The organism is Larkinella soli, from assembly GCF_003703975.1.
Taxonomy (GTDB): domain Bacteria; phylum Bacteroidota; class Bacteroidia; order Cytophagales; family Spirosomataceae; genus Larkinella; species Larkinella soli.
The window spans coordinates 1-57,671 of record NZ_QTJY01000029.1 but is presented as its reverse complement, the minus strand read 5'-3'; the positions used below and the strand labels follow the sequence as shown (position 1 = coordinate 57,671).

Sequence of the window (57,671 nt, the reverse complement as noted above, 5' to 3'; positions counted from 1 at the left end):
TTCGCTGTAATCGAACGGGATCTGGTAGTTGGAGCCGTCGGAGCGGCCGTTCCGGGGGGAATATTCGGCTTCCTGAATGGGGGAGGCCACCACCGACATGAACAGGAGATTGTCCTGATTCTGAAGATACTGAAAGTGCTGGGCTACTTCCCGGACGAAGCCTTTGGCCATTTCCAGCGTCGGCTGGTGGGCGTAGCTGAACTGGACGGCCCCGGCGAAGTTCATCGGGCTGTTGTCGCCCGCGCGCATCGATTCCTGATCGGACCAGAAGCCGTTGATATTGCCCGGATCGCGGGACACCAGGATGCGGAGCGCCACCTTCATGCCCATGCGCAGAGCGGTATTTACGTGGGAATCGACGACCCGCCAGTTGGGGGCGCTGTTTCGGTTCGGATAAACGCGATCCCAGTGAACGGAGATTTCGGCGGCATTGCATCCCTGTCGGCCGGCATTCTCGATCCGCTCGTCGTCGATGGCGGGATCGGTTTCATAATTGAACACGACGATGGCAAGATACCGCTGGCGCTCCGGAATTTTGGGGGCCGAGGCTGATGACCTGGCCGGTGTCGGGAGATGAGAAGTGGCCGGGCCGGTTTCGCCCCGGGCGGCAGAATATGAAAACAGGAATCCGAAACAAAAAGCAAACCAGACAACAATTGCAGTAAATCCTCTGATCATCTGTGCGATGGTCTAATATGACACTTCTTACGAATGGTAACGGGTACAGTCGTCCCCGGTGCGGAGTCGGCCGGCGATCCGTACCACGGTTTTCTGTATTCCCCTGAAGCAGGCCCCAGTCTGTTAATTCGATGGAGAAAAGTCTCGTCTCGAATGACCGAAGTGCGGGATTGATTAACAGGTAGACCCGATTTGTCTACTAATTTTTGACTTCATATACATGAAAGACAAAAATCATTCCAATATGTGAAACACCCGGAATTGGAAAAGACCCTCAACCCGAAACGACGCGATTGTCTATGACGGAAATGGATGAACCTGGGTTGAGTGACGACTACTAATTAGAGAAAAACGGATTGTCGCTTGCAAAAGGAAAGTAATTCCTATCTATAGCCCTAATGGTTTAGTCGGATAAAAATTGTACAGAAAGATAAATAAATTTTTATTCCAGCGAGTGAAGCGGCTATTTGGACGGGTTTTAAATTTCGTTTTGGTAGATTTCATAGTTGGAGGATGGCACGCTCCCAGTTCTTTGACTGGATAGTCACATCAAATTCTCCGCTTTTCTCCCGAAGTAACTCCGGGTCATACGCAGCGGGGTGGTCCATTACCCGGATCATGGCTTCCCGGAAGGTTTCGGGTGCCGGATAGTCGACCAGTTCGCCCATGCCCGGACGGATAAACTCGCGGGCCCCCCCGGCGTTGGGCGCTACGAGCGGTTTGCCCAGCGAAGCCGCTTCGGTCATGATCTTTCCGAAAGGCTCCTCCCGCGAGGTCATGACGAGCCCGTCCGAGAGGCCCAGATAATTATAGTAGTCGTCGGTCTGCACGTCGACGAAGCTGACGTTCGGCAGGTTCAGCGCCCGGACCTGGCTCTCGACGAGATAATTCAGGCCGGTCGGTTTCGAGTTGCCCATCCAGATGAAGTGGCACGGCCGGTCGGCCAGCGCCTGCGCGATGAACGGAAACAGGTCGATGCCTTTCCGGTAAATCCGGGTGCCGACCATCGTCCAGACGAAGGCATCGGGCGCGATGTTCAGCGACCTCCGCAGTTCGGCCACCCGCCCGGCCGACACCTGGTTCCGGCTCAGGTCGACCACCGGATACAGCAGGGCCGTCCGTTTAGCTTCCATGACGGCGGCCAGGTCGCAGATCTGCTGCGTCACGCCGATCACCAGCTCCGAATACCGCATGGCGTGCGCCATCTCGTCGTAGGAGATGGATTCGAAGGAGGAGTGCAGCTCGTGAATGTGGGAGATGACTTTGACGCCCATCTGCTCGGCCAGCCGCGACATCGGGAACATCAGCACCGTGTTCAGATACCAGTAGTCGGCCCGAACCTTCTCCTGAATCTTGCGAATATTGTTTTCGTAGACGCTGACGCCGAGCGCGTTGGCGAATTTGGCGTAATATTTTTCGGCCTGCCCGCGATGAAAAGGCGAGGTGAACCACGGAATGTCGCCCGGTAATTCGCGAATCAGGGGGCCGGTCTGGTCGCTGTACAAAGCCGCCTGCAGGCGGCTCCGGTCGAACTTCTGAAGGTACGTCCACAAAACCACCTCGGAACCCGTAAAGGAGCCGTACGGGGTAAAAAACAGGATTTTTTTCATCAACGAAAATCAACTTCTCCCGCTAATATCCGCCTAAATAGGAAAAAACCGTAGTGCCTTCGGAAATTTGTGGGGAAGAAAAGCAAACCGCAAACATCGACAGTTTGTTACAGAACCAGATTGGCGATTCGGTACTATATTGCAGGCCGGTCGGGCGGTTGCCGTCCCGAGACGCGGTCGAAACCACCGTTTACCAGCCGCCGAAACCAAATAAGCGGTAGTCGCTCCGGCGATTCTGAATTATGGCAAATCGTTATTTTCTGAAAGTAAAAGAGGTAATCCGGGAAACGCCCGACGCCGTCAGCATCCACTTCTGGCACCCACTCAACGAAGTCGTTCGTTATCAGCCCGGCCAATACCTGACCTTTATCTTACCCTTCGCAGGACAGAAGGTACGCCGGTCGTACTCGATGTCCAGTTCTCCCCATACGGATGTGTCGCTGGCCGTCACCGTGAAGCGGTTGCCGGGCGGAGCCGTTTCCAACTACCTGTGCGACACCGTCAAACCCGGCGACAGCCTCGAAACGCTCGAACCGCTGGGTACCTTCGTGCCGAAACTCGATCCGGGTCTGCCCCGACGGCGCATCCTGATCGGCGCCGGCAGCGGGATTACGCCCCTGATTTCGATGATTAAGTCAATCCTGCACGTCGAACCCCGCAGCAGTCTCTGGCTGCTGTACGGCAACCGGAACACCGGTTCGATCATTTTCCGGAAGGAGCTGGAACGGCTGGAACAGCAGGCGGGCGGTCGGCTGAAGGTTACCCATATTCTGAGCCAGCCGGAAACAGGCTGGACCGGGCCGACGGGGCGGCTTAACCAGTCGTCGATGCTGAAACTGCTGGAAGTGCTGCCGATCGACGAAATCCGGCGCACCGAATTTTATATCTGCGGCCCCGAGGGGCTGATGGACGAAGCCCGCCGGGCCCTGCAGCTGCTGGGCGTTCCGTCCGGCCAGGTACACAAGGAAAGCTTTGCCACGACCCCGCACGAAGCCCACGGCGAGGTGATCGAGGAAGAATCGACCCGCCAGTCTTCGAACCAGGAGGTGACGGTATTATATGAAGGCAGCGAATACAAATTCGCCGTCGAACCGCACCAGACCATTCTGGAAGCCGCTCTGGAACTGGACATCGACCTGCCGTATTCGTGCCAGGCCGGAATGTGTACCGCCTGCATGGGGCGCTGCACCTCCGGAAAGGTGAAACTCGATGAGGAAGACGGCCTGTCGGAATCCGAACTGAAAGCCGGGTATGTGCTGACCTGCGTCGCCCACCCGCTGACCAACGATGTCGTCATTGAAATAGAATAATGGAACAGACCCTGACCCTCCCTACCCGCCCCGGCCGGCCGTTCATCGGCGAATCGTTCGACCTCAAAACCTGGGACGATGCCAAACCGCTGTACGACAACCTGCTGAACCGGCCCATCCACAACGCGGACGAACTGCGTCGCTGGCTGGCCGACCGCAGCGAGCTGGAATCCTACCTCTCGGAAAACTTTGCGTGGCGGTATATCCGGATGACCTGCAATACCTCCGACGAGGAACTGATCAACCGGCTGAACTTCTTCATCACCGAAATCCAGCCGCCGATGGCCGTCTACGGCAATGAGCTGGACAAGAAGGCCGTCGAAAGCCCCTGGCTCGGCGAACTCCGGGACCCGGGCTTCGGCATCACCGTCCGGGGCATGAAAAAAGGCATCGAGATCTTCCGGGAAGAGAACATCCCGCTCCAGACGGAAATGCAGACCGAGGAGCGGAAGTACGGCGCCATCGCCGGGGCCATGACGGTCGAGATCCGGGGCGAGGAGATGACCCTCCAGCGGGCGTCGGACCTGCTTCAGAACACCGACCGGGCCGTGCGGGAAGATGCCTGGCGGAAAATCCAGGACCGGCGCTACCGGGATAAGGACCAGCTGGATGCGCTGTACAGCCACCTGCGCGACCTGCGCCACCGGATCGCGGTCAATGCCGGTTTCGCCAATTTCCGGGATTACGCCTTTGCGGCTCTCGGCCGATTCGATTACACGCCCGAAGACTGTTTCAATTTTCACGCGTCGGTGTCGAAAGCCGTGGTACCGCTGCTCGACCGGCTGGCGGAGGAGCGGAAGGAAAAACTGGGCGTCGACCCGCTGCGGCCCTGGGATACGAAGGTGGACCCCGACGGCCGGGCGGCCCTGAAGCCGTTCCAGTCCGGCACCGAACTGCTCGACAAAACCATCGACTGCTTCACCCGGCTCGACCCTTTCCTGGGCGAGTGCCTCCGGATCATGAAGGCCATGGGCCACGTCGACCTGGAGTCGCGGAAGGGCAAGGCCCCGGGCGGATACAACTACCCGCTGGAGGAAATCGGGGTGCCGTTCATTTTCATGAATGCGACGTCGAGCCTGCGCGACCTCGTGACGATGGTGCATGAGGGCGGCCATGCCGTGCATTCGTTCCTGACCCGCGACCTGCCGCTGAAATCGTTCCGGAATCCGCCGATGGAAGTGGCCGAACTGGCGTCGATGTCGATGGAACTGCTGTCGATGGACTACTGGGACTCGTTCTTCGAGAATCCCGACGACCTGAAGCGGGCCAAAATCCAGCACCTCGAATCGATCGTCGAGACGCTGCCCTGGGTAGCGACCATCGACAAGTTCCAGCACTGGGTGTATGAAAACGCGACGCATACCGTGGACGAGCGCCGGCAGACCTGGGTCCGCATTTATGAGGAGTTTACGGACCGGGTCACGAGCTGGGAAGGGCTGGACCGCTACGAGGAGTACCTCTGGCAGAAACAGCTGCACCTTTACGAAGTGCCGTTCTATTACATCGAATACGGGATCGCCCAGCTCGGAGCCATCGGCATCTGGATGAATTTCCGGCAGGACCGGCAGAAAGGGTTACAGGGCTATTTCAACGCTCTGAAACTCGGCTACATGGCCCCGATCACGGACATTTACCGGGCCGCCGACGTGCCTTTCGATTTCTCGCAGGAGAACATCGGCCGGCTGATCCGGTTCGTGTGGGAGGAAATCGAGTCGCTGAAAAACGGCGGCCGGTGATGTCGAAAGTATTTTTGGCGAATTAGCCGGTGCAATATATTTTTGTGGGGAATTTTCGTAAACCGACTGTATGAAAGGGCTTTTGTCTAAAGGAATATTAGTGCTGGCAGTTGCATCCCTGTCTTCCTGCGATTACCAGAGATACAATACGATCCGCCAGCGGGATTACCGTGAAGGCGACAAGTACGTTTACGGACCGGGTCTGGATTCACCGGCCGTGCAGTCGAATTACAAGTATACGGCCCGCCCGGAACTGGACCAGCGCACGGCGAAAATCCGTCAGAAGCTGTTTGGTCAGGGGAACGTTCAGGGCAACTGATCGGCCCGTATTCTTCTTCACTTTCCGGTAGCCCTGCCTTCGAAAAGACTGCAAGGCTACTTTTTTTTTATCCAGTTCCCAATCGATGTGACGGGGATATTCTTCCGGCGTCTACATGATACGGTTATCCGCCGGACTTCTTCTTCAAGCTGGCCCTATGTACAATGGAAAGAAGGTCGTTGTGGTGCTGCCCGCCTACCGGGCAGCCCTGACCCTCGAACGAACCTACCGGGAAATCCCCTTTGATCTGGTGGACGACGTCATTCTGGTCGACGACGCCAGTCCCGACAATACCGTGGCGGAAGCCCAGCGGCTGGGCATCGTCCATATCATCCGTCATGAAAAGAACAAGGGCTACGGCGGAAATCAGAAATCCTGCTACCGGAAGGCCCTCGAACTCCAGGCCGACGTCGTGGTGATGCTGCACCCGGATTATCAGTACACGCCTAAACTGATCGGGGCCATGGTCAGCCTGATCGGCCAGGGGCTGTATCCGGTCGTGTTCGGTTCCCGGATTCTGGGCAAAGGAGCGCTGAAAGGCGGGATGCCTCTCTACAAATACATCGCCAACCGGTTTCTGACGCTGACGCAGAACATTCTGATGAACCAGAAGCTGTCCGAATACCATACCGGCTACCGCGCCTTCTCGGGCGAAGTGCTTCGAAGTCTGGACTTTACGCACAACTCGGACGATTTTATTTTCGACAACGAGATGATCGCCCAGATTTTCAACAAGGGGTTTGAAATTGGTGAAGTGACCTGCCCTACCAAGTATTTCGAGGAAGCTTCCTCGATCAATTTCCGGCGCAGCAGCATCTACGGGCTGGGCGTTCTGAAAGTATCACTTCTCTACCGTCTGCACCGCTGGGGAATCGTCCGATGGCGGCTGCTGAAATAACTCTCCCCCTTCGGTGGAGAAAACCGAATTCGGAGAGTTTTATTAGATTTGTGAAACGGCATCCGGCTTTTTAGTTAATGGAAAGGTGTTTGTCCAAATTCCGTATAACTTTGCGCTTCAGTGTCCAGATTCTCAACCGCTAAAAAGCGTGATGCATTGCCCGGACACCCTTACCCGTATCTTAATTTGATCCATACTCAAGATTTGTATTTTTCTTGTAAACAGCTGTCATTATGAATATTGCCTTAGTTACGGGTTCCGCCGGTCTGATCGGCAGTGAATCGGTGGCCTTCTTCGCCGATAAGTTCGATGTCGTCGTGGGCATCGACAACAACCTGCGTCAGTACTTCTTCGGCACCGACGGCTCGACCGACTGGAACCGCAACCGCCTTCAGGAGACTTTTCCTAATTACGAACACCACACCGCCGATATCCGTAAAGTTGAAGAACTCGAAGCGGTTTTTCGCCAGTACGGCACCGACATCAAACTCATCGTGCACACGGCCGCTCAGCCGAGCCACGACTGGGCCGCCCGCGAGCCCTTCACCGACTTTGCCGTCAACGCGACCGGTACGCTGAACATGCTGGAGATGACCCGGCAGCACTGCCCCGAGGCCGTCTTCATCTTCACCTCTACCAATAAAGTCTACGGCGACAACCCGAACTTCCTGCCGCTGGTCGAGACGGAAACCCGCTGGGAAATCGACCGGAACCACCCGTATTTCACCAACGGCATCGACGAGTTCATGAGCATCGACCATACCAAGCACTCGCTGTTCGGCGCTTCCAAAGTGGCGGCCGACGTGCTGGTGCAGGAGTACGGCCGGTACTTCGGCATGAAAACCGGCGTGTTCCGGGGGGGCTGCCTGACCGGCCCGAACCACTCGGGGGCGCAGCTGCACGGCTTTCTGTCGTATCTGATGAAGTGCGCCATTACGGGCAATCACTATACCATTTTCGGCTACAAGGGTAAACAGGTTCGGGATAACATCCACAGCTATGACCTGGTGAATATGTTCTGGCATTTCTACCAGAACCCGCGGGCGGGCGAAGTATACAATGCCGGCGGGGGCCGTCATGCCAACTGCTCGATGCTGGAAGCCATCACCCTTTGCGAAGAAATCTCCGGCAACAAGATGAGTTTCAGCTACTCGGAAACCAACCGCATCGGCGACCACATCTGGTATATCTCCGACCTGTCGAAGTTCAAAAGCCACTACCCCGACTGGAACTGGACCTATGATCTGAAGCAGACGCTGGTGCAGATGCACGACAGCATGGCCAAACGCCTTAGCCAGACCGCCTGACTTTTAGCTCCTTTTGCGTCCGAACACAGAATGACACCTCAAGAATTTATGCTTTCACTGGTTGATCCGAAAGACCGGACACCTCTTACGCTTTCCGACGATCAGAAAACCCTGACAAGCCAGGGCGGAACTACCTACGAAGTGCTGGAAGGCGGCATCATCAACGCCCTGTATCCGAAGGAACTGCTGGCCGAAGACGCCCGCGAACAGTATCTGTACGATCAGGCGGCCGCTTCGCAGCGCTACGACCGGGGCGTTTCGTGGGTGTTCGAAACCCTCGACCACTCCGACGAAGCCGCCACCCGCCGGTTCATGATCGGCCTGCTGGAACTCAAACCGGGGATGACGGTGCTGGAAGTCGGCGCCGGAACCGGCAAGGACTCCGCCCTCATCATCGACCAGGTCACGCCCGGCGGTACGGCCGTTCTTTCCGATCTTTCGCCCAATATGCTGCGGCTGGCGACGGAGAAACTTCAGTCCAAGTCGGTCGACATTCACTTTCTGCTGGCCAACGGCTCCTACCTGCCTTTTGCCGACGGCGCATTCGACGCCCTGTTCCACTTCGGCGGCATCAACACCTTCTCGGAGCGCAAACAGGCGTTCGAGGAGATGACGCGCGTCGTCAAGCCGGGCGGAAAGGTCGTGATCGGGGATGAAAGCATCGCTCCCTGGCTGCGGAACCGGCCCTCATATGCCACGCTGCGGAAAGCCAATCCCCTGTTCCGGGCCGAAGTGCCGCTGGAAGACGTTCCGGCCAATGCGCTGAATTTCAAGCTGCATTATATTTTCGGCAACGCTTTCTACGTCATGGAGTATACCGTTGGCGAAAAAGCGCCGGAAGTTGATATTGATTTGCCGATGCCCGGCAAGGATTTTGTAGATAACTGGCGGGCCCGCGCCGAAAAAGCAGCTCAATAACCGGCGGCACAGTACCGATTGCCCACTACACGAATGGCCTGGATCAAGAAAGGAGTCATCTATAAACCGGACGGTACGCTGGCCCACAGCCGGACGCACGCACAGGTACCGTTCGCCTATAAACATCCCGATTTTCTCCGCATTTATTTTTCATCGCGGGACGATAAGGTGCAGTCGCGGCCGACGTTCATCGACGTCGATTACGACGACCCGACCAACATTCTGAACATTCACCACCGCTCCGTCCTCGAACTGGGCGGCCCGGGCGAATACGACGAAACCGGCGCCATGCCGGCCTGGTTCGTCGACATGCCCAACGGAGACATCTGGCTGTATTACACCGGCTGGAACCGGACCTGGAACTCCTACCGCCTGTCCGTCGGGCTGTCGGTCAGTACGGACGGGGGCCTGACGTTCAAAAAGATGTTCCGCGGTCCGGTGATGGATCGGAACATCAAGAACCCGATCTGGGCCGGGCAGCCGTCCGTGATCCGCGAAGACGACGGCACCTGGCGGATGTGGTACATCTCCGGGCATAAGTGCGAATACATTCACGGCTATCCCGAACCGTTCTACCGTTGCCAGTCCGCCGTCTCGAAAGACGGGATCAACTGGGAGATCAGCGATATTCCGACGCTCGATTTCGACGATTTCCTGCACGCCGTCGGCCGGCCGAGTGTGTTCAAACAAAACGGGATCTACAAAATGTATTATTCCTATCGCCACACCCGCGACTACCGGACTGACCGAAATCAGGCCTACCGGCTGGGTTACGCCGAGTCCGCGGACGGGGTGAACTGGGAAAGAAAAGATCATCTGGTAGGTATCCAAATGTCCGATAATCCTGATGATTTTGATTACCTTATGATCGGATATGCACACTACTATGAACATAAGGGCAAGAAATATTTGTTGTATAACGGAAACGGTTTCGGTGCGTCGGGTTTCGGATATGCCGTTTGGGAAGACTGATCCACGTCATGTTGCGATTGCCGGCGAAGCACGTTCTTTGTGCTGTCAATTCTGACAGATCAACGCTATCTCATCCGAACCACTAAACTACAATCGCAATGTTATCGGCTGAACAAATCGAACAATACAAGAAAGACGGGTATCTCCTGCTGAAGAATACCCTTAACAAGGAAACCGTTGAAGCGATCTACCGCGAAGCCCGCGAAATCTTCGCCATCCAGATCAACCATGTGCTGGGCCGCAGCGTGGACGTTGAAAACCGGGACGAGTTCGAGCAGGCCATGTTCGAATTTTTTGAAAAGGATTTCAACGCCTTCGTCAGCACCGGCAAAACCGTCCAGCATACCGTTCTGCTGCACAAACTCGGCGTCAGCGACGAAATCCTGAATCTGGTGAAAGGGGTCGGCATCGAAAAACCCGTGATTGCCGTTCGCCCGGCCATGCAGTTCAACAGCCGCTTCCTGTCCAAAGACGGCAGCACCCACTGGAAACTCGGCGCTCACCAGGACTGGCGGACCGGCCAGGGTTCGCTCGACAGCGTGGTAGTCTGGTTCCCGATGGTTCCGGCCGGGGAGGAAATCGGCGCCCTGCAGGTCATTCCCGGCAGCCATACAGCGGGCCTGATGCAGGCCAACACCACCGGTTATTCGGGTTATATTACTGACAATCTGAAAGATGAAGATTTCATCCAGACCGAATATGAGGTCGGTGACGTGCTGATTTTCTCGGCCTTCCTGGTTCACCGTTCCGGTAACAACGTCAGCCGCAACATTCGCTGGTCCGTTCAGCTTCGTTACAACAATCTGACCGAGCCGACCTTCATCGAGCGCGGTTTTCCGATGCCTTATATATATAAGCCCCAGGAAGAACTGGTTACGCCGGACTTCCCGTCGGCCAGTCAGATCAAAGAGGTTTACGCATAAGACGGTTTTCCGGAGCGGCCGGCTTGTCCGGCCCGCTCTTTTGAGAGCCAGCCGGCAATGAAAGTCAGCGTTTGCATCATCACTTATAACCAGGTCAATTTCATCGGGGAGGCCATCGAGAGCGTTGTCAGTCAGAAAACGAACTTTCCGTTCGAAATTCTGATCGGCGACGATTTTTCGAAAGACGGTACCCGTGAGCTGATCACCGATTACGCCAACCGGTACCCGGATCTGATCCGGCCCGTGCTGCATCCCCACAATATGGGGCAGAACGGGCTGTTCAATACCCTGGCTACCTACCGGCTGGCCAAAGGGGAATTCATTGCCGCCATGGACGGCGACGACTACTGGACCGATCCGCTCAAACTACAGAAACAGGTCGATTTTCTACAGGCCCATCCCGATTTTTCCACCTGCTTTCACAATGCCCTCATTACCTGGGAAGACGGCTCGCCCTCACAGGAGCTGAACCCCCCCGATCAGAAGGCGGTCTGTACGATCGAGGACCTGATCGGCGAGGATGAAATCTGGTTCATGGCGACTTCGAGCGTGATGTTCCGCAACGTGATCAAAGAATACCCCGATTGGTTCAAGAAGTCGATGAGTGGGGATATTCCGCGTTACGTGCTGCTGGCGAAGTACGGCAAAATCGGTTACCTGCCGGATGTCATGTCCGTCTACCGCAAAAACCGCAACGGCTCCAGCTTCGCCGACCGTGAAGACGACGCCCGTTTCCTGAAGAACCGGATCGAGATGTACAAGGGCATCAATCAGGAACTGAACTACCAGTTCGACCCCTTGCTGAAAAAGAATATAGCCCGATATTACAAGAAGATGCTGCACAGCCAGCAATACCGCAACTCCTATTATCCGAAGAACCTGATGGCGCTGAAATACCTTCGTCTGGGCTCGCCCGGCCGGCAGGAAACCCGCGAGATCCTCCGTGATCATGTGGTGCCGCCGGTACTTGGACGGGTCTACAGCGCCCTGGCGATCGGGATCTACCGATTAAGAAAAAGTTTAAACCCATAATGCTAGTTTTAGTATTTTTGAAATTGATTGTGAGGTATTTAATAGTCATTCAAATAACTTAGCTACGACGATGAACTACTTTCAGCGAGTTACTTACACGACGCCTGAAGAAACTATTCAGAACGTAAAAGAAGCCGTTTTATCCAGTAAACTGGTTCACCTGGCAGACTTCCCCTCCAATACGCCGGTCGACCAGGTTCATGAATTTTACAGCCAACTGTCCGAAACCATCGGCCGCATCCACGCTGCCGACGAGGACATCGCCACGGGTAAAGCGACCGGTAACCGCTGGATCGACATCACTTTCGACCCCAACATCCCCGACCGGTATCGTTCGAGCAATACCCGCCAGCCGATGCACACCGACGACTCCTATGTCGAACTGAACGGAGAGGAAGCCGTCAACTTTTTCTATTGTGCCTCCCAGGCCAAAATCGGCGGGGCCACCACGTTTTTCGACTTACCCGCGCTGGTCGAATGCATGAAGCTCGACGGCGAAGAAAATCTGCTGGAAGAACTGTTGTCGACGGAAGTCGTCTTCTCGAAAGGCGGTAGCCGCAAGGTCCGCAAGATTCTGGATGAGGATGAAGACGGCTATCTGGCCAACTGGAACTACTACTGCATCGACCGCAAGGAAAACTCGGCGGAAGTGCTCGCCCTGTGCGAACGTTTCCACCAGTTCCTGGAGTTGCGGATCGTGCAGTCCGGCGTGGTAGACGGTCTGCAACTGAAAAAAGGCGAAGCCGCCTTCTTCCATGATGACCGCGTTCTGCACGGCCGTCACGCCTTTTTTGCCGAGTACCCCGGTCAGCGCAGCCTGATCAAAGGCAAAATCATTCTTAATCCGGCTCATACTGTCGCTTTGGCCTGATGCGAAGTCGGTCGCTCGTATGATATTTCATTGAAGGCTTCTTTCCTGTGGGAAAGAAGCCTTTCGTATTTTTGCCCTGATGAATACAACCCAATACGCGCCCGAGCCCCGCATCGGCTTCGGTACCTGGCAGTTTGGCGGCCCGAATGTGGTCAACGGCCGGCCTACGGGCTGGGGGGCCGTCGATGAGCAGGAGACCGTCCGGGCGATCCATTCCGCCCTCGACCACGGAATCCGCTTTTTCGATACCGCCGACAGTTACGGCCAGGGCCAGTCGGAAATCCTGCTCGGAAAAGCGCTTCGCGGGCGTACGGGCGAGGAGGTCACCGTCTGCACCAAATTCGGCAACGTCTTGAACGCCGGGGGCGTACCGGGCCAGGATTTCGGGCCGGATTACCTCCCGAAGGCGGTCGAGAACAGCCTGCGCCGGTTGCAGCGCGACACCCTCGACATTCTCCTGCTGCACAGCCCGCCCGACGCCTTCGACTGGTCCGCTTACGATCCGGAGCCGTTTGAAAGGCTGATTCGGGAAGGAAAGATCAAAAGTTATGGTGTCAGTTCGAAAAGCGTATATGGAGCCCGTCAGGTGATGGAGGCCGGATTCGGTTCGGCGCTGGAAATCCTGTATAATGCCCTCGACCGCCGGGCCGAGGATGTCCTGTGGTCGCAGCCCCAGGCCGCCCGGTATCGGTTCATCGCCCGGGTGCCGCTGGCATCCGGTTTCCTGAATCCGAACTACCTCACGCAGGACCCGGTTTTTCCGGAAGATCAATACCGCCATTATCTGCCTGACCGGGACCGACAGTGGCTGCTGGCCGGCGCCCGCAAGCTGGCGTTTCTCGATGCGTTGCCGGGCGGGATCACCACTTCGGCCCTGCGCTTCTGCCTGTCCAGCCCCCAGGTTTCGGTGGTCATTCCCGGAATGCGGAACGAAGCCCAGGTGAGGGCCAACCGCCGGGCGGAAACACTCGGACCGCTATCCCCCGTACAGATCGCAGCCATCCGGGAAGCCGTCCCCGACGTGCCGGAACACTGGAAACCCAAAGCCTGAGCCATGGAAACGACCTGTAAAGTAAGCGTTTGCGTTCCGACGTTCAACCATGAGCGGTACATCGCTCAGACCCTCGACGGCGCCCTGAGCCAGCAGACCACCTTCCCGTTTGAGATTGTGATCGGTGACGACGGCTCGACGGACGGAGCCCCGGCCCTGATCCGCCGGTATGCCGACCGGCACCCTGACCGCATCCGGGCGTTTCTGCACCCTCACAACCTTGGGCCGCAGGAGCCCCGGGAGTTTGCCGGTCGCCACAACGTGCTGAAGCTGCTGAAAGACTGCCGGGGGGAGTACGTGGCTCTCTGCGAAGGCGACGATTACTGGACCGACCCGCTGAAACTACAGAAACAGGTCGATTTCATGGACAGCCACCCCGACTATTCCATTTGTCACCACAACCTGCGGGTCATCTATGAAGACGGTTCGCCGGAGCATTCGTTCAACCCGCCGGACCAGAAAGCCGACAGTACGATTGAAGACGTGCTGGCCGACCGCTGGTTCATCGGCACCGCCAGTACGCTGTACCGCAATATGTTCAGGGAGCAGGACTTTGCCGACTGGCACCACCGGGCCGCGGCCGGTGACTGGGCGATGGTAATCCAGCTGGCGGCACAGGGAAAAATTCATTATATTGACGAGATCATGGGCGTATACCGCAAACACCGGGGCGGCCTGAGCAATGTGCATTCGAACCAGAACCTGTTTTTTCTGAAAAACCGGAAGGAGATGTTTGAGAATGTAAACCGCTGGCTGGAATATCGGTACGACCGAACACTTCGCGCGACGATCGCGCGTTATGAAGAACAGCTTACTTCCTTAACAAACAGACCATAATCAGAACACCATTTACCCTTGTCGATGAAACTGAGTGTAGTTATACCCGCTTACAATGAACAGGACTCTCTGCCGGAAACCCTGAGGACTCTGTATCAGACTCTGTCCAAATACGGTATTCCCCACGAAATCTGCGTCACGAACGATAACTCGAAAGACCGGACGCTGGAGGTGCTGGATCAGCTCTCCCTCGAAATCCCGACGCTGGTATACTACACCAACCTCGGCCCTAACGGTTTCGGCTATGCCGTGCGCTACGGCCTGGAACGCTTCAAGGGCGACTGCGTGGCGGTATTTATGGCCGATATGTCGGACGATCCGGAAGATCTGGTCAAGTTTTATCAGAAGATGGTGGAAACCGACGTCGACTGCGTGTTCGGGAGCCGCTGGAACAAGGGCGGCCGGGTGGTCGATTACCCTGCCCTGAAGAAATACATCAACCGCGTCGCCAACTTCATCGTGCGGATGGTCATGGGCATCCGGTACAACGACACGACCAACGCCTTCAAACTCTACAAACGTGAAACCATCGAAGGGCTGAAGCCTTTTCTGTCGCCCCACTTCAATCTGACGATCGAACTGCCGCTGAAAGCCATGGTGCGCGGCTATACCTATGCCGTTGTGCCCAACAGCTGGACGAACCGGAAATACGGGGAATCCAAACTGAAAATCAAGGAGATGGGCAGCCGCTACTTCTTCATCCTGATGTACTGCCTCATCGAAAAATACTTCTCCCGCGGAGACTTCCGCAAGAAATCCACCGGTAAGCCGGTGACGGTCAGCCGGTGAGGGAAGGGGGTTGGGGAGTTGAAAGGGTTTAAGGGTTGAGGAGTTGAGTTGGGGAGGTAGGGCGGCCGGCTTCGCTTTCCCAAATCCTTAACTCTTAAATTCCCCAACCCCTCAATTCTTAAACTTCACTTGAACACTCCCGGAATCTGGTAGACGAGCAGCGTGAAGACAATGCCCCAGCTTAGGGCGCTTAAGAGCATGTAGACGAAAATCTGCGGGCGGTGGACTTTGAAAGACAGCGCCAGGATGGTACCGCCGATGGGCGTCAGGATGAGGGGCGTCAGCAGGGCGATGCCGAAGATGCCGGCCCGCTTCCAGACCTTGACCGCCAGCCGGGTCCGGCGCGTGAACCGCCGGGGCTTCGATTTGCGGAAACGCCCGACGACGGCCCGGAAAGCCGTGCCGGCATACGTCACCGTAATCACGCTCAGCATCATGCCCAGCACCGTACAGAGCCAGGTTTCGACCCAGTTCAGACCCAGGGCCGCCCCCGACAGCGGGCCGCCGATGAACTTCAGCGTGCTGGCCAGTAAAACCGAGAGGTACTTCGCAATCTGCATGACGGGAACTAACCTTTGTAAAATCCGTTAAAATTAACAGCTTATCGACTAAATAGTTACCTGGCATGCAGGTTATCCGACACTCCTCCTACCCGGGAGCACCCCGTTATCTCATCAACGGACATATGCAGACGATCGTACCGAGCCTGTTCCGGAAAATCGGCGGCTTTGCCTATGAGCGGGAGCGACTGACATTATCCGACGGAGACTTTGTCGACCTGGACTGGCTCGACCGGAAAAGCGAGCGGCTGGTGGTGATCACTCACGGTCTGGAAGGCGATTCGAACCGGCATTACGTCCGCGGAACCGCCAAGCTCTTTGCCCGGAACGGCTGGGCGGTGCTGGCCTGGAACTGCCGGTCGTGCAGCGGGGAGATGAACCGCGCCTTCCGGCTCTACAATCACGGCGAAATCGGAGATCTGGACGAAGTAATCAGGCACGCGCTGCGGACCCGTCCGTATCGGGAAGTGGCCCTGATCGGGTTCAGCATGGGCGGCAACATCACGCTGAAATATTTAGGTGTGCATGGGATAGGAGTGCCGGACGTGATCAGGAGCGCCGTCGCCGTCTCTTCGCCGACCGACCTGGAATCCAGCGCCCGGCTGCTCGACCTGCCCTCGAACCGGTTTTATCGGGATCGGTTCATGAAGAAGCTGGTGCTGAAGATTCAGCGGAAATCCGACCTGTTTCCGGGCCGACTCGATATGACCCGGCTGCGGGAAGTTCGTTTCTGGCGGGATTTCGACGAGCTCTTCTCCGCGCCGGTCAACGGCTATCGCGACGCCGACGATTTTTACACCCAGGCGTCGGCCGTCAATTTCATGCCCGGCATCGCCATACCGACCCTGGTCCTCAACGCCCAGAACGATCCGATTCTGTCGCCCGAATGCTCTCCCCGCCAGCTGGCCGAAAGCCATCCGCTGATCTATCTGGAGACACCGCGCACCGGCGGTCATGTCGGTTTTGCCCTTAGAAACGACGAATTTTCGTGGGCCGAACGCCGGGCACTGGAATTTATCGGCGGTTTGGCGGCCTGAGCGTTTGGGCCGTTCGCGCTTCTCCGTATTTTCGCCGGCAACAATACCGCCCGGCCATGAACATCGTCTATCTGGACGCCTACACCCTGAATCCCGGCGACCTCGACTGGTCGCCCATCACCGCACTCGGTCACGTTACCCTTTTTGACCGCAGCGCCCCGGAACAGGTTTCTGAACGCCTTCAGGACGCCGACCTCGCCCTGGTCAACAAAATCCGGTTTGATCGCACCCTGCTGGAACGGCTGCCCCGGCTGAAATACATCGGTGTCACGGCCACCGGCTACGACATCATCGACGTGCGGGCCGCCCGGGAGCGGGGCATCACGGTCACCAACGTCAAAGGCTACGGCACCGATTCGGTGGCGCAGCTGACCATCGCCCTGCTCCTTGAACTGACTCAGCAGGTGGGGCTGCACGCCGAAAGCGTCCGGGCCGGAGACTGGAGCCGGACCCCCGATTTCTGTTACTGGAAAACCCCGCTGGTCGAGTTGGCCGGGAAAACGCTGGGCCTTGTCGGCTTCGGCGACATCGGCGCGCGCGTGGCCGCCGTCGGGCAGGCGCTGGGCATGAAGATGCTGGTCAACCGGCGGCATACCGGCCAGGAGCCGCCCGCCGGCATCCGGTATGTGGACCTGCCGGCACTCTTTGCGGAAAGCGACGTGGTTTCGCTCCATTGCCCCGTGACGGACGAAAACCGCGGCTTTGTGAACCGCGACCTGCTCGGCCGCATGAAACCGACGGCTTACCTGATCAATACGAGCCGGGGGGCGCTGATCCATGAAGCCGATCTGGCCGATGCGCTGAATGCCGGCCGGATCGCCGGGGCCGGGCTGGATGTGCTTTCGGTCGAACCGCCGACCGCCGGAAATCCGCTGTTTTCGGCCCGTAACTGCCTCATCACGCCCCATCTGGCCTGGGCGACGGCCGAGGCTCGCGGGCGGCTGCTGCAACAGTCGGCCGAAAATATAAGGGCCTTCCTGGAGGGAAGGCCCGTGAATGTAGTCAATCCGTAGACGGTGTCGGTTACTGGTTGGCGATCCGGATCAGGTCCTCGACGTTATTGACGACCGTGCCGTTGGCGGGCATGTTGATGTCCTGTCCGACGATCTGGTAGCCGGTCAGCAGCAGGTGCGAATCCGGGAAGGCCCGCGCCAGTTTATCGACGTACGGCTGCACCTCGTTGTTACTCGGTACGGACGTAATGGCCGTAAAGATATAATCGGGCCGGTGGACGTTGCAGGCAAACGCCAGTTCCGTGAAGGGCAGGCTCTGCCCCAGGTAAATCACCTTGTTGTGCCGCGCCCGGATGATGTAGTTAGCAAAAAGCAGGCTGATTTCATGCAGTTCCCCCTCGGGCAGATAGAGCAGGTATTTCCGGGCGTTCGAACGCTGCTTGCTGACCTGGCCGTCGATGGCGACGATGATTTTCTGCCGGATCAGGTTCGACATGAAATGCTCCTGAGCCGGGCCGATGGAGCCGGTGACCCACAGCGTTCCGATGCGGCTCAGGAACGGATAGATGATATAAATCATCGTGTTCTCGAAGCCGAACTGGAGAATGTTGGTGCTGATGATCTTCTCGAACCGGTCTTCGTCGAGGTCGATCATCGAGATGGTCAGGGCATGAATCTGGTCGGGATAGTTCAGTTTGCGGTCGGAGATGCTGACGACTTCGTGCGCCATCTCTTCGCCCGACATTTTCGAAATTTCGGAGATTTTATAGCCGTGATCTTTTAACAGGGAAATGTTCAGTACCAGTTTCAGATCCTGGTCATCGTAAGTACGGATGTTGGTATCCGTCCGTTTCGGCGAGATGATGTTGTAACGTTGCTCCCAGATTCGCAGCGTGTGTGCCTTGATTCCGGAAAGCTGTTCTAAATCTTTAATTGAGTAATTACTCATGGGAATTGTACAAATTACAGGTGTCCCGGGATGCATGTAGTGGAAATGAAGCGACGTATAAACGTTGCCATGTACTATTTTGGCAGAATCAGGCGCTGACGAAGAGCCAACAATATACCAAAGTTTAGCGATACGGCGCAACGGTAACTTCAAGGAAATTGTAATATCCGGGTACGCCGTAATCCCTTATGGTTAAGTATAACTACATAAATCGCCAAAATGTTTATTCTGCGGTCAGGAAGAAGGCCAGATTACTGGCGATGAAAAAGAGAAACTGAAGCAGCAGCAGCGGACGGGCCAGCGGATTTTCCTTCCGAAACGGAAGGCCGTACCAGATGGCCAGAATCACCAGCGAGACGATCCACCAGCCGAGATAATTCCGCAGCGGAATGTCGGCGCCGAACCAGGTCCAGAAGTCGAGCCGGATCGCCACCGGTTCGATCAGGATGTCGAGCAGCACCATCAGCGAAGCCGCCAGGATGGTTTTCAGGTAGACCGGCAGGGCCGGCCGGTCGCAGATCACCCCACAGCAATACGACAGCATAAGCCAGTTGACACCGATGATCAGCGGCACATCCCAGAGGCCCCAGCCGAGCGTCGGGCCGTAGGCGTAATCACCGAACACATAGCCGGTCTGGACGCCCAGCACCTCGATCAGAAAGCCGAGCGTGAACGCCAGTCCGCAGTAGAACAGAAAGGAGGGCCGCCAGTCGGAATGGAACAGCAGCAGCAGCGCGAGTGAGGCCAGCAGGTTGAACGGCACCAGCTGCCGGAACAGCGGGGCGCTGGAAGCCACCTGCAGGCCCACCACCCCGGCGAGGTAGGCCAGCGTCAGCACGATCACGACCGGACGATAAAAACGGGCAGGCAGTACACCGTCGGGCATAGGGCAGAGTCGGTAAAAGCGGTTCGGGTAACGTAAATCAGGACTTCTGGGTCAGGCGCAGCAGCACTTCGATCATCTGCGACTTCTCCTGAATCAGTTGGTCTTTCTCGGCAAGCCGTTCTTCGAGTAATTTGTTCAGATTTTTCTGGCTTTTCAGGTCTTTTTCCAGATTCGCAATTCTGGTTTCAAAAGGCAACAATGTCTCACGCTGCAATGGTTCAAGCTGATTTACCTGTTGCGTAAGCCGTTCAACCTCTTTCTCTAACGCATGAATTTTGGCAATAAGAACAGACTTTTCTTCCTCCAGTAAAGGCTCTCCCCAATACAAAAGCTGAACGGTGGTCATTCCAAACAGGTCAGCAATAACTTCAAGACGATCGACGGAAATAGCGGTATCGCCCTTTTCCATCCTTGAATAACTCGCCTGCGTAATGCCAAGCCGGTCGGCTACCACATCCTGAGTCAGACTTTTCTCCGTCCGGATTTTGCGAATGTTCTCGTAAAGATTTGTCACGGTCCAAAATTAGACCAATCATAAAATACATAAAAAAGCGATATCGTATGTTTGTATACATAAAGCGTATAGAATTTATATGCATATTTGCTATATTTGAAGCATGAATAGGTTGGAGTTTACTTGAGAAAGCGGCTTTTACCCCCAGCCGCCGGTGCGGCTGGGGGTAAAGTGAAAAGTACGTTCATATCTATTCACCTAACCAATGGAAAAGCAGATGCTAAATCGAAGCGTTGAACCGACCTACTTTGCAAAGCGCATGGCTGAGTTGGGCGTCACGGACGAGGTCAATACCGTCGAAGTAGACCTTGCCTGCCTCGGTCGGCCGGGAACGAAGCGGATGCCGCTGTTCTGGGAAAGCGCCGACGGCGGTATCAATATCCGGTATGTCGGTCTCAACGGTCTGCATACCTACCGCAAGGGCAAACGCATCAAACAGTACGTCCGAACCCGCCTGCACCCCGACCGGGTCGTCCGAAACCGCAAATACCGCTCGCCCGCCAACGTGCCTAAGCCGGTATTCATCCCACCCCCGGTACGGGACGCCTATCACCGCCGGGAAAAGCACCCGACGCTGGTGGTGACCGAGGGTGAGTTCAAGGCTATGAAAGCCGCCCTGCACGGTCTGTTCTGCATCGGCATCCCCGGCGTCTACCACTACGCCGAAACCACCCCCGACGGCCCCGCCCTGAACCGTGAAATTGCCGCCGTCATCCGGGCCTGCGGGGTCGACAACGTGGTTTTTCTTACCGACTCCGACTGTTTCGATGTCATCGCCCAGCCCGGCCGGGACCTGTTCTGGCGCCCCTACAGCTTCTGCCAGGCGATTCATCGCTTCCGGGAGTTGTGCCGGCCATTTCCGGTGGAAGTCCATTTCGCCCACATCCGGCCTGAAACCGGCTGCAAGGGGCTGGACGATCTATATGGGCGGGAAACCGGCCGCGAGGAAAAGATCACCCGTTTCCTGGCCGATTTGGAAAGGAATGAATTCTTTGTTTTCAGGTGGGGCCAGCAGTTGGAATTCAGCCGGTTGGTAGGATATTTTTCAATTGACGCGGTTCTGATGGGACCACCCCAACCCCTCCTTACCAAGGAGGGGTTTTCGTCTGCCACTGGTAAAGTTCCTCGAAGCCACCCCCTGCTGTTTTAGGAAAGGTCGGGGGTGGTCAGGTCGCGTAGCGACCTGATGTCTGTAGCCAGACCAGCCGGCTTTGCACTCCCGGATCGGCTCTCCCTTCAGGGGGCTAGGGTGTGGTCAACGTCGTCCAAAAACAAAAAGCCCTCAGGACATTTATCCTGAGGGCTTGGGAGAAAGACGGGTCTCGAACCCGCGACCTCCAGAACCACAATCTGGCGCTCTAACCGACTGAGCTACATTCTCCGTTTCGGGACTGCAAAAATAAGAAGGGAATTCAGAAAAACGAACAATGAACACCAATTTTTTAGCCAAACCATGCCCGGCCCGGCCCTCGGTATTCATTGTTCGCCGGCTATGACCCGGGGCGGTTTAGGCGCCTTTGGCCTGCTGGAATTTCTGGTCGGCCGCGTTCCAGTCGACCACGTTCCACCAGGCGCCGATGTAATCCGGTCGTTTATTCTGGTATTTCAGGTAATAGGCGTGCTCCCACACGTCGAGGCCGATGATCGGCGTTCCTTTCTGCTCGGCCACGTCCATCAGCGGGTTGTCCTGGTTCGGGGTCGAGGTAACGGCCAGTTCGCCGTCTTCCTTCACGATCAGCCACGCCCAGCCCGACCCGAAGCGGGTGGTGGCGGCTTTCGTAAACTCTTCCTTGAAGGCATCGAAGGAACCGAACTTCTGATTAATGGCTTCCGCCAGTTGGCCCGTAGGCTGTCCACCGCCGTTGGGCGACATCAGGCCCCAGAAAAACGTATGATTCCAGTGGCCCCCTCCGTTGTTCCGAACGGCCACCGGAAGCTTGCTGACGCCGGCCAGCAGTTCCTCGATCGACTTACCCTCCAGTTCCGTCCCGGTGACGGCGTTGTTGAGGTTGGTCACATACGTATTGTGGTGGCGACCATGGTGGATTTCCATCGTCTGCTGGTCGATGTTCGGTTCCAGCGCGTTGCTCGGATAAGGCAGGGGAGCGAGTTCAAATGCCATTGTGTGAAATGTTAAGGTGAGACATCCAGATTTCGTTGTCACACGCCTAACAGCGACTTTTTAATTTATGTTCGTAAGCCCTTAAAAAACTTACTCAGCAAAGTGGCGCTTTCTTCGGCCAGCACGCCGGTCGTCAGGCGGGTTTTCGGATGCAGCAGCGAGGGCTGTACGGCCGAATAACCCCGCTTCGGATCGGCCGCTCCGATCACGACCCGGCCCATCTGCGCCCAGAACAGCGCCCCCGCACACATCACACAGGGCTCCAGCGTCACATACAGCGTGCAGTCGGGAAGATATTTCGAGCCCAGCGCCTGCCCGGCGGCCGTCACGGCCAGCAGTTCGGCGTGGGCGGTCACGTCGTTCAGCCGCTCGGTCTGGTTGTAGCCCTTGGCGATGACCCGGTTTCGGCAGACCACCACCGCCCCGACCGGAATCTCGCCCTCTTCGAACGCATATTCCGCCTGGATCAGGGCCATTTCCATGAAATACTCGTCGGTGAACATGGTCTGAAAAATGGACCCCCAACGTCCTTTCGAACATTGGGGGCGCCGTGGCTTGCTTAAGGATTTCTTATCGCTTCATGATCTTCCGGACCGTGGTCCGCTTGCCGACCTGGATATGAAGCAGGTAGATTCCGGCGGTCTGCCGGCTCAGATCGAGAGTCGTCTGCCGCTGCCGGGTGGTCAGCTGCTTCGTGACGCGCCCACCGGCGTCGGTCAGCTGAATGCGGGCCGGGTCTTTCTGCAGCGGCACGTCGATGTCGATGGTCAGAATCTGGTCGACCGGCACGGGATAGACCTTCACGCCCGTCACGAGCGGGTCCGGCTCCAGGCCCAGCACCGGCAGCACCCGGATGGTGGCCGTGCCGCTGGTGCGGCCGTTACCGCAGTTGTTCGATACCGACGTCACCCGGTAGGTCGTCGATTTCGGCGGGGTAACCGGTATGGTGTGCGGGTTGGTGCTGGTCGTTACCCTGGTGGTCTTCACGCTGTCGGCGTATTCGAACGTCCAGGGTGCGTCGCCCGTGAAGCTGAAGGTCAGCGGGGTGCTTTCGTTGTCGTAGATGTCCTTCGAGCCGGTCAGGGTGACGGTCGGCAGCGAGCGGACGTTCAGCACGGTCGGGCTGTTGCTGCCCGGCACCGGAACCGCCGGGTTGGAGGCACTCACCCGCACCCGGTACAGGCCCGTGACGAGTGTGTCGGGGAGTTTGGCCGTAATGGGGCTTTGCGAAGCCGTGCCGGAAATGACCAGCTTTCGGGCAAACAGACTGTCGGAGGCCGCTGCGATCTCGACCGTGAAGGCGTTGCCGCTGGTGAACTCGCCCGTCGTCGTAAACGGCACCTGAACCTGCGAACCGGCGCAGACGGTGGTCGAAGCCAGGGCGCTGGTCGTGACCGTCGGGGCTTTTACGTTGACGGTGAAGGCACCGATGGGCGTGCCGGTACCGCAGCTGTTCGAGATGGTCGTAATCGTATAGATCGTGTTTTTCTTCGGCAGCACGTTCACGGTTTTCTGCTGGGTTTCCGAGGTGCCGGTGGTGCCGTCGGACAGCGTATAGCTGAACGGCGGGACGCTCGTGAAGGTGATCGTCATCGGAGCCGTCAGACCGAGGTTGACCGTGGTCGTGCCTTCGATTTTGGCCGTCGGCGGAGCGTTGACGATCAGCCGGATTTCGGATTTGCGGCTTTCACAGCCGGTGGAGGCCAGCTTCTGCGTCACGAAATAGGAGTCCCCTTCCGGATTAACCGAAACGTTGGTGGTCGGCGGGGTGGGGGCCGAAGTAAATTCCCGGCCGTAGGGGTCGATCCATTTCAGCCCCTCGCCGGTGGCTTCCAGCGGTTTGGCGGTGGCGTTCTGGCAGTACACCACCGGCGTCACGACGGCCGGCTTCGGCGTTACGTTGACTGTGAAGGTCAGCGACGCCTTCTGGCTTTCGCATCCGTTGACGGTCTGGGTGGCTTTAAACGTATAGGTTTGCGTGCTCTCGATGTTCGTGGCCGGGCGGGGAGCGCCGATGCCGTTGTCGTTGGCGTCGAACCACCGGATGTTCGAACCGGCTGCGGAAAGCGTCTGCTCGGGGGTATCCTGACAAACCACCTTATTTTCTACACCGGGAGCCTGCGGCAGCGGTTTCACCACCAGTTTAGCCGGAGCACGCGGTCCTTCGCATTGTTCGATGGTCTGGCTCACGTAAAAGGTAAAGGTGCCGGCGGTACCGGTATTCTGAACCGGGGCTTCGGCCGTGGCGGTTCCGCCGGTTTCGGCGTTATACCATTTCAGGCCCTGCCCTGTAGCGGAGAATGATACCGGGGGTGTATTCTGACAGACCTCAGGCAAAGCCGGGACGGTTGGCAGGGTCGGGGTCGCAAACACTCTTACTTTGATGGCGCCCCGGTCGCTTTCGCAGCCGTTGGCGGCTTTCTGGCTCACGTAGAAGGTGGTTTCGCCCGGATTGGTCGTGGCCGGGGTCGGCGCGTTGGCCGAAGCCGTGCCCCCGGTGGCGCTGGTGCCGTACCAGTTCAGCGTTGCTCCGGTAGCGGCTGCAGCGGTGAGTGCCGCCGGGGTGGCTCCCTGACAATACCGGAGGTCGGCTACCGTCGGGAGGGCCGGTTTGGCGTTGATGGTAACCGCAATACCGGCGCGTGGGCCTTCGCAGCCGTTGATCGTCTGGCTCACGAAATATTCGAAATTTCCGGCCTCCGTGGTCGCCGGGGTCGGAGCAGTACCCGAAGCGGTGCCGCCGGTGGCGCTGGTGCCGTACCAGTTCAGCGTCCCGCCCGTTGCGGCTGTGGCCGAAAGCGGAGCGGCCGTGGCGGCCTGGCAGTAGGTCAGGGCCGCGCCCACGGTGGGAGCGCCGGGAAGCGGTTTGACCGTAACCGTAAGAGCCGCCCGGGGGCCTTCACAGCCGTTGATCGTCTGGCTGACGTAATAGGTCGTCGCGCCGGTGGCGCTGGTTGGGGGCGTTGGGGCAGTAGCCGATGGGGTGCCGCCGGTGGCGGCAGTATACCAGTTGGCGGTGGCATTTTCGGCCAGCGACGCAGTTAGGGCGGCTGGCGTCGTATTCTGGCAAATAGAAACGGCAGCAACGCCGGGGGCAGCGGGGGTCGGTTTCACCGTGAAAACAATCTGCGCCCGGTCACTTTCACAACCGTTCGCTCCGGCCTGGCTGACGTAATAATTGAAGTTGCCGGCGGTGTTGGTGAGCGGGGTGGGAGCCGTTGCCGAAGCCGTGCCGCCGGTCTGGTTGTTTCCGTACCATTTCAGCGTATTTCCGGTGCCGGCCGTCGCCGATAAGGCGGCAGGCGGTGTTCCCTGACATACCGAAACCGGAGTCACGACGGTCGGAGGAGCCGGTTTTGCATTGACGGTTACAGTGATACTGGTCCGCGGTCCTTCGCATCCGGCCACCGTCTGGCTCACATAATAGGTAGCGGTACCGGTGGCGTTGGTCGGGGGAACCGGCGCAGTGCCGGAAGCGGTGCCGCCGGTCGCGTTCGTACCGTACCAGTTCAGCGTTCCTCCGTCCGGAGTAGCCGAAAGCGCACTTGCCGTGGCATCCTGACAATAGGAAACCGGGCTGACCACCGTGGGGGCCGCCGGAATTTTATTGATTGTGACGGCAATGGCGGCTCTTGGGCTTTCACAGCCGTTGATTGTCTGGCTGACGTAATAGTTGGTCGTGCCGGCAGCGGCCGCCGAAGGGGTCGGGGCCACGGCGGAAGCCGTGCCGCCGGTCGCGTTGGTACCATACCAGTTCAGAGTGCCACCGCTTCCGGCGGTCGCGGTCAGGGCCGCCGGGGTGGCTCCCTGACAATACGCTACGGCGCTGACGCCCGGAGCAGCGGGGAGAGGGGTAACCGTAACCTGAATGGCCGCCCGGGGACCTTCGCAGCCGTTAACGGTTTGACTGACGTAGTACGTCTGCGTCTGGTTGGTAGCCGGAACCGGAGCCGTCGGGGAGGCCGACCCGCCGGTGGCGCTGGTGCCGTACCAGTTCAGCGTGCCGCCTGCGCCCGGTGTCGCCGAGAGGGCCGAAGCGGTGGCTCCCTGACAATAGGCCGCCGGAACCGTCACGGTAGGAGCGCCCGGAATCGGTTTGATCGTCAGGACCGTGGCACTGAGCGAACCGTTGATGGAAGTACTGGAGCTGACGGCCGAAACCCTGATTCTATACGTACTGCCCGAGGTTTGATCGGCACTGATGGCGGCCGTCAGCGGGCTGCTGTTTCCCGTGGTGGGCAGATCGGAAAAAGGACCCGCAGCCGAGGTAGCGATTTGCACTTTGTAGGCAAAACCGTTTCCGATGATGCCACCCGAAACGGTGAAGGGAACGGATATGGTGCCTCCGGCACAGACGGAGGAGGGCGATACAGCTCCGGTCGTAATCGTCTGGGCTGAAGTAATTCCGACACTTCCTGACAGCACAACCAACAATATCCAGTACAGACGTAATGGTAGATTCATACGACTTCGATCGTTAAATGGTTACGAGACGAGCAGGTGGGCGCTCTGATATTTTCAAAAGAATTCCCCAAAAATACAAATTACATCGACTGATAGATAATCTCGTGGATTTGTCGGCGAATTTTCTGTGTGTTGATCAGGGTATTGCCTGCGCTGGGGTGGACGCGGTTCGAGAGGAAAACGAAGACGAGGTCGTAGTCGGGATCGACCCAGACCACGTTTCCGGTGAAGCCCGTATGACCGAAGGAGCGGGGAGAAACCTGGGTGGCGTGGTACACGCTGTTGCCGTCGACCTCCGGTTTGTCCCAGCCCAGCACCCGGTGGCTGCGGTCGCTCTGCGTGCGGGTGTAGAACGGGACGGTACCCGGCAGCAGGAACCGCCGGCTGCCATACTGCCCCTTCTGAAGGTTCATCTGAAGGATCTTGGCGATGTCGTTGGCATTGCCGAACAGGCCCGCGTGGCCCGAAAGGCCGCCCTGCAAAGCCGCCAGTTGGTCGTGAACGGTGCCCTGAAGCAGCGAGTTACGGAAATAGGAGTCCTGCTCGGTCGGGGCCACTTTCAGGCTTGGATGGCTCTGGAGCGGGTTGAAGCAGAGGGAAGCGATACCGAGCGGCTTATACAGGTTATCTTCCAGGAAGGCGTCCATCGGCTGCTGCGTCACCCGTTCGACGATTTTCTGCAGGGTGACGAAGCTCAGGTCGCTGTAGACGTATCCGTATTTGCCGTCCTCATCCATGCGGCTACCCGTCAGCGGAGTCCGGACGATCCATTGCCAGACCGAGTCGCGCAGGGCCGGAACGGCAAACATCGACGGCCCCACCTGGAGCGTGTGCAGGCTGTCGCGCACGGGGCGGAAATACGCCGTACCCGGCGCTTTGGAACGCTCGATGGCCCGCGACAGACCCGCCGGGAAACCGGCCTGGTGCAGCAGCACGTCGCTGACGGTCATGTTGCGCTTCGAGTTATTCTGGAATTCGGGCAGGTAGTAGGCTACCTTCTGATTCAGATCGATGGCGCCCCGCTCGTTGAGCAGCATGACGGCCTGGAGGGTTCCCAGCACCTTCGTCAGCGAAGCCAGGTCATACAGCGTTTCGTCCGTGACGCGCTCGAAACTGTTGTAAGCCAGCGTTCCGAAGCTCTTGTTGAACACCACTTTACCCTTGCGGGCCACCAGCACCTGACAGCCGGGGAAAGCGTGATCGCGGATGGCTTTCTGGATCACCGTCTCGATCTGCCGAAGCTGACCGGACCGCATGCCGACGCTTTCGGGCAGGCTGTAGGACAGCCGCTGGCTGGGGGCCGTCAGCAGGCCGTAGCCGATGTGCCAGTCGCCGACCGTCACCGGCATCATGCCTTTCGCCGGTACGGCGCCGAAAAGCACCTGCGGCACCACGCGCTGCATTTCTTCTCCGTCTTCATACGCACACAGCACGGCGTCGGCACCCGAACCCATAAAGGGACGCAGGGCGTAGGCCGGGCCGAAGGCGCAGACCACCACCCGGACGCCTTTCTGTTTCAGCCGGCCGATCAGGTTCAGGGAGGCATTCGTAACCCCGTAGCTCCAGCGGGCCGACGGACTCATCCGGTGGAAACTGACCACCACCAGATTCGCATTGCCGACCTGATTCAGCATTTCCTCGACGTCGTGGTCGCCGGACGGTTTTTCGCCGTAGGTGATCTGTTTGAAGGGGGCATACCGGCTGAGCGTCTTCTGAAACGTGTTGCCGAAGTCGGTGCCGATGGAAACGGAGGCCAGACGGAGCGTATCGAGTGTATTGATCGGCAGCAGGTTATCGGTATTGCGGACGAGCGTCACGGCCTGTTCGCAGAGTTCCTGTTTGAGCAGCTGGGCTTCGGGTGAGTTCAGGTCGCGGCCCAGGTTCTCCAGCGCGATGGGCGCGGGGCGGTTGAGACCGGCCCAGTATTTGGCCCGCAGGATCTTTTTGACTTTTTCGTCGATCAGCTCCTGCGAAATCCGTCCCTGCTCGATGGCCTGGGCAATTTTGTGAACTGCATCGGGGACGTTTTCCGGATAGAGCAGCACGTCGTTACCCGCCATCAGCGCCCGCAGATTGATTTCCTCGGCCGGGAGTTTGCCGACACCGCCCATGTTGAGCGCATCGGTGAAGACGAGGCCGCGGAAGCCCAGTTCCTTTTTCAGCAGGTCCGTTACCACTTTTTCGGAAAGCGTCGCGGCCAGCCGCGGGGTATTATCCACGACGGGCACGTACAGGTGGCCCGTCACGATGCCCATGAGGCTGTCGGCGATGAGTTTGCGGAAGGGATAGAGGTCTACATCGTGGAGCTGATCGGCCGAACGGCTGATGACCGGCAGCGTCAGGTGCGAGTCGGCGTTGGCGTCGCCGTGGCCGGGAAAGTGCTTGGCCGTCGCGATCACCCGGGTGTGCTGCATGCCTTTCATGTAGGCGGCCGCCTTGGAAGCCACGTTTTCCTTCGACTCGCCGAAGGAGCGGTTGCCGATCACGGGGTTCGACGGATTGCTGTTGACGTCGGAAACCGGGGCGAAGTTGATGTGAATGCCGAGCCGCTGGCACTGCCGGCCGATTTCGGCCCCCATGCGGTAAATGAGCTGTTCGTCGCGGATGGCCCCCAGTGTCATCTGTTTCGGGAAATCCATCGCACTGTCGAGCCGCATCCCCAGGCCCCATTCGCCGTCGATCCCGATCAGAAGAGGAACCTTAGCGGCCGACTGGTAGCGGTTGGTCAGCATGGCCTGGCGGTAGGGGCCGCCCTGAAAGTAAATCAGGCCGCCGATATGGTAATGCCGAACGAGGGTTTCGATGTATTGATAATGCGCTTCGTCGCGGTTGGAGAAGGTGGCGACCATAAAAAACTGGCCGATCTTCTGCTCCTGGGTCATGGTCTGGAAAACACTGTCCACCCAGCGCTGCTGCTGCGGAGCCGATCCGAACACTTCGACCGGACGCATGGGCGTCCACTTCCTGCGCCTAACGACAGGTTTGGCGGCCAGGGCCGGTTTCCGATCGGTCATCGAGGTCAGCAGGTCCGGCGATAGGAGGTGCCGGGTCCAGGACGGCCGGGTCCATCCAAAAGCTGTCAGCAAACCGGCCATCAACAACCCCACCATCACCAGAGAGACAACTTTAGTGCGCATTTTGGTTAAGAAATACAGCTACGTTTTATAGTACAGTTTATTCCATTAAGCGATAAAGATAACCAAATAACGAAAATCCGCCTAAAAAAATGTGGAGGCAACTCCCGCGCCGGGAGACGATAACCCCCGGAAAAAAAACCGAATCCGGAGAAAAAAGCGCAGCGGTCCGGCGTTTGTTTTCTGCTTTATCGTATATGCCTTTTCACCTATTTTCCGGTCAATTCCTGTGCCAAAAAACAACGGGAGCCTGACCGAACGTCAGGCTCCCGTTGTTTTAAAAATAGCTATATACCGGCTCCCCGGAGCCCTGATTACAGAAGTCTTTTGCGCAGAATCGCCCAGCTTTGAGAGACGACGGACGAACCGGCCACGGCCACGCAGTTTGTGAACGTGCGCTTGTCGGATACCGTGGTGGTTTTGCAAACCACGGGACGGTATTGTTTGGCTTTGCGATGCGCGGAGAACAGGTTGTGTGGATGTCCCATCGCCGAGGCCGTCAGGCTTGCACCAAGCATCAAAAGTAAGATGACCACTGCTTTCATACACCTTGGGGGCTGGCCCTTTTTAAGTTCGTAACAAAGATATAGGTTTTCTATCGTACCTTGCAATACATAGTACCTTGTTTTTTGAAAAAAAGTTCGTAAACGGTAGTATGTAAGGATGAGCGGTTGGACCTCCTATTGCCTTTCTCATTTTGGCAATACCCTTTAGACGATGGCCCGGCCGATTAGTAACGTAAAAGTATTCTTTCGATAGCTATATCCTTTTACAAAAATAGGTGAACTGGTGATAAACCGGAGTAAACCGTCCATATCGGGGGACGAAACCCGCCGGCCAACCGACGACCGGCGGGTTTCGGAGGACGAATTATGGAATGACGATCCGTCTGACGGCCCCGTCTTCGTTCTGTGTAACACTCACAAAATAAACACCTTTCGCTTTTTTGTCGAGGTCGATCTGGCCGGAATAGCTTCCGGAAAAGTCTTTGACGTCCTTGCGGGCCACCTCTTTGCCGTCGGGCGTAGTGACCCGGATCCGGATGTCGCCTTTGGTCGGGGCCGAGAAGCGGATGTTCACCTGATTGGTTTCGGGGTTGTTCGGAAACACCTGCAGGCCCCGGATCGTCGGCGCCTTCACGTCCTCATCCATCGACCAGCTCCAGCTGCGGAAGGCGTCGTCCATGCGCCGGCCGAAGTTATCCGGCCATTTGAACTCCAGGCGGTTCATGCGGTCGGCCAGCGAATCCGTGTCGAACCGGAAGCGGTCTTTCAGCACACCGTCCTTGAAGTGCCGGAACTCGATGCCGCGGTCCGGGCCGTAAAAGTGGAACGAGTGATCCGGGCCGATCAGGACGTTGGGTCGCCGGGCCGTCAGGTCATCTCTTTTCAGCCGGTCAGGCCGACGGCGGAGGCTGCCGGGTTTGTCGGAGCCGTCGTTGTCTTCGACGATGATGGTGATCTGGGTCTTTTTGTCACCCCGCCGGGCTCGCAGCGAATCGACCAGCCGGTTGACCAGGGCATCGCGCTCGTTGTCCTTCATGCCGTCGATGCGGTAGGTGCGGTCAATCTCCTTCACCTCGCCGGCATTGGTTCGTTCGATGATCTTTACACTGACGCTGTTTTCGGTATCGGTCTTTTTACCGGTCTGGGCAACGGCCGTTGCCGACCATCCGCCCACCAGCACAGCGGCCATCCACAGCCGGAAATACGGAACAGTTCGGGTCGTCGTTTTCATTCTTCCTTTGAATTTCAAAACCTTACAAACCTATTTCAATTTGAATTCTTCTGCTGTTAAAGTTTGTTAAAAGCAGGGGGCCGGTTTCGCCCGGAGAAGCGGGCTTTCGTAATTTTAGCCTTCGCTTTCCCAAGAGATGGATTCGGCTGGGGGAATGTTGCATGAGAGGAATAAAAAATGACGAAACGACGCATAGGATGGATTGCCGTGTTGATGACGGTCGGGCTGTTCGGATTGATTTCGCTGCAGCTTTACTGGATCGCCAATGCGCTCTCCCTGCAAAAGGAACAGTTTGACTATAAGGTAACCGACGCGCTTCAGGAAGTGGTCCGGACGCTCGAACGGCAGGAGATTCTCTACCTGACCCGGCAGCGGATGGAACAGCAGCAGAAGCAGCGCCAGCTGATGGCCATTGCCCGTCCGGCGAAGGCTCCGCAGCCCACCGGCCCCCGGGCATCCCAGCGCCCGGCTACCCGTTCGGCGAAAAAACCGGTCGAAACGGGCGGGAATGAATATCTGGCGGAAACCGCCGGCCGGCCCGAAGCCGCCGAAGCCGGCAGTGAGCCGAACCAGCGGGGGGTGCCGGCCCGGATTCTGCGCCAGACGCAGGTGTCGCCCTCCGACGTCCTGCATTCCGACTTTCAGAAGCTCTCCGACGTTCAGCAGAAATATTTTGAGGAAATCGTCCGGCAGCAGGATGCCCTCGGACCGGACGAACTCTGGAACCTTCAGCTCCAGCAGCAGCGGCATTTCGACAAGATGGTCGACGAGGTCTTCGAACGCCAGCTCCGGATGCTGTATGGCCGCCCCGTGGTCGATTCGGCCGGCACGGTTCCGGAAGCCGTCCGGAAAAATCTGACGACCCGCAAGCTGCGTCCCCGGCGGAAACCCGTGCTTCCGGCGGCCCCGACCGCTCCGGCAGCGGCCAGTGTCGGCATGAAGAAAGCCGAAGAGCAGTCCGAAATGGTAAAAGGCGTCGTGAAGGACCTATTGTTTGCCAACCGCCCGATCGAAAGCCGGATCAACCGGGTGCTGCTGGATTCCCTGCTGAAACACGCCATGGGCGAACGGGGCATCCTGATTCCGTTCGAGTACGGCGTCCGGACCAACGTGGGCGCAGGGCTGACCAAACCGCAGCTGCTGTTTGCTTCGCATTCGGTCGGGCAGGCGCAGGGGGAAAAGAAGGTCTACAAGGCGGTGCTGTTTCCGAACAACCTGTTCGAGAAGGGCAATTTCCTGTACATTTACTTCCCGGATCAGCAGGAGTTCATTCTGCGGAAGATGAGCGCCACCCTGGCCGGTTCGGCCGTGCTGGTCCTGATGATCATGATCTGTTTCTACGTGGCGATCAGTACGATCGTGCGGCAGAAAAAACTGGCCGACATCAAAAACGACTTTATCAATAACATGACCCATGAGTTCAAGACGCCGATTTCGACCATTTCCCTGGCCGTCGAGATGGCGCAGGAACAGCTCAGCCGGACGCCGGAACCGCCCGCCGACGGGCAGGCCACCCGTCTGACGCGCTACATGGGCATTATCCGTGACGAAACCCGGCGCCTGGGTACGCACGTAGAGAAGGTTCTGCAGATGGCCCTCCTCGACCGCGGCTCGGTGAAGCTCAAGCTGACTCCCGTCAACATTCACGATACCATCGGGAAGGTGCTGAACACCATCGGTCTCCAGATCGAACAGAAACAGGGCGACGTCCACCTGGACTTCGAAGCCGACCGCGAGATCGTCGAGGCCGACGAGGTTCACCTGAGCAATATCCTGTACAATCTGCTGGATAATGCCATCAAGTATTCGCCGGAAGCACCCGATATTACCATCCGCACCCGCAGCCTCGACAACGGCGTCGGCATCACGGTGGCGGACCGGGGCATCGGGATGAACAGGGACCAGCTCAACCGGATCTTCGAGAAATTTTACCGCGTCCCTACCGGCAACCTGCACGATGTCAAGGGCTTCGGTCTGGGTCTGAGCTACGTCAAAAAGATGATCGACGAACACCAGGGTACCATCGAGGTCCGTAGCCGGCCGGGGGAAGGAAGTTCTTTCGAATTGTTTTTACCATACCAACACACTTAACCGTCCGGGCGATACCGGCCGGCGCTCGGATCGGAGCGTTCGGCGGGGTCACCCGGATCGATCTTCATCATGCCTAAACTCCTCCTGGTCGAAGACGACCCGAATCTGGGATTGCTGCTGCAGGAATACCTGAAGTCAAGAGAGTATGATACGGATCTGGCCACCGACGGCCAGCTGGGCTGGCAGCGGTTCGTGGAAGCCGATTATGACCTGTGCATCTTCGACGTCATGCTGCCCAAAAAAGACGGCTTTTCGCTGGCGAAGGAAGTCCGGATGTCCGGCAAGGACGTGCCGATCATCTTCCTGACGGCCAAGTCGATGAAGGAAGATACCATCCAGGGCTTCCGGATCGGCGCCGACGACTACATCACCAAGCCGTTCAGCATGGAGGAACTGCTTCTCCGGATTCAGGCCATTCTCCGGCGCTATCGCCGGTCCGAAGAACCGCACCCGCAGCCGTCGACCTATCAGATCGGCTCTTTTATGTTCGACTACGACCACCAGATGCTGTCGCGCAACGGCACCTCCACCCGCCTGACCAGCAAGGAATCCGAACTGCTCAAACTGTTCGCCCAGAACAAAAACCAGCCCCTCAGCCGCAGTTTTGCCCTCAAGGTCATCTGGGGCGACGACTCCTATTTCAACGCCCGCAGCATGGACGTCTACATCACCAAGCTTCGGAAGTACCTGAAAGAAGACGAGTCGGTTCAGATCGTGAATCTGCACGGGGAGGGATTCAAATTAATGGCGTAATCCGCCAAAAATCCCGACCTTTGCGGTCTGAATTTCATACGTTATGCTGAGAAGACCCCGTAGAAATAGAAAATCACCCGTGATCCGGGAGATGGTACAGGAAAATGCCCTGAGCCTCTCCGACCTGATCTTTCCGATGTTCGTCATGGAAGGGGAGGGGGTCAAAACCGAGATCACGTCCATGCCCGGTATTTACCGGTTTTCGCTCGATCTGCTGCTCGAGGAGATTCAGGAGTGCGTCGATCTGGGCCTGCGGGCGTTCGCCCTGTTTCCGAATCTGCCGGAGGAGAAAAAAGACAAATACGCCACCGAAAGCCATAACCCGGACGGGCTTTACCTCCGCGCCGTTCGTGAGATTAAAAGCCGCTTTCCGGACATCGCCCTGATGACCGACGTCGCCATGGACCCCTACAGCTCGGACGGCCACGACGGCATCGTGGAAAACGGCGAGATCGTCAACGACGAAACGCTGGTGGTGCTGGGCAAAATGGCCCTCGCTCAGGCGCAGGCCGGTGCCGACATCATCGGGCCGTCGGATATGATGGACGGGCGGGTCGGCTACATCCGCGAAGTCCTCGACCGGGAAGGCTTCACCAACGTTTCCATCATGGCTTATACGGCCAAATACGCCGGGGCCTTCTATGGCCCGTTCCGCGACGCCCTCGACTCGGCACCGCGTTTCGGCGACAAGAAAACTTACCAGATGAACCCGGCCAACAGCCGCGAGGCCCTCATCGAAGCGGAGCTGGATTACGCCGAAGGGGCCGACTTCCTGATGGTCAAACCGGCACTGGCCTATCTGGACATCATCAAGCTCCTGAACGACCACTTCGACCTGCCCATTGCCGCCTACAACGTCAGCGGGGAGTACGCCATGGTGAAAGCCGCAGCCCGCAACGGCTGGCTCGACGGCGACCGCACGATGCTCGAAGTGCTGACGGCCATGAAACGGGCCGGCGCCAAAGTCATCCTGACCTATTTCGCCAGGGAAGTGGCCGCCCTCCTGAAACGTCCCTGAAGATCCATACCGCCTGTCGAAGAAGCCGGACCCACGTTCGGCTTCTTTGTTTTACCTTTGCCGCATGAGCACCATTCTGATTCGCAACGCCCGGCTGGTCAATGAAGGGACCGTCCGGGAAACCGATGTCTTCTGTAAAGACGGATTGATCGAAAAAATAGGGTCTGCCGGCACCGGCGCCGATACGGTTATCGATGCGCAGGGGCGGTATCTGCTGCCGGGCGTAATCGACGATCAGGTGCATTTCCGGGAGCCGGGTCTGACGCACAAAGCTACCATCCGGACGGAGGCCCGGGCGGCCGTGGCCGGGGGCGTCACCACCTTCATGGAGATGCCGAATACCGTTCCCAATGCCCTCACCCAGGAGTTGCTGGCGCAGAAATACGACATTGCAGCCCAAACCTCTCCGGCCAACTATTCATTTTTCATGGGCGTCTCCAACGACAACCTGGAGGAGGTGCTCAAAACAGACCCCCGCACGGTCTGCGGCATCAAAATCTTTATGGGCTCCTCGACCGGCAACATGCTGGTGGACAACACCAACGTATTGGAGGAGGTATTCCGGCAAAGCCCTATGCTCATTGCCACCCATTGCGAGGACGAAGCCACCGTCCGCGCCGATGCCGCCCGGTATCGTCAGGAATACGGCGAGAACGCCCCGGCCCGCATACATCCGCTGGTTCGCAGCGAGGAAGCCTGCCTGAAGTCGTCGACGCTGGCCGTCGCGCTGGCAAAAAAACACAACACCCGCCTGCACATTCTCCACATCTCGACGGCCGACGAACTGGCCCTGTTTCGGAACGACGTGCCGTTGAAGGAAAAGCGGATCACGGCCGAGGTCTGCGTCCATCACCTGTGGTTCGACGCCGACGACTACGACCGGCTGGGTAACCGGATCAAATGCAACCCGGCCATCAAGGCACCGCATCACAAGCCGCAGCTCTGGGAGGCCCTGCTCGACGACCGGCTGGACATCGTCGCCACCGACCACGCCCCGCATACCTGGGAGGAAAAGCAGCAGCCTTACTGGCAGGCACCGTCCGGCCTGCCGCTGGTGCAGCATTCGCTGTTGCTGATGCTGGAAAATGTATACCGCGGGAAACTGACTATCGAAAAGCTGGTCGAGAAGATGTGCCACGCTCCGGCCGACTGTTTTCAGATCGACCGGCGGGGGTATGCGCGTGAAGGCTACTGGGCCGACCTGGTACTGGTCGATACCGCCCGGACTACGACGGTGGCGAAGGAGAACATCCTGTACAAATGCGGCTGGTCACCGCTGGAGGGAACCGGGCTGCACGGTGCCGTCACGCATACGATCGTATCGGGCCGGCTGGCCTGGGAGAACGGTCGGTTCGACGAGTCGGTAAAGGGAAGGCGGCTGGAATTTAACCGATAAAAAAAGGTCGGCTTTGCAGCCGACCTTTTTTTATATAGCGTTCAGCAACTATCCCGAAAACCGTCCCCTCGAAAAACATCGGTTCAGGATCGACAGGTATATGCTGCTGAATTTTTCGTAACACCAGGACCTTAATTGCTTAATTTCCTCCGGGATGAGCATTCCAATTGCTTTTTTCAGCTCCTTCTCAAATAATTTCTTGTCAAAACTGACTTTCTGAAGGATAGTCTTGATATACTCCAGCATTGTTGCCATACTACGTACTACGGTTTTTTGGTTAGAGTTTTGAGGATCGACTCAACAATCTAAGAAACACGTTCCCGGAGTGCTGATGCCCCCGGTTGTGCATCCAATTTTGTAACGCTTTGTGCTTACTTTTGTTGTTCAAATTTAAGGATGAGATTTTTAAGATTCCAATTATTTTTTGTATTATTTATCTATTGGCCCCTGACCCCTAAAACCTTAGCTCAGGAGCCCTCCGTGGCTATTGAGTTAGGTTCATCCGATATTTCGATCGAACGGCCCTTCACCATTGCCGTCGTCATTCAGAACAGCGAAACCCGTCCCGTCATCGACTTTCCCGCCATCAAAGGCTTTACCAAAAAAGGCACGTCCACCAGCGTTACTCCTATTGAAATCGGCGGGAAAAGCGTTGTTTCGCAAGTTATTACGCAAACGTATACGGCTCAGCGCCCCGGCCAGTACCGGCTGCTTCCGTTTAATCTGACCGTCGGCGAAACGGTGGTGCATTCGGAGGGGACCATCATTACCGTCCGGCCCGGAGCCGGTCCTTTGCCGGACATTCCGCCGGCCGAAGCACCCGCCGGAGCCATTAATAAAAACGACGCGTTTCTGTCGCTGAGCACCTCAAAAAGCCGGGTTTTCGCCGGAGAAGGCTTTTCCGTAAAATTGTCTTTTTTTGTTGCCGAATCCTACCCGTTCGAATTAACGTTTTATGAACTTGAGCCGCAGCTTCAGTTACTTCTGAAAACGCTGCGTCCGGTCAACTGCTGGGAGGAAAATACGGGCATTTCCGAGCTTAAGCCGGTGCCGGTTCTGATCCGCAACAGGCGGTATACCGAATACCGGATCTATCAGGCCACCTTCTTTCCGCTGAACCGCCAGCCCATCCGGCTCCCTTCGGTCAGCCTGAAGCTGGTTCAGTTCCGCCCGTCGGCCACGCCGGGCGGTCCGCGCCGGCGGGACTTCGTCGGTTTTACCACCCGGCCGCTGTCCGTAGAAGTGGTTCCCCTGCCGCTCCACCCCCTGCAGGATCAGGTAGCCGTCGGACAATACCGGCTTATCGAAAATCTTTCCCGCCGGGCGGCCGCCATCGGCCAGAGCGTTCGCTATACGTTCCGGATCGTCGGGGAGGGCAACATTGCCTCCCTGCCCGCACCGATCGTTCCGGACTCGTCTGCCTTCGATATTTTTCCGCCGGAACAGAAAGAGGTCGTCAACCGGATGGGAGAGATCGTCTCCGGCCATAAAAACTTTCAGTATACGCTGGTTCCTCAGCAGGACGGCAGCTTTCCGCTGGGGTCGTTCTTTCGCTGGGTGTATTTCGACCCGGTGCGGGAGCGGTACGATACGCTGCGGTCCGGTTATACGCTGCGGGTGGGCGGGGCGGCTTCTGCTCCGGGCGACACCATCCGCGTCAGCCTGCCGGGTTCGATCTACACCGGGATCGAGCAGATCAGCAGCTCCGAGCAGCCGATCAACCTCCAGCAGATGATGCGGCTGGCGGTGAATATCGTGCTGATCGTCATGATTCTGGGAATGATGTATTTATTTTGGAAAAAATAAGCCTGCATGAGTAGTACATACGGAACGCTTTTTAAGATTTCAACTTTCGGCGAATCCCACGGGGCCGCCATCGGCGTGGTCATCGACGGCTGCCCGGCCGGTCTGGAAGTGGATACGGATTTTATCCAGGCCGAACTCGACCGCCGGAAGCCGGGGCAGTCGCGGATTACGACCCAACGGCGGGAAAAAGACGAGTTTCAGGTGCTTTCGGGCATTTTTGAAGGGAAGACCGAGGGAACGCCGATCAGCCTCCTGATCTGGAACGAGGACCAGCGCAGCAAGGACTATACCCACATTTCCCGGCAGTTCCGGCCTTCCCATGCCGATTATACCTATCAGGAAAAATACGGCGTCCGCGACTACCGGGGCGGTGGACGCAGTTCGGCCCGCGAGACGGCCGCCCGCGTGGCCGCCGGGGCGCTGGCCAAACTGCTGCTGAAACAACTGGGGGTTCAGGTTCAGGCTTATGTATCACAGGTCGGTACCCTGAAGCTCGAAACACCCTATCAGCAGCTCGATCTTGCCAAAGCCGAAGAAAACGCCGTCCGCTGCCCCGATCCCGAAATGGCGCAGACCATGTTCGACTTCATCGACGAAACCCGCAAGCGGGGCGACTCCGTCGGGGGCGTGGTCACCTGTGTCGCCACCGGGGTGCCGGCCGGCTGGGGTGAGCCGGTTTTCGATAAGCTGCACGCCGAACTGGGCAAGGCCATGCTGAGCATCAACGCCGTCAAGGGCTTCGAATACGGCAGCGGTTTTGCGGGGGCCGAACGCTTCGGGTCGGAACATAACGACCGGTTTTATACGGAACCGGCTTCCGGCGACGGAAAGCCCCGCATCCGGACCGAAACGAACTTCTCCGGCGGTATTCAGGGCGGTATTTCCAACGGCGAGGACATCTACTTCCGGGTGGCCTTCAAACCCGTCGCAACCATCATGCAGGATCAGGACAGCGTGGACGTCGACGGCGATCCGGTGGTGGTCTCGGGCAAGGGCCGGCATGATCCCTGCGTCGTACCCCGGGCGGTTCCGATCGTGGAGGCCATGGCCGCGCTGGTGCTGGCCGATTTCTACCTGCGGAACAAAGCCGCAAGGGTTTAAGTCGCCGTGCGCCCCTTTCTTCGTTATCTGCCGGTATGGCTGGCCGTGTGGTTCGGGTCGGTTCGCGCGCAGCCGCTCCAGCGCTTCAGCTTTTCCCGGGGATTATTCGGTACGGAATTTCGCCTGATCCTGTACGCTCCGGACGACAGCCTGGCCCAGCGTGTCCGGCGGGCGGTGGATGCCCGCATGGATTCGCTCAACGTCGTCATGAGCGATTACCTCGACGGTAGCGAGATCAACCGTCTTTCGGCCTCCGCCGGGAGTGGCGAATGGATGCGGGTTTCTCCCGATCTGTTCGACGTGCTGAAGCGGTCGGTGGCCATCGCCCGGGCTTCCGGCGGGTTGTTCGACCCCACCGTCGGCCCTCTGTCGCAGCTCTGGCGCCGGGCCGTGCGCCGGAAAGTCTTTCCATCCCGCTCCGAACTCCGTAAAGCCCACCGGCTGGTTGATTACCGGCTAATCGAATTCCGCAAAACCGGCGAGGCCGATACTGGACTCTATATCCGTTTGAAAAAGCCGGGAATGCGGCTGGACGTGGGCGGCATCGGCCAGGGGTATGCCGTCGACGAGGGCATGAAAGTGGTGCAGAAAATGGGCATCCGGGCGTCCCTGCTGGACATTGGGGGTGATATTCTGGTAAGCGGCCCGCCCCCGGGGGAACCCGGCTGGCGGATTCTGGCGGGGGCAGGGTCCGATACGCTGACGCTTTCGCTGCATCATGCCGGCATCACCACGTCGGGGGCCACGCACCGGTTTCTGGAGCACGATGGCCGTCGGTATTCGCACCTGCTCGACCCGCGCACGGGCCTCGGCCTGCTGCACCATGCCCGCACGACGGTGCTGGCCCCGGACGGCACGCAGGCAGACGCCCTGACGAAGGTGTTCAGCGTGGCCGGTATCCGCCGAAGCCGCCGGTTTCTGAAACGGTTTCCGGGCGTGAAGATATGGATGGTGGAGGAACGGAAGGGGAGGCAGGAAAGCTGGCGGAACCTGTAAGATGCTAAAATCTTACAGGTTCCGGTGACTTATTTCGAGGTCGCCATGACCATTTTAATGTTCAGCTTGGCGCCGGTCTGCAGGATGTCGACGAGGTCTTGCACGGAGAGGGACTTATCGACCCGGACGACGATGGTCGGTTCGGCGATGCCCTGCATGATGGATTGAAGCTCCATCTCCAGATTCTCGGGCGAAACCGGCCGCCGGTCGATGAAATAGCGCTTCTCACCGTCGACCGACAGGGTCACCTGTTTTTTGCTCAGCTGCTGGGAAGAAGAAGCCTTCGGCAGCAGAAGTTTGATCACGTTCGGGTTGGCCACCGTCGAAATGATCAGGAAGAACAACAGCAGGAAGAACATGATGTCGTTCAGCGAGGAGGTGGCGACCTCGGCGGCAAACTTATTTTTTCTGCGGAATTTCATAGGCGTATCCGTCGACCGGAAAGATTATCGAACGCGGACGGATTCGGTCGGTTTCTGCAGCACTTCCATAAACTCGAAGGAGTTCACTTCCAGCTTCAGGGTAAATTTCTCGATCAGCATGTTGAGCAGGTGGTAGCCGGTATAGGCGATGACCCCAACGATCAGACCGGCCCCGGACGTAATCATCTTCTCGTATAAGCCCCCGGCGATGATCCCGACGCTGATGTTATCGGAAAGTGAAATGTCGTAGAAAATGCGGATGATCCCCGAGATGGTACCGATAAAGCCGAGCATCGGCGCAATACCGGCGATGATGCCGAGGTAACCCAGGTTGCGTTCCAGCCGCGACAGCTCGATCTGCCCGACGGTTTCCAGCGTGCCTTCGATCTCCTTGATCGGTGAGCCGATGCGGCCGACGGCCTTCTCGAAAACCCGGCCGATGGAACTGCGCTGGTTTTTGCAGAAGGATTCGGCTGATTTGATGTTCCCCTGCAGAACCATATCCTTCACGTTGTCGATGAAGTTGTCGTCGACGCGGGTATTGTTACGGATGAACAGCCAGCGTTCGACAATCAGGTAAAGAGCCAGAAAAAATAAAAGCGAGATGGGAATCATCACCCAACCCCCTTTTGCGACCAGATCGAACAATTGCATGCTTTGTACGGGAGCTGCGGCCGTTGAGTCTGCTGCCGAGACGCCGGCCGTGGGAACTTGTAATAACATCATGTCGGCTATGAATCAGATAATCAGTTTTTTTATGTTGCCGTAGGTTCGGATTTGGGGCAATTGTCTTGTTCTCAACGCCCCGGTTTCCGGTTTATTGTAAGGATCCGGTTTTCAAAGATAACGAAACAATAAGGAGTTTGGCCGGAAAAATTACTCTAAATCCTCCGCAGGTTCCGGCACCCCCGAAAACTAAATTTTTAAGAGGATCTTCCCGTGTCGCCCGTGCCTTTCGGCGTGTTCGACGGCCTGTTTGATCCCGGCGAGCGGATAGGCGGCCTCGATGGGCAGCGCCACCTGGCCGGACGCCAGCAGGTCGATGACGTTCTGGGCCACCTGCTGCCGCGTCTGGCTGTCGACCCGGCGCATCCAGTCGGAAAGCCAGAAGCCTTTGACGGTCAGTTCCCGGAAAATCATCAGCCCGGAGTTGAAAGTCGGGTCCTGAAGGCTCAACAGGCCGTAGATGAACATGGTGCCTCCTCTGGCGAGGCATTGGAAGGCTTCCGTGGCCGTATGGCCGCCCACCGCGTCGAGCACCCCGGCGACTCCTTTCCCTTCGGTGACGGCCTTTACCCGCCCGATCAGGTCCTGTTCTTCGACATTGATGAGTTCCGTCAGCCCGAGCGCGGTCAGTTCTTCGTTCAGGTCATTGTGCCGGACGGTTCCGATGGTGCGGATGCCCTTCCTGCGGCACAGCTGGATCACGATCTTGCTGAAGGCCGAGCCGGCCGCCGTCAGCAGGAGCCACTGATCCGGATGCAGGCCGGTGTCCTGAACCATCGCATAGGCCGTAAACGGATTGACAAACAGCTGGGCGGCCACTTCGTCGGGGATGGCGTCGGGCACCGGAATCAGGCCGCGCTGGTTGACGACGACATAATCGGACCAGGCGCCGAGGGTCGTGAAGCTGACCCGGATGCCGGTCCGCATGGTGACGCCCTCGCCCAGCTTATCCACCCGACCGACCCCTTCGAAGCCGACGCCGGACGGGAGCCGGGGCCGGATGCCGTACAGGTTCTGCACGAACAGCAGATCGGCCGGATTGATGGGGCTGGCGATGACCCTGATCCGGACTTCATTCGGGCCCGGTTCGGGCAGGGGTACTTCGATGGGCTCCAGCACTTCGGTCGGCTTCCCGGTCTGAGAAAAAATGACGGCCTGCATAGGGGGTGAGATTGTTTTTTCGGTCAAAAGTTAGCACAATGGACGCTGATCCGAGGCCCGATCGGTCAAATACACTATCTTTCTAATTTTGCGGGAAATTCAGTCCCGCGATGAACCCGTTAACGACTACGATGTTGCCATGAGTGAATTTCTGGCTTACCTGCAACTGGGCTTTTCTCACATCACCGATCCCGGCGGCTACGACCACATTCTGTTCGTGGTGGCCCTCTGTGCGGTCTATACCCTGAACCAGTGGAAGGAGGTACTGATTCTGGTGACGGCCTTTACGGTCGGCCACTCCATCACGCTGGCGCTGGCAACCCTGCAGATGATCCGGTACAGTTCCGACCTGATCGAACTGCTGATCCCCGTCACCATTCTGATCACGGCGGTTTCCAACTTCTTTTACCAGCCGCCGGTCAAGCGGCTGCCGGGTCGGAAAATGGCCGGAGGGCCGTCGGTGCGTTACCTGCTGGCCCTGCTGTTCGGGCTGATCCACGGGATGGGTTTTTCCAGCTACCTCCGCAGCCTGCTGGGGCAGGAAACCGGCATCGTGAAACCGCTGTTTGCCTTCAACCTCGGGCTGGAGTTCGGGCAGATCTTCATCGTGCTGGCCTTTCTGCTGCTGGCTTTTATTTCCATCGAAATCCTGAAGCTGCGCCGGCACGACTGGAATCTGATCATCTCGGGCGTCGTGGCCGGGATGGCTCTGTCACTGATTATCGGAAATGAGTATTTAGAAGAAATGCTTGGATAAAGGTCATTGGTAACCCGATAAGACGGAATAATTTGTAACTTTATTCATAATTTGCTTATTGAGCCTTTGATACCCAACTTATGAGATTCGCTTCTTTAACCTTAATGGCCGGTCTGGTCGCTTTGACCATGGCCGCCAAGGCCCAAACCCCTTCATCGACCTATAAGGCGAACGACCGTTTCGAACAGATGGGGCCGGCGCTGCCGACGCCCAACACCTTCCGCACCGCATCGGGTTCACCGGGCCGGGATTATTTCCAGAACCGGGCGGATTATGACATTAAGGTCGAACTGGACGACGCCAACCAGAAGATTATCGGGTCCGAAATCGTCACCTATTACAACAACTCCCCCGACGAACTGCGGTACATCTGGCTTCAGCTGGATCAGAACCTGTTTGAAAAAGGATCGATCGGCGGCATCACCGGGACGGGCGGCATCAGCCAGAACGGCATGTCGGCCGGGGCGCTGGGCGGCCTCACCGCCACCGCCGGACGAGGTCGGGGAAAGCAGGCGGAAAAGGAATTCGGCTACAAGATCACGGCCGTGAAGGACCGGGCCGGCAAACCGCTCAAGTATACGATCAACCAGACCATGATGCGGCTCGAACTGCCCGCCCCGCTCAAACCGGGTCAGAACTTTTCGTTCGGGGTCGACTGGAACTATCTCGTCACGGAATATTACGGCCGGAGCGGCTACGAATATTTCCCGGGCGACGGAAACTACAACTACTTCATCGCCCACTGGTTCCCGCGGCTGGCGGTCTACGACGACGTCAACGGCTGGCAGCACAAACAGTTTCTGGGCCAGGGCGAGTTTACGCTGATCTTCGGCAACTACAAGGTGGCCATCACCGCCCCGAACGACCACGTCGTGGTGGCTTCGGGCGAGTGTCAGAACTATAAGCAGGTGCTGTCGTCGACCCAGTTTCAGCGGCTTCAGAAGGCATCCAGCTCCAAAACGCCGGTGGTGATCGTCACCCAGGCCGAAGCCGAAGCCGCCGAGAAAGGCAAACCGACCGGCAAGAAGACCTGGATTTACAAGGCCGACAACGTCCGCGATTTCGCCTTTGCTTCATCCCGCAAGTTCATCTGGGACGCCATGCAGACCGACGTCTACGGCGACGGCCGCAAAATCTGGAGCATGTCCGTGTATCCCAAGGAGGGCAACCCGCTCTGGGGCCAGTATTCGACCCGGGCCGTAGAGCACACGCTGCGCTCCTACGGGAACCGTACTTTCAAGTACCCGTATCCGGTCGCCATCTCGTGTCACTCGGTGCCGGGGGGCGGCATGGAATACCCGATGATCAGCTTCAACGGCGGGCGCCCCGAGCCGGACGGCACCTACTCGGAAGCTACCAAAGCCGGGATGATCGGGGTCATCATTCACGAAGTGGGGCATAACTTCTTCCCGATGATCGTCAATTCCGACGAACGGCAGTGGACCTGGATGGATGAAGGGCTGAACACTTTCTGCCAGTATCTGGCCGAGAAGGAGTGGGACTACAACTTCCCGACCCGCCGGGGCGAGCCGAACCAGATCGTCGATTACATGAAATCCGATAAGTCGGTGCTGTCGCCGATCATGACGTCTTCCGATAACGTCATCAGCCTGGGACCGAACGCCTACGCCAAACCGGCCACGGCGCTGAATATTCTGCGCGAGACCGTCATGGGCCGCGAACTGTTCGACTATGCCTTCAAGGAATACGCCAACCGCTGGAAGTTCAAAAGCCCGACCCCGGCCGATTTCTTCCGGACGATGGAAGATGCCTCGGGCGTCGATCTGGACTGGTTCTGGAAGGGATGGTTCTACGGCGTCGAGCCGGTGGATCAGGACCTCGTCGAAGTAGACTGGTTTACGCTCAACACCCAGAACCCGGAAGTGGAAAAAGCCCTGTCGCGGGCGGAAGCCGAAGGGAAAGCCCGGACCATGAGCAAGATCCGGGATGCCGCTTCGAAAGACCAGACCGTGGTGGCCCAGGACTCGACCATGCGCGATTTCTACAACAGCTACGACCCGTATGCCGTCACGGACGCCGACCGGAAGAAATACCAGGATTATCTGTCGACGCTGACGGCCGAGGAGCGGAAGCTGCTGGAGTCGAAGAACAATTTCTATACGCTGACCCTGAAAAACAAGGGCGGTCTGCCGATGCCGGTCATCATCCGGATGGAGTTTGAAGACGGTACGGATTCGGTGGCGCGGTTCCCGGCCGAAATCTGGCGTTTCAACGACCAGCAGATTCAGAAGGTGGTGGCCACCAGCAAGCGGGTGAAGCAATGGACCCTCGATCCGTTCCAGGAAATTGCCGACATCGACGCCGAGAACAACTCGTTTCCGCGGGTGTCGAAGCCCACGCGCTTCCAACTGTTCAGGCAGCAGCAGGCCACCCGTCCGCAGAACCCGATGCAGCAGCGGCCCCCGCAGCAGGCCCCGGCCACGCAGGGCGGAGCCCGGAACCGGGAATAATGACGAGGGCAGGAAGGAACCCTGGCGGAGGAATGCGCCTGTTTTTTCCGACAGCCATTGTTCCGGAAACAATATTGGTTATTTTTGCACCCGAATCGGGATGTAGCACAGCCAGGTAGTGTACTTGCATGGGGTGCAAGGGGTCGTGGGTTCGAATCCCGCCATCCCGACTTAATTATCAGGCACTTACGAAGAAATTTGTAAGTGCCTATTTTTTTGGTGTAAATATTTTCTCCTTACCCTCTGAAAATTTGACACCAAACAACCTGGCAAAGAGATTCATACGCTTGCTTACAGTCAAGCCGGAAGGGAAAAGAATGGAGCTATAGACAATTGGTTAGCGAAACGCACGAGATCATTTTTACGTCGGGAGCTACCGAACCGATTAACCTGGCAATTAAAGCCCGGTATTGTGGCGTTGGGAAAAGCCTGCGAACCGGCGCGATACGAAATGCTGGTAGATGGAAAAAGAATTGCTGAACTGCGCTATCTTCTCGAAGCCGCCCTTCTCCAAATCGCCGGTACCCGCGTCAACGGAAACCGCCAACACCGACTCTACAATACCACCAACATCCTATTCGAACACTGCGACTCCGACGCCATAATTATGGGGCTGGAAGGCATTGCCGTATCGAACGGTTCGGCCTGCACGGCGGCTTCCATTGACCCGTCGCGCGTCCTGCTGGCAATGGGCCTCACGGAAACGGAAGCCTTTTCCTGCCTGCGGTTCAGCCTGGGGCGGTTTACGACCGACGCCGACGTGGACGTTACTGTAAATGCAGTAAAGCAAGTTGTGGCAGGATTAAGGACATTGGTAGGGTGGAAGTCCTGCAAATTTAAAATTTTACTTTAAATTTGCAGGGTTATGATTGCCAGATCTATTACAGCGGAATTTATTGACCTGATTCATGATAGACCCGCTGTGGCCCTTGTCGGACCTCGACAGGTAGGAAAAACAACGTTGGCAAAAACGCTGACTACGCAGCCTGATCGAAACACGGTCTATCTGGATTTAGAGTCGCTGGAAGACCTGAATCGGCTCCAAGATCCGGAAATGTATCTCTCAGCCCATCAGGACGAATTAGTCATCATCGACGAAGTTCAGCGAATGCCGCAGCTTTTTCCCGTCTTTCGGTCCCTGATTGACCGTCATCGGGTGGCGGGGCGGTTTGTTTTACTGGGCTCGGCATCTCCCCGGTTGCTTCAGCAAAGCTCCGAGTCACTGGCTGGGCGTATTGCCTATCTGGAGCTTCAACCCCTTACCTGGCCGGAAGTCCAAAGTCAGTTGCCTTATCAGCAACACTGGCTGCGTGGCGGCTACCCGGACATGGTATTGGCTCCCAGTGACCGGTCGGCCAACCGGCGCATGAACGATTTTATTCAGACCTACGTAGAACGAGACTTGCCGGGACTGGGCCTGGGCGCGTCGCCTGTCCGGATTCGAACGTTGTTATCGATGCTGGTCAGCGTCCACGCCAATCAGTTGAATAACTCCGAACTGGCCCGGTCGTTGGGACAGAGCGTACCGACGATTCAGCATTATCTTGAGTTTCTGGAACAGGCTTTTCTTATAAGGCGCCTGCCTCCCTATTTCATCAATATCAACAAGAGGTTAGTAAAGTCGCCCAAATTGTATATTCGGGACAGTGGAATGTTTCATGCCTTAGCTGCGATTCAAACCACGGAAGCCCTCAGCGGGAGCCTGTATGTGGGTAGCTCCTGGGAGGGCTACGTGATTCAGCAGGTCATTGCCAACCTGGCGTATGATACACAGCCCTATTATTACCGCACCGCTGAAGGTTCGGAGTTGGACCTGGTTCTGGTACGTGGGGGCCAACCCGTCGTGGGTCTCGAAATCAAATACACCAATGCGCCCACGCTGAGCCGGGGAAATTACATAGCCAGCCGCGATCTGGGCGGCATTCCACTCCTCGTTGTGACGCCTTCGGCTCAGGATTTCCGGCCTGACGCGCAGGTACAGGTGTGTAGTCTGGCAACGCTCTGGCACCATCTGAGTCCGTATGGGGTAGTGGGTATTTGACCTTTCGCAAAGGCATCGGAAAGAGGTGGGGCCTGCGGTTTATTGAATTACTCTTTGGGGTATTGTTGGTAGAAGTCCGCAAACTCGTCTTCAAGGTGCATTTGTTCGCGAGTATTCAACTTACTCATCTGGTGGCGGATGCTCTCAACGTCGTGGAGTTGACTTCGTTTTAAGCGGTTTTTGCTTTTTAGGATATTCGGGCGCAAGAAGGCTTTTTTCCGCATATCCTTTCCGTTCATCGGCAGGACCTCGTTTCTATAAGTCTCACACCGTTTGAATACGGCGGAGTCCTCCGGAGAGGCATCGAATGCTTCCACCGTCTGCCGTACCTTGATTTAATCAGGGCAATAGATTAATATGCAGAAGGTTGTCATAGACCAGGCCGTTCTGATGCATACCTTACTCTTTTGCTTTGCCAACAACCGGGACCAACCACTGGATTTTCTGAAGGAAGAGGACGAAGGCATCGACCGGCTACTCGATGCCCGCAGCAGTCGGCTCCACTTCCTGAAGGTGCGCGACTCTTTTGCGACGACCAGGTCGCTTGCCGAGAAAATACTTACCTATCAGGAAACCCTGACGATCTTTCACTACAGCGGGCACGCCGGTCAAACTCTTCTGCAACTGGAAGATGCCACTGCCCGCGGAGCCGGAATTGCGCAATTGCTGGGTCGATGCCCCAATCTCCGTTTAGTGTTCCTGAACGGCTGCTCTACCCTTCAGCATATTCGGCTTCTGGCGGAGCAGAACATCGATGCGGCCGTTATCGCCACTTCGGCCCCGGTAAACGACCAGGTTGCTTCGTTCTTCTCACTGGCGTTTTACCGGGCACTGGTTCAGCAGTATTCCTTGCAGGAGGCCATCGAGCAGGCCCGGCTTCAGCTACAGGTCCGGGAGAATATCCATCTTTCCGACTTTAGCCGGGGCGCTTTGGAAACGCAGGAGGAGCTGACCCGTAATCACTGGTACTTTCATTGCCCGGACCCTCAGGTCGGGCAATGGGAACTGCCGAGCCATCCCGAACAGGCGGCCGGGTATGTACCCAACAAACTGCTGCGGCAGGTTCTTTTCGATACGCTCCGCAAAGCGGATCCTGCCCTGACCAGCCAGTACCTCGCCCGGAAGGAGCTGCCGCCGGAAGCGCTTAAAAACTGGGTGAATGAAGAGTTGCTGCTTCGGTTTCCCTATCCGCTCGCCGAACCGCTGCGCCGGCTGCTTTGCCCGGTCATTACCCCCGACGGAAGGCTCTTGCCGGTAGCGGCCTCCCTGGAACGCCTTCAGCAATACCTGGCCCTGGTCGAAAGCCATCTGGACCTGACCATGAGCACGCTGCTGGCCCAGATACGTAATCTCCTGCTGGGCGGAAAGAGGCCGCCCGAAAGAACGGATTCCGGCTTCCTGCGTGACCTGTTGACCGAAGGCTGGGCTATGCTGCCCCCGGAACGGGTAGCGGATCTGTCCGGCTCGTTACTCCACATGCTGGCGGAACGTGACGAACCGCCTTTCATCGAAGAAATAAGCGACCTGATCGCTGATCTGAAGGCCTCGCCTTCCTTGATGGAAGCCCTCGGCTTCTTTGAGGAGCTCCGTCGGCGGCTGGCTGCTCCGGGCGGGCCCGCAAATGTTCCCGGACTATGCCGGATCGGGGAGGATCATCTGACTGAACTATTCAAACGGCTGGGCTTCTGGGCCGGTTACCGACTGGAATCCTACAAGAATATTCGGGTGATCCGCTTCTATGACCGGACTCCCCAATACCGACACGAGAAAGTAGTATTGCGAAGCCAGAGTTACCGGCTTAATGAAGAACAGTATTTCCGGGAGGTCGTCCAATCCGACCTGTGGGAATGTCAGTCGGTGCTGCTGGTCAGAAACCGTCGACGGGCGGGAGCGGATGGAGCCACGGACGAGCCGGAGGAGAACCGGTTTCTGAACCTCTCGCCATTTATTATCGATCGAAATGTCTATAAAAAGAGTGATAACTCCGTCTTCGATCTGTTCAGCTTTCGGGAATGCCGCCCGGACCGGATGCTGTTCAGCCATATTGCCCGCCCCCATGATCCGCCATTGAGCATTTCCATGAAGAAAGAAGATGCCTTTCAGCGCGAAGACTACAGTCTCCTTCGGGAGCAGATGGAGGTCATCGGTGCGTTGGCAGGGCTGGATTTACCTGTTCACCACCCCTCCGACGAAGCCCCGGAAATCGACCTGAGCCTGCTGTAACCCACGCCCTTCCCTCCGCCATGACCTTAGCCGAACCTGTCCGCAGCCCGTTCAAATTTCTTGACGCCTACACCGCCGGGGATACCGACCGGTTTTTTGGGCGACAGAACGAACAGAAACGACTGGTCGAGCTGGTTTACAGCTCGCGGTTGATTCTGATTTACGGGTCTTCCGGGGCCGGCAAAAGCAGTCTGGTGCAGTGCGGACTCGCCAAAGCAATTTCGCTTTCCGACTATTTCCCGGTCATCATCCGACGCCGGGACCACTTTCCGGACTCGCTGGATCAGGCCCTGTCCGGTATTCTGGGACCGGATGGCTCCGCCTTGCCGGGTGAACGGATCAGGCAACTGGCCCAGTACGTCCTTCGAAACGTTTACCTGATTTTCGACCAGTTCGAGGAGATCTTTATCAGCGGCAGCCAGGAGGAACAACGGCAGTTCTTCACCTTGCTGAAAGCGATTTATGAATCCGGGGCGCCCTGCAAGCTGTTCATCGTGATGCGGGAGGAATACATCGCTCATCTGTATCCGTTCGAAGAAGATTTTCCGGGCCTTTTCGACTTCCGGCTCCGGGTAGAACCCATGAGTGAGCGAAATCTGGAAGAAGTGATCGTCGGGACGCTGCAACACACCGACGGCGTTTATCTGGAGGAGTCGGAAGCAAGCCGCCTGATCCTTCGGAATACCTTTTCGGGCAAAGGAACCTTTCAGCTTCCCTATCTTCAGGTCTACCTCGACCGGCTCTGGCGAACGGCCCTCCAGAAGAACCGGGATTCCGGCTTCCGAAAGACCGGGATCGACTCGACGCTGGTGGAGGAAGTCGGGCCGATCGAGGATGTGCTCGAACTGTTCCTGAATGAACAGAGGGCCGTCGTTGCGGCAGATCTGCCCGCGTCGCAGCAGCCTGCGGTTGGGAGAGTGCTTGAAGCGTTTGTCACGTATGAAGGCACCCGAAGGGAACAAAGCCCGGCAAGCCTGGCCCGCGAAACCGGTCTGGAGCCGTCGCTGGTGATCGATCTGCTGGCCCGTCTGGAGAACGCCCGCATTCTGCGGTCGGAGGACGGCCGCTATGAACTGCCGCACGACAGCCTGGCGCAGGTGATCGACCAGAGCCGCTCGGCCGAGCAACGGCAAATCAACGCGATCATCCGTCGCCTGAAAGAAGCCTTCCGGGAATACCAGGAAAAGCACCGGGCCGACGATCTGCTGTTGTCCGAACGCCGGCTGACCGAAGTGCAGTTGCACGAAGACACTATAAAAACCGAACTGGACCGCACCCTGCCGGACAGCGCCGAAATCTGGAGTTTCGTCGAAACCAGCCGCCGGCAGGTGGCCCGGCTTCAGGCCGAGACGGAAGCCGCCCGGCGCGCCGTCGAACAGGCGAAGCTGGAGGAACAGAAGGCGAAAAACCGGCGGCTCCGGTGGACGGTGGCCGGCGCCCTTCTGCTTTCTCTGCTGGCCGTTGCCTCCATGATTTACGCGCTACGGCAGGAAAAACAGGCGCAGCGGAACGAACAGGCGGCTTTGAAAGGGAGTCAGGCGCTTCAGGCCGCCCTGAATATGGTTACCCTTCAGAAAGCATCGGACCTTTACCACAAAGGCCGGGGCTTTTTCGAGACGGAAGAATACCGCCTGGCCCTCGGTGCCTTTGTTCAGGCCGACTCGGTGCTGCGCCACCAGTTGCAGGAACCGGTCGCGTTTCCGGAAAAAGAAGCCGGGACGGCCTCGCAGACGCTTCAGCAACTGCGAAAGAATCTGCCGGTTGAGATGCAGACGTGCCAAGCTAAACTTCAGGCCGAATCCCGATGAAACCCGTTCTTTTCCTTCTTTTTCTGATGGTCACTCTCGGGTCTCACGCCCAGCCCTGCCCGGAGTATGCCCGGCTGATGCGGGAAGGCAACGCCCTGCAGCAGGCCGGAGACTTTCGCCGGGCCCTGAACAAGTACAACGCGGCCAAGCTATGCGCGCCGGAAAAAGCGCTCGTCGTCGACCAGCAGATCAGGGCGCTGTTCCGGTCCGTCGATGACCAGCGCCGGAGGGCTCAGGTGGCTGAACGGGCGGCCCGGGAGCAGACGAAAGCCGCCACCCGGGCCAACCGGGAAGCCAAAGCCTTATACTGGGCAGCCGAGAGTGATAAACAGCCGTCGGCCGTCGCGTTGCGGATGCTCGAACGGGCAGCTGATATCCTTCCCGATGCCCTGCCCGTTAAAGAACGAATTGCCCGGCGTTTCAACGAGGGGCATGAAGAACTGTTCACCCAGACCGAAATCAAACTGACGGATTCGGTCCGGACGGCCAAATTTTCTCAGGACGGCCGGACCATTCTCACTACGACGGCTTCGCATGCTGTGGAACTGTGGGATCTGAAAGGAAAGCGACTGGCCGCCCTGCCCCCGGAGAAGCTACTGCTGGACGCGCTGTTTTCACCCGACAGTAGCCGCTTCCTGACCTATACCGGGCAGGCCGCTTCGGTCTGGGATCTGGCCGGGCGGTTGGTGGCCCGCTTCCCCTCGCCCAAACCCATTCGCTCGGTTCAGTTTTCTGCGGACGGCACCCGACTGTTAATCGTTACGGATTATACGGCCACTTTAAGAGGAGTGAAATCCGATTCCCTCCGGGGTGATACGCCCGGAGACGAATGGCCAATCGTCGCTGAATTCAGATTGAGGAATGATGCTGTTGACTTTACTTTTGATACGTTTGGCAGGGCAGCAAGCCTTATTTCTTCATCTCTTCTTATAACCATAGATTATAAACAAAGCGAATCCACGTATGTCGGGGCCGTCTTTCCGGCCGGAGATGCCAGGGTCCTTGCCGTATTGAGTGAAGCGAAGGTGCAGCTGTACACGTTTGAGGGAACACCCCTGGACTCCCTGCCGGTTCAGAAACATACGGTTCGCTTTATCCGGCTTTCTCCGGACGGCAACGGGGTTGTTTTCATTGTGAATAAAGGACTGAGTTCCTGGAACAGAAAAGACTCGGCCAGGGGCTTTGCATTACTTTCAAAAGGAGACCTCTATTCTACCCGGTTTTCCTTGAATAACCGGCTACTGGTAATCTTCAAGGATATGGTGAGAGTCTGGAGTCCGAAGGGCGATCTCCTGAATACGTTTGACAACGACCCTTCTTCGCCAAAACGCAATTCATACCTTTCGGCAGACCTTTCACCGGATGGTCGATATGCCCTGCTGAGTCGTGCTGACAATTCGCCTGAACTATGGGCCGTCGACGGAAAGAAGATCGCGGATCTGGAGCATTCCGGTATGGTCCGCTCCGCGGAATTTTCACCCAACGGGCGCTGGATTCTGACGGTTTCCATGGACAGAATGGTGAAAGTCTGGGACCTGCGGGGCCGGCTTCTTCTTACCCTCAAACATCAAACTCCCCTCCGAATGGCCCTGTTTTCCCCGCAGTGCGATCATATCCTTTCCCTTTCATCCCCTCACACTGTAACCCTCTGGAGCCTTCGGAAACAGCCTTTTTTAAGAGTACAGTACGAAGACGTGCCGAAGTCGAATCTGCGTCTAAATTTGCCCGATAGCCAAAGCCCTCTTTTGGTAAAAGAGGCACTCTTCCCGGATGAGACAATCGAAATCATCGACAGCGATACGGAGCTTTTTATCGGCAGTTCGACTTCATCCCCATCCAACGGGGAAAGACTGGTAGTCAGCCCGATGGGAAATACCGTTCATCTCCTGGATAGGCAGGGGAAACTACTGGCCCGCCTGGACCACATCGACGGCGGTGAGAATGAGGCTTCCATCCTGTCCTCCTCACTGGACCAGGTTTCGTTTATGGTACAGTATTTTACCAAAGGCACCTTCTCCCCGAACGGCAAATACATCCTGACCTTTTCGTCGGACGCCAAAACGAAGCTGTGGTCCCGAAACGGGCAACTGCTTGCCACGCTTCCCCATGCCTTGCCGGTCATGAAGGCGGTCATTTCACCGGACGGGCACCGCATCGTCACCACCACCCGGGATGGGAAAGCGCACCTCTGGTATACCCCGGAAGGAGCCCTTCACTGGCTTAAAGCCCATCCCGACCGGGTACCGCCCTTACCGCAGCACATCCGGCAGACCTACGGCATCGATTGACACAGCGATATTACGCCCGTCAGGTTTGGCGCGTCCGGCTTCATCGACAACCACCGCCGACAGACCGGCCACCCGGTCAAACAGCGTCCTGACCTGGCCCGGATCGGGAGCGAAACCGTCCAGATACCGGGCGTTCCGATAAGCCTGCTGAAGCAGGTCGAGCAGGGCCTGCTCTTCGGGCGTTTCATCCGGGAACAGAGAGTGAAAAGCGGGCGTAAACCGGCGGGTATCGCGCAGCAGTTTCCGGAGATGGTGGGTGTACTGTTTAAAACCGAGTCTTTCCGTCAGAAAAGCGTTCAGCGCAAATTCGGCGGTCTGGTGGAGCATGAAAATCGCCAGCCCGGTTTGCCCCGCATCCTCGAAAAACCGGCTGCCGTGTGGTGCAGAGGTGCCGGAAAAACGGAGAGTGGGGCAGTCCATCCCGCACCATCGCCAGCGGGTAGGCGCTCACGGCAACTCCCTCCAGCCCCTGCGCCCGGCATCGTCTCCGGATTAAATCCTCGTAGTCGTGCAGCGGGCGGTGCTGGGGTCGGCGCAGCAGCACAACCAAATCATGGCAAACCCCCGGAATCGGGGAATCAAGCCGGTAGATCATTGCGGTCGGGGCCGAGCGGGTAATGATCGCCAGGGCGGTTTCAAGGTCTTGCATGGCAGAAAAGCGATAAAATCCGGTTCCCAATCTGGCGTACGGCGGCCCGGTAGAAAAAACCGCGCAGCGATAAATTACCGCCCCGGAAGTATTTTACCGGATGGTTGCATGAATTGATCTTTTTTTAGCTTTGTAGGCCAAACAAACCACCCCAGCCATGCCGAAAACGATTCATCAGGGCCGCAATGTGAAACGCTTCCGGGAGATGCTCGGCATCAAGCAGGAAGCCCTGGCCTTCGAGCTGGGCGACGACTGGAACCAGCGCAAAATCTCGGTGCTCGAACAGAAGGAAGAAATCGAACCGGAACTGCTGGACCAGCTCGCCCGGGTGCTGAAAGTGCCGGCCGAAGCCATCAAAAACTTCGATGAAGAAACGGCCATCTTCAATATCCAGCATAATTACGAGGGAGCAACCGTTAACTCCAGTTCAGTAAACGCCATGCACTGCACCTTCAACGCCCTCGACAAAGTCATCGAACTCTACGAACGGCTTCTCCAGGCGGAGAAGGAGAAAGCCGAGTTGTTGCAGAAGCTTCTTAGCGAGAAATAACCGGCGCGAAGCCGGTCGAGATTTGCCGTCGCAATCTCCCTGCGTCGGGGTGACCACCCCCGGCCGGAGCGCCGGTCCGATCCCTCCTTAGTAAGGAAAGAGAGTTTCTTGTCATCCCGAGGAACGAGGGATCTGGTGCCTGGGTACTCCAGGGAATGAGAAATTCAGCCACAGAATCCCTCCTGCGTCGGCATGACAAGGCAGTCCACCCCCCAGCCGGACCACCCCCAGCCCCCTCCTTAGCAAGGAGGGGGTGGCTTCGCAGAGCCTGAACATGGCAGCGCACTCCTCCTCCTTAGCAAGGAGGGGGCGGGGGGGTGGTCAATAAAATCACGGAATTCCGTGACTCTAAAATCAGGGTTTCCGGTGATTTTCCGCAAGCGGGAATGTATGAATTTTGCCAAGCTTTTACTATGACGTTAAAAGCCTGAGACACACTCAGTTTATTCATCCATTCCTCTTTTCACACCATGAAAACCAATGAAAGCATGCCGTTCTCCGGAACGGATCACCGTCTGACCGATGCCTCGGTCGTGGCCTTCAAGGCCTCCAACATTACGTTCACCGTCGTGGGCCTGCTGCTGGCCTTTATCTTCCGGTTCGAAGCCCGGGCGCAGAAGTACCCGAAGATCGACGCCCTGTTCACCGGCCCGTACGTTCATCTCGCGAGCCACCGCAATCCCGATGCGAATCCGGAAGTGCGCCGGCCCAACCTGCTGGTCAACCGGCCCGAGCTGCGCGTTCACCAGTTTCCCAACAGCAACCCGCTGCTCTTCAAGCTGCTGATCGAAAACCACACCCAGCGCAACCTCGTGCTGACCCTGAAAAACGCCAATCATGACGAAATCTATCAGGATTTCATCGGCCGGCGTCAGTCCTGGAGCTGGTGGCGGTTCAACCTGGAGCAGCTGAGTGTCGGGAAGTACACCCTGCATATCCAGTGGGGCGGTCAGAAAGCCGTCTACGAATTTGCCATCGAAGCCAACCGGCCCGTCCTGACTCCGGAGCGGACCCTGGTTTTTACGAACTGATACACTTAAACCATTCAGCACAATGACGACGGATCAAATGCGCTTCGAAACCCTGCAGCTTCATGCCGGCCAGGAAGCCGACCCCACCACCAAGGCGCGGGCCGTACCCATCTACCAGACCACGTCCTATGTGTTCGACAGTTCGGCCCACAGCGCCGAACTGTTCGCTCTCCGGGCTTTTGGTAACATCTATAGCCGCATCATGAACCCCACCACCGACGTCTTCGAGAAACGCATGGCAGCTCTCGAAGGGGGGGTGGCGGCCCTGGCCGTGGGTTCGGGACAGGCGTCCCAGTTCATCGCCCTCAACAACATCCTCGAAGCGGGCGACAACTTCGTCTCGACCTCGTTCCTCTACGGCGGCACCTACAATCAGTTCAAGGTGTCGTTCAAACGGCTGGGCGTCGACGTGCGCTTCGCCGAAGGCGACAAACCGGAAGCCTTCGAAAAACACATCGACGCCCGCACAAAGGCCATTTTTCTGGAAACCATCGGTAACCCCGGCTTCAATATCCCGGATTTCGACGCCTTTGCGGCCCTGGCTCAACGTTATGATCTTCCCCTGATCGTGGACAACACCTTCGGGGCGGCCGGATACCTGTTCCGGCCCATCGAACATGGGGCCGCCGTGGTGGTCGAGTCGGCCACCAAATGGATCGGCGGACACGGCACCAGCATCGGGGGCGTCATCGTCGACAGCGGGAAATACAACTGGGGCAACGGCAAGTTCCCGCAGTTCACCGAACCTTCGGAAGGCTACCACGGCATGGTCTTCA

52 protein-coding genes and 2 tRNA genes (1 of these 54 running past the window's edge) are annotated in these 57,671 nt (G+C 57.6%); 35 read left to right on the top strand and 19 right to left on the bottom strand.

The genetic code is table 11. From position 1 onward, the window contains the following. Positions 1–501: part of a putative Ig domain-containing protein coding region (locus DX909_RS28140; RefSeq protein WP_164851439.1), annotated on the bottom strand (this coding region is incomplete at its 3' end). The annotated region extends 2,935 nt beyond the left edge of the window; the window shows 501 of its 3,436 annotated nt. Positions 502–1,178: 677 nt separating this feature from the next. After that, entirely contained in the window at positions 1,179–2,288 is a 1,110-nt protein-coding gene (locus DX909_RS28135) for a glycosyltransferase family 4 protein (protein ID WP_128548593.1), read from the bottom strand. A gap of 242 nt (positions 2,289–2,530) precedes the next feature. Between DX909_RS28135 and DX909_RS28130 the strand changes: the two genes are divergently transcribed. The 13 genes from DX909_RS28130 to DX909_RS28070 all read left to right on the top strand — a co-directional run bounded on the left by DX909_RS28130 (position 2,531) and on the right by DX909_RS28070 (position 15,251). Next, positions 2,531–3,598: a ferredoxin--NADP reductase gene (locus tag DX909_RS28130; protein ID WP_128548592.1), complete on the top strand. Its 1,068-nt coding sequence runs from the start codon at positions 2,531–2,533 to the stop codon at positions 3,596–3,598. Continuing rightward, entirely contained in the window at positions 3,598–5,334 is a 1,737-nt protein-coding gene (locus tag DX909_RS28125; RefSeq protein WP_128548591.1) for a M3 family oligoendopeptidase, read from the top strand. Before DX909_RS28130 ends, DX909_RS28125 begins: the two co-directional genes overlap by 1 nt. A gap of 70 nt (positions 5,335–5,404) precedes the next feature. Then, a complete protein-coding gene (locus DX909_RS28120; RefSeq protein ID WP_128548590.1) occupies positions 5,405–5,653 on the top strand; it encodes a hypothetical protein in 249 nt (82 codons plus the stop codon). A gap of 157 nt (positions 5,654–5,810) precedes the next feature. Continuing rightward, positions 5,811–6,551 (top strand): glycosyltransferase family 2 protein, encoded by a 741-nt coding sequence (locus DX909_RS28115; RefSeq protein WP_128548589.1) that lies wholly within the window; start codon positions 5,811–5,813, stop codon positions 6,549–6,551. Between the two features lie 233 nt (positions 6,552–6,784). Next, complete coding sequence (locus tag DX909_RS28110; RefSeq protein ID WP_128548588.1) at positions 6,785–7,858, top strand: NAD-dependent epimerase/dehydratase family protein; 1,074 nt, start codon at positions 6,785–6,787, stop codon at positions 7,856–7,858. A 48-nt stretch (positions 7,859–7,906) separates the two neighbouring features. Then, the gene (locus tag DX909_RS28105; RefSeq protein ID WP_229311233.1) at positions 7,907–8,776 is read left to right on the top strand and encodes a class I SAM-dependent methyltransferase; all 870 of its coding nucleotides are present in this window, start codon (positions 7,907–7,909) and stop codon (positions 8,774–8,776) included. Between the two features lie 33 nt (positions 8,777–8,809). Then, positions 8,810–9,748: a hypothetical protein gene (locus DX909_RS28100; protein WP_128548586.1), complete on the top strand. Its 939-nt coding sequence runs from the start codon at positions 8,810–8,812 to the stop codon at positions 9,746–9,748. A gap of 98 nt (positions 9,749–9,846) precedes the next feature. Next, entirely contained in the window at positions 9,847–10,671 is an 825-nt protein-coding gene (locus tag DX909_RS28095) for a phytanoyl-CoA dioxygenase family protein (protein WP_128548585.1), read from the top strand. A 57-nt stretch (positions 10,672–10,728) separates the two neighbouring features. Beyond that, the gene (locus DX909_RS28090) at positions 10,729–11,703 is read left to right on the top strand and encodes a glycosyltransferase family 2 protein (RefSeq protein ID WP_128548584.1); all 975 of its coding nucleotides are present in this window, start codon (positions 10,729–10,731) and stop codon (positions 11,701–11,703) included. A gap of 70 nt (positions 11,704–11,773) precedes the next feature. Then, positions 11,774–12,574, top strand: a complete 801-nt coding sequence (locus DX909_RS28085; RefSeq protein ID WP_128548583.1) for a TauD/TfdA family dioxygenase — start codon at positions 11,774–11,776, stop codon at positions 12,572–12,574. A 79-nt stretch (positions 12,575–12,653) separates the two neighbouring features. Then, positions 12,654–13,625, top strand: a complete 972-nt coding sequence (locus tag DX909_RS28080) for an aldo/keto reductase (protein WP_128548582.1) — start codon at positions 12,654–12,656, stop codon at positions 13,623–13,625. A 3-nt stretch (positions 13,626–13,628) separates the two neighbouring features. Then, on the top strand, positions 13,629–14,462 hold the full coding sequence (locus DX909_RS28075; RefSeq protein WP_128548581.1) for a glycosyltransferase: 834 nt from the start codon (positions 13,629–13,631) through the stop codon (positions 14,460–14,462). Positions 14,463–14,486: 24 nt separating this feature from the next. Continuing rightward, positions 14,487–15,251, top strand: a complete 765-nt coding sequence (locus DX909_RS28070; protein WP_128548580.1) for a glycosyltransferase family 2 protein — start codon at positions 14,487–14,489, stop codon at positions 15,249–15,251. A gap of 125 nt (positions 15,252–15,376) precedes the next feature. Here DX909_RS28070 and DX909_RS28065 read toward each other — a convergent pair whose 3' ends face one another. After that, complete coding sequence (locus DX909_RS28065) at positions 15,377–15,811, bottom strand: hypothetical protein (protein WP_128548579.1); 435 nt, start codon at positions 15,809–15,811, stop codon at positions 15,377–15,379. Positions 15,812–15,876: 65 nt separating this feature from the next. On the opposite strand from DX909_RS28065, the gene DX909_RS28060 reads away from it, so the two are divergent. Both DX909_RS28060 and DX909_RS28055 read left to right on the top strand, forming a co-directional pair. Continuing rightward, a complete protein-coding gene (locus DX909_RS28060; protein ID WP_128548578.1) occupies positions 15,877–16,848 on the top strand; it encodes a YheT family hydrolase in 972 nt (323 codons plus the stop codon). 56 nt (positions 16,849–16,904) lie between these two features. After that, positions 16,905–17,861, top strand: a complete 957-nt coding sequence (locus DX909_RS28055) for a D-2-hydroxyacid dehydrogenase (RefSeq protein WP_128548577.1) — start codon at positions 16,905–16,907, stop codon at positions 17,859–17,861. 10 nt (positions 17,862–17,871) lie between these two features. On the opposite strand, the gene DX909_RS28050 is transcribed toward DX909_RS28055, so the two are convergent. The 3 genes from DX909_RS28050 to DX909_RS28040 form a co-directional block, all read right to left on the bottom strand. Then, on the bottom strand, positions 17,872–18,750 hold the full coding sequence (locus DX909_RS28050) for a MerR family transcriptional regulator (protein WP_128548576.1): 879 nt from the start codon (positions 18,748–18,750) through the stop codon (positions 17,872–17,874). A gap of 223 nt (positions 18,751–18,973) precedes the next feature. After that, the gene (locus DX909_RS28045; protein WP_128548575.1) at positions 18,974–19,636 is read right to left on the bottom strand and encodes a carotenoid biosynthesis protein; all 663 of its coding nucleotides are present in this window, start codon (positions 19,634–19,636) and stop codon (positions 18,974–18,976) included. Between the two features lie 37 nt (positions 19,637–19,673). Continuing rightward, a complete protein-coding gene (locus tag DX909_RS28040; RefSeq protein ID WP_128548574.1) occupies positions 19,674–20,150 on the bottom strand; it encodes a helix-turn-helix domain-containing protein in 477 nt (158 codons plus the stop codon). 205 nt (positions 20,151–20,355) lie between these two features. Between DX909_RS28040 and DX909_RS28035 the strand changes: the two genes are divergently transcribed. After that, positions 20,356–21,300 carry a toprim domain-containing protein gene (locus DX909_RS28035; RefSeq protein WP_128548573.1) on the top strand — a complete coding sequence of 315 codons (945 nt, stop codon included), beginning with the start codon at positions 20,356–20,358 and terminating at the stop codon, positions 21,298–21,300. A 156-nt stretch (positions 21,301–21,456) separates the two neighbouring features. Here the strand turns inward: DX909_RS28035 and DX909_RS28030 are convergent. The 7 genes from DX909_RS28030 to DX909_RS28000 form a co-directional block, all read right to left on the bottom strand. Continuing rightward, positions 21,457–21,532 (bottom strand) — tRNA-His (locus DX909_RS28030). A gap of 125 nt (positions 21,533–21,657) precedes the next feature. Beyond that, on the bottom strand, positions 21,658–22,272 hold the full coding sequence (locus DX909_RS28025; RefSeq protein ID WP_128548572.1) for a superoxide dismutase: 615 nt from the start codon (positions 22,270–22,272) through the stop codon (positions 21,658–21,660). 65 nt (positions 22,273–22,337) lie between these two features. Continuing rightward, complete coding sequence (locus DX909_RS28020) at positions 22,338–22,775, bottom strand: nucleoside deaminase (RefSeq protein ID WP_128548571.1); 438 nt, start codon at positions 22,773–22,775, stop codon at positions 22,338–22,340. 67 nt (positions 22,776–22,842) lie between these two features. Then, entirely contained in the window at positions 22,843–26,736 is a 3,894-nt protein-coding gene (locus DX909_RS28015) for an Ig-like domain-containing protein (RefSeq protein WP_128548570.1), read from the bottom strand. Positions 26,737–26,816: 80 nt separating this feature from the next. Beyond that, positions 26,817–29,873, bottom strand: a complete 3,057-nt coding sequence (locus tag DX909_RS28010) for a serine hydrolase domain-containing protein (RefSeq protein ID WP_128548569.1) — start codon at positions 29,871–29,873, stop codon at positions 26,817–26,819. A 311-nt stretch (positions 29,874–30,184) separates the two neighbouring features. Then, entirely contained in the window at positions 30,185–30,415 is a 231-nt protein-coding gene (locus DX909_RS28005; protein WP_128548568.1) for a hypothetical protein, read from the bottom strand. Between the two features lie 325 nt (positions 30,416–30,740). Continuing rightward, positions 30,741–31,607: a T9SS type A sorting domain-containing protein gene (locus DX909_RS28000; RefSeq protein WP_128548567.1), complete on the bottom strand. Its 867-nt coding sequence runs from the start codon at positions 31,605–31,607 to the stop codon at positions 30,741–30,743. Between the two features lie 177 nt (positions 31,608–31,784). Between DX909_RS28000 and DX909_RS27995 the strand changes: the two genes are divergently transcribed. The 4 genes from DX909_RS27995 to DX909_RS27980 all read left to right on the top strand — a co-directional run bounded on the left by DX909_RS27995 (position 31,785) and on the right by DX909_RS27980 (position 36,865). Further along, entirely contained in the window at positions 31,785–33,698 is a 1,914-nt protein-coding gene (locus DX909_RS27995) for a sensor histidine kinase (protein ID WP_128548566.1), read from the top strand. A 69-nt stretch (positions 33,699–33,767) separates the two neighbouring features. Then, the gene (locus DX909_RS27990; RefSeq protein ID WP_128548565.1) at positions 33,768–34,451 is read left to right on the top strand and encodes a response regulator transcription factor; all 684 of its coding nucleotides are present in this window, start codon (positions 33,768–33,770) and stop codon (positions 34,449–34,451) included. Between the two features lie 43 nt (positions 34,452–34,494). Then, positions 34,495–35,469 carry a porphobilinogen synthase gene (gene hemB, locus DX909_RS27985; RefSeq protein ID WP_128548564.1) on the top strand — a complete coding sequence of 325 codons (975 nt, stop codon included), beginning with the start codon at positions 34,495–34,497 and terminating at the stop codon, positions 35,467–35,469. Between the two features lie 64 nt (positions 35,470–35,533). Continuing rightward, on the top strand, positions 35,534–36,865 hold the full coding sequence (locus tag DX909_RS27980) for a dihydroorotase (RefSeq protein WP_128548563.1): 1,332 nt from the start codon (positions 35,534–35,536) through the stop codon (positions 36,863–36,865). A 48-nt stretch (positions 36,866–36,913) separates the two neighbouring features. Here the strand turns inward: DX909_RS27980 and DX909_RS29975 are convergent, their stop codons facing one another. Next, entirely contained in the window at positions 36,914–37,120 is a 207-nt protein-coding gene (locus DX909_RS29975; protein ID WP_128548562.1) for a hypothetical protein, read from the bottom strand. A 225-nt stretch (positions 37,121–37,345) separates the two neighbouring features. Between DX909_RS29975 and DX909_RS27970 the strand changes: the two genes are divergently transcribed. Genes DX909_RS27970 through DX909_RS27960 form a run of 3 tightly spaced genes read left to right on the top strand, consistent with a single transcriptional unit; the run spans position 37,346 to position 40,768 of the window. Then, positions 37,346–38,671 (top strand): BatD family protein, encoded by a 1,326-nt coding sequence (locus DX909_RS27970; RefSeq protein WP_164851438.1) that lies wholly within the window; start codon positions 37,346–37,348, stop codon positions 38,669–38,671. Between the two features lie 6 nt (positions 38,672–38,677). Then, the gene (aroC, locus tag DX909_RS27965) at positions 38,678–39,772 is read left to right on the top strand and encodes a chorismate synthase (protein ID WP_128548560.1); all 1,095 of its coding nucleotides are present in this window, start codon (positions 38,678–38,680) and stop codon (positions 39,770–39,772) included. Between the two features lie 6 nt (positions 39,773–39,778). Continuing rightward, entirely contained in the window at positions 39,779–40,768 is a 990-nt protein-coding gene (locus tag DX909_RS27960) for an FAD:protein FMN transferase (RefSeq protein ID WP_128548559.1), read from the top strand. A 29-nt stretch (positions 40,769–40,797) separates the two neighbouring features. On the opposite strand, the gene DX909_RS27955 is transcribed toward DX909_RS27960, so the two are convergent. From DX909_RS27955 to DX909_RS27945, 3 genes are all read right to left on the bottom strand, one after another. Next, entirely contained in the window at positions 40,798–41,190 is a 393-nt protein-coding gene (locus tag DX909_RS27955; RefSeq protein WP_128548558.1) for an ExbD/TolR family protein, read from the bottom strand. 24 nt (positions 41,191–41,214) lie between these two features. Continuing rightward, the gene (locus tag DX909_RS27950; protein ID WP_128548557.1) at positions 41,215–41,916 is read right to left on the bottom strand and encodes a MotA/TolQ/ExbB proton channel family protein; all 702 of its coding nucleotides are present in this window, start codon (positions 41,914–41,916) and stop codon (positions 41,215–41,217) included. Positions 41,917–42,105: 189 nt separating this feature from the next. Continuing rightward, the gene (locus DX909_RS27945) at positions 42,106–43,077 is read right to left on the bottom strand and encodes a zinc-dependent alcohol dehydrogenase family protein (RefSeq protein ID WP_128548556.1); all 972 of its coding nucleotides are present in this window, start codon (positions 43,075–43,077) and stop codon (positions 42,106–42,108) included. A gap of 139 nt (positions 43,078–43,216) precedes the next feature. Between DX909_RS27945 and DX909_RS27940 the strand changes: the two genes are divergently transcribed. The 5 genes from DX909_RS27940 (at position 43,217) to DX909_RS27920 (ending at position 48,346) form a co-directional block, all read left to right on the top strand. Next, complete coding sequence (locus tag DX909_RS27940; protein WP_128548555.1) at positions 43,217–43,834, top strand: HupE/UreJ family protein; 618 nt, start codon at positions 43,217–43,219, stop codon at positions 43,832–43,834. A gap of 80 nt (positions 43,835–43,914) precedes the next feature. After that, a complete protein-coding gene (locus tag DX909_RS27935) occupies positions 43,915–46,305 on the top strand; it encodes a M1 family metallopeptidase (protein ID WP_128548554.1) in 2,391 nt (796 codons plus the stop codon). Between the two features lie 96 nt (positions 46,306–46,401). Then, a tRNA-Pro gene (locus tag DX909_RS27930) sits at positions 46,402–46,475 on the top strand. 281 nt (positions 46,476–46,756) lie between these two features. Then, the gene (locus DX909_RS27925) at positions 46,757–47,158 is read left to right on the top strand and encodes an aminotransferase class V-fold PLP-dependent enzyme (RefSeq protein WP_229311232.1); all 402 of its coding nucleotides are present in this window, start codon (positions 46,757–46,759) and stop codon (positions 47,156–47,158) included. Between the two features lie 12 nt (positions 47,159–47,170). Then, entirely contained in the window at positions 47,171–48,346 is a 1,176-nt protein-coding gene (locus DX909_RS27920) for an ATP-binding protein (RefSeq protein ID WP_128548552.1), read from the top strand. Between the two features lie 47 nt (positions 48,347–48,393). On the opposite strand, the gene DX909_RS27915 is transcribed toward DX909_RS27920, so the two are convergent. Further along, positions 48,394–48,663, bottom strand: a complete 270-nt coding sequence (locus DX909_RS27915) for a hypothetical protein (protein WP_128548551.1) — start codon at positions 48,661–48,663, stop codon at positions 48,394–48,396. A 40-nt stretch (positions 48,664–48,703) separates the two neighbouring features. Here DX909_RS27915 and DX909_RS27910 point away from each other — a divergent pair, with 40 nt between their 5' ends. The 3 genes from DX909_RS27910 to DX909_RS27900 are packed head-to-tail and all read left to right on the top strand — an operon-like array spanning position 48,704 to position 54,665. Then, on the top strand, positions 48,704–50,569 hold the full coding sequence (locus tag DX909_RS27910) for a CHAT domain-containing protein (protein ID WP_206513069.1): 1,866 nt from the start codon (positions 48,704–48,706) through the stop codon (positions 50,567–50,569). Between the two features lie 20 nt (positions 50,570–50,589). After that, on the top strand, positions 50,590–52,377 hold the full coding sequence (locus DX909_RS27905) for an ATP-binding protein (protein WP_128548549.1): 1,788 nt from the start codon (positions 50,590–50,592) through the stop codon (positions 52,375–52,377). Continuing rightward, complete coding sequence (locus DX909_RS27900) at positions 52,374–54,665, top strand: WD40 repeat domain-containing protein (RefSeq protein WP_128548548.1); 2,292 nt, start codon at positions 52,374–52,376, stop codon at positions 54,663–54,665. The genes DX909_RS27905 and DX909_RS27900 overlap by 4 nt, the downstream gene beginning before the upstream one ends. On the opposite strand, the gene DX909_RS27895 is transcribed toward DX909_RS27900, so the two are convergent. Further along, on the bottom strand, positions 54,627–54,992 hold the full coding sequence (locus tag DX909_RS27895; protein WP_164851437.1) for a HEPN domain-containing protein: 366 nt from the start codon (positions 54,990–54,992) through the stop codon (positions 54,627–54,629). The genes DX909_RS27900 and DX909_RS27895 overlap by 39 nt on opposite strands. Between DX909_RS27895 and DX909_RS29815 the strand changes: the two genes are divergently transcribed. The 4 genes from DX909_RS29815 to DX909_RS27880 form a co-directional block, all read left to right on the top strand. Then, a complete protein-coding gene (locus DX909_RS29815; RefSeq protein WP_206513068.1) occupies positions 54,991–55,161 on the top strand; it encodes a hypothetical protein in 171 nt (56 codons plus the stop codon). The genes DX909_RS27895 and DX909_RS29815 overlap by 2 nt on opposite strands. 310 nt (positions 55,162–55,471) lie before the next feature. Beyond that, entirely contained in the window at positions 55,472–55,864 is a 393-nt protein-coding gene (locus DX909_RS27890) for a helix-turn-helix domain-containing protein (protein WP_128548546.1), read from the top strand. A 470-nt stretch (positions 55,865–56,334) separates the two neighbouring features. Continuing rightward, entirely contained in the window at positions 56,335–56,895 is a 561-nt protein-coding gene (locus tag DX909_RS27885) for a hypothetical protein (protein WP_128548545.1), read from the top strand. A gap of 22 nt (positions 56,896–56,917) precedes the next feature. Then, positions 56,918–57,671, top strand: a 754-nt coding sequence (locus DX909_RS27880) for an O-acetylhomoserine aminocarboxypropyltransferase/cysteine synthase family protein (protein ID WP_128548544.1), incomplete at its 3' end; no start/stop codon positions are given.

Coding starts and splice junctions, on each gene's coding strand:
- hemB (WP_128548564.1), top strand. CDS start 34,495: ATGCTGAGAAGACCCCGTAGAAATAGAAAATCACCCGTGATCCGGGAG.
- DX909_RS27980 (WP_128548563.1), top strand. CDS start 35,534: ATGAGCACCATTCTGATTCGCAACGCCCGGCTGGTCAATGAAGGGACC.
- DX909_RS29815 (WP_206513068.1), top strand. CDS start 54,991: ATGAAAATCGCCAGCCCGGTTTGCCCCGCATCCTCGAAAAACCGGCTG.
- DX909_RS27920 (WP_128548552.1), top strand. CDS start 47,171: ATGATTGCCAGATCTATTACAGCGGAATTTATTGACCTGATTCATGAT.
- DX909_RS28085 (WP_128548583.1), top strand. CDS start 11,774: ATGAACTACTTTCAGCGAGTTACTTACACGACGCCTGAAGAAACTATT.
- DX909_RS27890 (WP_128548546.1), top strand. CDS start 55,472: ATGCCGAAAACGATTCATCAGGGCCGCAATGTGAAACGCTTCCGGGAG.
- DX909_RS27935 (WP_128548554.1), top strand. CDS start 43,915: ATGAGATTCGCTTCTTTAACCTTAATGGCCGGTCTGGTCGCTTTGACC.
- DX909_RS28120 (WP_128548590.1), top strand. CDS start 5,405: ATGAAAGGGCTTTTGTCTAAAGGAATATTAGTGCTGGCAGTTGCATCC.
- DX909_RS27945 (WP_128548556.1), bottom strand. CDS start 43,077: ATGCAGGCCGTCATTTTTTCTCAGACCGGGAAGCCGACCGAAGTGCTG.
- DX909_RS28055 (WP_128548577.1), top strand. CDS start 16,905: ATGAACATCGTCTATCTGGACGCCTACACCCTGAATCCCGGCGACCTC.
- DX909_RS27910 (WP_206513069.1), top strand. CDS start 48,704: ATGCAGAAGGTTGTCATAGACCAGGCCGTTCTGATGCATACCTTACTC.
- DX909_RS28010 (WP_128548569.1), bottom strand. CDS start 29,873: ATGCGCACTAAAGTTGTCTCTCTGGTGATGGTGGGGTTGTTGATGGCC.
- DX909_RS28100 (WP_128548586.1), top strand. CDS start 8,810: ATGGCCTGGATCAAGAAAGGAGTCATCTATAAACCGGACGGTACGCTG.
- DX909_RS28035 (WP_128548573.1), top strand. CDS start 20,356: ATGGAAAAGCAGATGCTAAATCGAAGCGTTGAACCGACCTACTTTGCA.
- DX909_RS28095 (WP_128548585.1), top strand. CDS start 9,847: ATGTTATCGGCTGAACAAATCGAACAATACAAGAAAGACGGGTATCTC.
- DX909_RS29975 (WP_128548562.1), bottom strand. CDS start 37,120: ATGGCAACAATGCTGGAGTATATCAAGACTATCCTTCAGAAAGTCAGT.
- DX909_RS28065 (WP_128548579.1), bottom strand. CDS start 15,811: ATGCAGATTGCGAAGTACCTCTCGGTTTTACTGGCCAGCACGCTGAAG.
- DX909_RS28050 (WP_128548576.1), bottom strand. CDS start 18,750: ATGAGTAATTACTCAATTAAAGATTTAGAACAGCTTTCCGGAATCAAG.
- DX909_RS28090 (WP_128548584.1), top strand. CDS start 10,729: ATGAAAGTCAGCGTTTGCATCATCACTTATAACCAGGTCAATTTCATC.
- DX909_RS27990 (WP_128548565.1), top strand. CDS start 33,768: ATGCCTAAACTCCTCCTGGTCGAAGACGACCCGAATCTGGGATTGCTG.
- DX909_RS28060 (WP_128548578.1), top strand. CDS start 15,877: ATGCAGGTTATCCGACACTCCTCCTACCCGGGAGCACCCCGTTATCTC.
- DX909_RS28025 (WP_128548572.1), bottom strand. CDS start 22,272: ATGGCATTTGAACTCGCTCCCCTGCCTTATCCGAGCAACGCGCTGGAA.
- DX909_RS27895 (WP_164851437.1), bottom strand. CDS start 54,992: ATGCTCCACCAGACCGCCGAATTTGCGCTGAACGCTTTTCTGACGGAA.
- DX909_RS27955 (WP_128548558.1), bottom strand. CDS start 41,190: ATGAAATTCCGCAGAAAAAATAAGTTTGCCGCCGAGGTCGCCACCTCC.
- DX909_RS27950 (WP_128548557.1), bottom strand. CDS start 41,916: ATGATGTTATTACAAGTTCCCACGGCCGGCGTCTCGGCAGCAGACTCA.
- DX909_RS28080 (WP_128548582.1), top strand. CDS start 12,654: ATGAATACAACCCAATACGCGCCCGAGCCCCGCATCGGCTTCGGTACC.
- DX909_RS28070 (WP_128548580.1), top strand. CDS start 14,487: ATGAAACTGAGTGTAGTTATACCCGCTTACAATGAACAGGACTCTCTG.
- DX909_RS28045 (WP_128548575.1), bottom strand. CDS start 19,636: ATGCCCGACGGTGTACTGCCTGCCCGTTTTTATCGTCCGGTCGTGATC.
- DX909_RS28000 (WP_128548567.1), bottom strand. CDS start 31,607: ATGAAAACGACGACCCGAACTGTTCCGTATTTCCGGCTGTGGATGGCC.
- DX909_RS28105 (WP_229311233.1), top strand. CDS start 7,907: ATGCTTTCACTGGTTGATCCGAAAGACCGGACACCTCTTACGCTTTCC.
- DX909_RS28125 (WP_128548591.1), top strand. CDS start 3,598: ATGGAACAGACCCTGACCCTCCCTACCCGCCCCGGCCGGCCGTTCATC.
- DX909_RS28020 (WP_128548571.1), bottom strand. CDS start 22,775: ATGTTCACCGACGAGTATTTCATGGAAATGGCCCTGATCCAGGCGGAA.
- DX909_RS28075 (WP_128548581.1), top strand. CDS start 13,629: ATGGAAACGACCTGTAAAGTAAGCGTTTGCGTTCCGACGTTCAACCAT.
- aroC (WP_128548560.1), top strand. CDS start 38,678: ATGAGTAGTACATACGGAACGCTTTTTAAGATTTCAACTTTCGGCGAA.
- DX909_RS27900 (WP_128548548.1), top strand. CDS start 52,374: ATGAAACCCGTTCTTTTCCTTCTTTTTCTGATGGTCACTCTCGGGTCT.
- DX909_RS27940 (WP_128548555.1), top strand. CDS start 43,217: ATGAGTGAATTTCTGGCTTACCTGCAACTGGGCTTTTCTCACATCACC.
- DX909_RS28135 (WP_128548593.1), bottom strand. CDS start 2,288: ATGAAAAAAATCCTGTTTTTTACCCCGTACGGCTCCTTTACGGGTTCC.
- DX909_RS28130 (WP_128548592.1), top strand. CDS start 2,531: ATGGCAAATCGTTATTTTCTGAAAGTAAAAGAGGTAATCCGGGAAACG.
- DX909_RS28110 (WP_128548588.1), top strand. CDS start 6,785: ATGAATATTGCCTTAGTTACGGGTTCCGCCGGTCTGATCGGCAGTGAA.
- DX909_RS27995 (WP_128548566.1), top strand. CDS start 31,785: ATGACGAAACGACGCATAGGATGGATTGCCGTGTTGATGACGGTCGGG.
- DX909_RS28015 (WP_128548570.1), bottom strand. CDS start 26,736: ATGAATCTACCATTACGTCTGTACTGGATATTGTTGGTTGTGCTGTCA.
- DX909_RS27925 (WP_229311232.1), top strand. CDS start 46,757: ATGCTGGTAGATGGAAAAAGAATTGCTGAACTGCGCTATCTTCTCGAA.
- DX909_RS28115 (WP_128548589.1), top strand. CDS start 5,811: ATGTACAATGGAAAGAAGGTCGTTGTGGTGCTGCCCGCCTACCGGGCA.
- DX909_RS27905 (WP_128548549.1), top strand. CDS start 50,590: ATGACCTTAGCCGAACCTGTCCGCAGCCCGTTCAAATTTCTTGACGCC.
- DX909_RS28005 (WP_128548568.1), bottom strand. CDS start 30,415: ATGAAAGCAGTGGTCATCTTACTTTTGATGCTTGGTGCAAGCCTGACG.
- DX909_RS27885 (WP_128548545.1), top strand. CDS start 56,335: ATGAAAACCAATGAAAGCATGCCGTTCTCCGGAACGGATCACCGTCTG.